General features: G+C 41.0%; 48 protein-coding genes and 2 pseudogenes. 27 read left to right on the forward strand and 23 right to left on the reverse strand.

What is annotated here, in order from left to right; all coding sequences use genetic code 11:
• The first annotated feature begins 270 nt into the window (after window positions 1-270).
• On the forward strand, window positions 271-1,155 hold the full coding sequence (gene truB, locus RMY64_RS08965; RefSeq protein ID WP_322699892.1) for a tRNA pseudouridine(55) synthase TruB: 885 nt from the start codon (window positions 271-273) through the stop codon (window positions 1,153-1,155).
• 231 nt (window positions 1,156-1,386) lie between these two features.
• Here the strand turns inward: truB and RMY64_RS08970 are convergent, their stop codons facing one another.
• The 4 genes from RMY64_RS08970 to RMY64_RS08985 form a co-directional block, all read right to left on the reverse strand.
• The gene (locus RMY64_RS08970; protein ID WP_322699841.1) at window positions 1,387-2,166 is read right to left on the reverse strand and encodes a hypothetical protein; all 780 of its coding nucleotides are present in this window, start codon (window positions 2,164-2,166) and stop codon (window positions 1,387-1,389) included.
• A gap of 208 nt (window positions 2,167-2,374) precedes the next feature.
• Window positions 2,375-3,211, reverse strand: coding sequence for a protein-glutamate O-methyltransferase CheR (locus RMY64_RS08975; protein ID WP_322699842.1), 837 nt, complete (start codon window positions 3,209-3,211; stop codon window positions 2,375-2,377).
• 21 nt (window positions 3,212-3,232) lie between these two features.
• A complete protein-coding gene (locus RMY64_RS08980) occupies window positions 3,233-3,769 on the reverse strand; it encodes a hypothetical protein (RefSeq protein ID WP_322684008.1) in 537 nt (178 codons plus the stop codon).
• Window positions 3,770-3,953: 184 nt separating this feature from the next.
• A complete protein-coding gene (locus RMY64_RS08985) occupies window positions 3,954-4,520 on the reverse strand; it encodes an HD domain-containing protein (RefSeq protein WP_322684007.1) in 567 nt (188 codons plus the stop codon).
• Window positions 4,521-4,768: 248 nt separating this feature from the next.
• On the opposite strand from RMY64_RS08985, the gene RMY64_RS08990 reads away from it, so the two are divergent.
• From RMY64_RS08990 to RMY64_RS09000, 3 genes are all read left to right on the forward strand, one after another.
• Entirely contained in the window at window positions 4,769-5,509 is a 741-nt protein-coding gene (locus tag RMY64_RS08990) for a DUF2993 domain-containing protein (RefSeq protein ID WP_322671184.1), read from the forward strand.
• 38 nt (window positions 5,510-5,547) lie between these two features.
• Window positions 5,548-6,099 carry a DUF2231 domain-containing protein gene (locus RMY64_RS08995; protein ID WP_322671183.1) on the forward strand — a complete coding sequence of 184 codons (552 nt, stop codon included), beginning with the start codon at window positions 5,548-5,550 and terminating at the stop codon, window positions 6,097-6,099.
• Between the two features lie 571 nt (window positions 6,100-6,670).
• Window positions 6,671-7,084, forward strand: a complete 414-nt coding sequence (locus RMY64_RS09000; protein ID WP_322690543.1) for a hypothetical protein — start codon at window positions 6,671-6,673, stop codon at window positions 7,082-7,084.
• Window positions 7,085-7,420: 336 nt separating this feature from the next.
• Here the strand turns inward: RMY64_RS09000 and RMY64_RS09005 are convergent, their stop codons facing one another.
• Entirely contained in the window at window positions 7,421-10,693 is a 3,273-nt protein-coding gene (locus tag RMY64_RS09005) for an alpha-mannosidase (RefSeq protein WP_322699843.1), read from the reverse strand.
• Between the two features lie 87 nt (window positions 10,694-10,780).
• On the opposite strand from RMY64_RS09005, the gene RMY64_RS09010 reads away from it, so the two are divergent.
• Complete coding sequence (locus RMY64_RS09010) at window positions 10,781-12,418, forward strand: hypothetical protein (protein WP_322671180.1); 1,638 nt, start codon at window positions 10,781-10,783, stop codon at window positions 12,416-12,418.
• Between the two features lie 165 nt (window positions 12,419-12,583).
• Entirely contained in the window at window positions 12,584-12,880 is a 297-nt protein-coding gene (locus tag RMY64_RS09015) for a hypothetical protein (RefSeq protein ID WP_322671179.1), read from the forward strand.
• Between the two features lie 3 nt (window positions 12,881-12,883).
• Here the strand turns inward: RMY64_RS09015 and RMY64_RS09020 are convergent.
• A pseudogene (locus RMY64_RS09020) lies at window positions 12,884-13,081 on the reverse strand (1-acyl-sn-glycerol-3-phosphate acyltransferase); the annotation flags it as partial.
• Window positions 13,082-13,083: 2 nt separating this feature from the next.
• Window positions 13,084-13,260 (reverse strand): annotated as a pseudogene (locus RMY64_RS09025) (IS630 family transposase); the annotation flags it as partial.
• Window positions 13,261-13,264: 4 nt separating this feature from the next.
• Here RMY64_RS09025 and RMY64_RS09030 point away from each other — a divergent pair.
• The 4 genes from RMY64_RS09030 (at window position 13,265) to RMY64_RS09045 (ending at window position 15,683) form a co-directional block, all read left to right on the forward strand.
• Complete coding sequence (locus tag RMY64_RS09030; RefSeq protein ID WP_322671178.1) at window positions 13,265-13,672, forward strand: hypothetical protein; 408 nt, start codon at window positions 13,265-13,267, stop codon at window positions 13,670-13,672.
• A gap of 291 nt (window positions 13,673-13,963) precedes the next feature.
• Window positions 13,964-14,146, forward strand: coding sequence for a hypothetical protein (locus RMY64_RS09035; protein ID WP_322671177.1), 183 nt, complete (start codon window positions 13,964-13,966; stop codon window positions 14,144-14,146).
• Between the two features lie 132 nt (window positions 14,147-14,278).
• The gene (locus RMY64_RS09040; RefSeq protein ID WP_322671176.1) at window positions 14,279-15,055 is read left to right on the forward strand and encodes a class I SAM-dependent methyltransferase; all 777 of its coding nucleotides are present in this window, start codon (window positions 14,279-14,281) and stop codon (window positions 15,053-15,055) included.
• Window positions 15,056-15,107: 52 nt separating this feature from the next.
• A complete protein-coding gene (locus tag RMY64_RS09045) occupies window positions 15,108-15,683 on the forward strand; it encodes a hypothetical protein (RefSeq protein WP_322671175.1) in 576 nt (191 codons plus the stop codon).
• Between the two features lie 112 nt (window positions 15,684-15,795).
• Here the strand turns inward: RMY64_RS09045 and RMY64_RS09050 are convergent, their stop codons facing one another.
• A complete protein-coding gene (locus RMY64_RS09050; RefSeq protein ID WP_322671174.1) occupies window positions 15,796-16,953 on the reverse strand; it encodes an extracellular solute-binding protein in 1,158 nt (385 codons plus the stop codon).
• A gap of 477 nt (window positions 16,954-17,430) precedes the next feature.
• Here RMY64_RS09050 and RMY64_RS09055 point away from each other — a divergent pair, with 477 nt between their 5' ends.
• Window positions 17,431-17,802 (forward strand): hypothetical protein, encoded by a 372-nt coding sequence (locus RMY64_RS09055; RefSeq protein ID WP_322671173.1) that lies wholly within the window; start codon window positions 17,431-17,433, stop codon window positions 17,800-17,802.
• A gap of 203 nt (window positions 17,803-18,005) precedes the next feature.
• Here RMY64_RS09055 and RMY64_RS09060 read toward each other — a convergent pair whose 3' ends face one another.
• The 3 genes from RMY64_RS09060 to RMY64_RS09070 form a co-directional block, all read right to left on the reverse strand.
• Window positions 18,006-19,250, reverse strand: coding sequence for a nicotinate-nucleotide--dimethylbenzimidazole phosphoribosyltransferase (locus RMY64_RS09060; protein ID WP_322671172.1), 1,245 nt, complete (start codon window positions 19,248-19,250; stop codon window positions 18,006-18,008).
• An 84-nt stretch (window positions 19,251-19,334) separates the two neighbouring features.
• On the reverse strand, window positions 19,335-20,075 hold the full coding sequence (locus RMY64_RS09065) for a DUF2232 domain-containing protein (RefSeq protein ID WP_322671171.1): 741 nt from the start codon (window positions 20,073-20,075) through the stop codon (window positions 19,335-19,337).
• Window positions 20,076-20,088: 13 nt separating this feature from the next.
• Window positions 20,089-20,790: a Crp/Fnr family transcriptional regulator gene (locus RMY64_RS09070; RefSeq protein ID WP_094349203.1), complete on the reverse strand. Its 702-nt coding sequence runs from the start codon at window positions 20,788-20,790 to the stop codon at window positions 20,089-20,091.
• Between the two features lie 634 nt (window positions 20,791-21,424).
• Between RMY64_RS09070 and RMY64_RS09075 the strand changes: the two genes are divergently transcribed.
• Window positions 21,425-25,504, forward strand: coding sequence for a hypothetical protein (locus RMY64_RS09075; RefSeq protein ID WP_322699844.1), 4,080 nt, complete (start codon window positions 21,425-21,427; stop codon window positions 25,502-25,504).
• A 367-nt stretch (window positions 25,505-25,871) separates the two neighbouring features.
• Window positions 25,872-26,525, forward strand: coding sequence for a sugar transferase (locus tag RMY64_RS09080; protein WP_322699845.1), 654 nt, complete (start codon window positions 25,872-25,874; stop codon window positions 26,523-26,525).
• Window positions 26,526-26,694: 169 nt separating this feature from the next.
• Here the strand turns inward: RMY64_RS09080 and RMY64_RS09085 are convergent, their stop codons facing one another.
• Window positions 26,695-27,531, reverse strand: coding sequence for a carbohydrate ABC transporter permease (locus RMY64_RS09085; protein ID WP_322671168.1), 837 nt, complete (start codon window positions 27,529-27,531; stop codon window positions 26,695-26,697).
• A 323-nt stretch (window positions 27,532-27,854) separates the two neighbouring features.
• Between RMY64_RS09085 and RMY64_RS09090 the strand changes: the two genes are divergently transcribed.
• Window positions 27,855-28,772: a M23 family metallopeptidase gene (locus tag RMY64_RS09090; protein ID WP_322671167.1), complete on the forward strand. Its 918-nt coding sequence runs from the start codon at window positions 27,855-27,857 to the stop codon at window positions 28,770-28,772.
• Between the two features lie 162 nt (window positions 28,773-28,934).
• Here the strand turns inward: RMY64_RS09090 and RMY64_RS09095 are convergent, their stop codons facing one another.
• From RMY64_RS09095 to RMY64_RS09120, 6 genes are all read right to left on the reverse strand, one after another.
• Window positions 28,935-29,945 carry a catalase family protein gene (locus RMY64_RS09095; protein ID WP_322671166.1) on the reverse strand — a complete coding sequence of 337 codons (1,011 nt, stop codon included), beginning with the start codon at window positions 29,943-29,945 and terminating at the stop codon, window positions 28,935-28,937.
• Window positions 29,942-30,559 carry a 5-formyltetrahydrofolate cyclo-ligase gene (locus RMY64_RS09100; protein WP_322671165.1) on the reverse strand — a complete coding sequence of 206 codons (618 nt, stop codon included), beginning with the start codon at window positions 30,557-30,559 and terminating at the stop codon, window positions 29,942-29,944. Before RMY64_RS09100 ends, RMY64_RS09095 begins: the two co-directional genes overlap by 4 nt.
• Before the next feature lie 73 nt (window positions 30,560-30,632).
• Window positions 30,633-31,577 carry a GDP-L-fucose synthase gene (locus RMY64_RS09105; RefSeq protein ID WP_322671164.1) on the reverse strand — a complete coding sequence of 315 codons (945 nt, stop codon included), beginning with the start codon at window positions 31,575-31,577 and terminating at the stop codon, window positions 30,633-30,635.
• Between the two features lie 22 nt (window positions 31,578-31,599).
• Window positions 31,600-32,679, reverse strand: coding sequence for a GDP-mannose 4,6-dehydratase (gene gmd, locus RMY64_RS09110; RefSeq protein ID WP_322671163.1), 1,080 nt, complete (start codon window positions 32,677-32,679; stop codon window positions 31,600-31,602).
• A gap of 462 nt (window positions 32,680-33,141) precedes the next feature.
• Window positions 33,142-33,897, reverse strand: a complete 756-nt coding sequence (locus RMY64_RS09115) for a sugar transferase (RefSeq protein ID WP_322671249.1) — start codon at window positions 33,895-33,897, stop codon at window positions 33,142-33,144.
• A 111-nt stretch (window positions 33,898-34,008) separates the two neighbouring features.
• The gene (locus RMY64_RS09120; protein ID WP_322671162.1) at window positions 34,009-35,151 is read right to left on the reverse strand and encodes a glycosyltransferase; all 1,143 of its coding nucleotides are present in this window, start codon (window positions 35,149-35,151) and stop codon (window positions 34,009-34,011) included.
• Window positions 35,152-35,429: 278 nt separating this feature from the next.
• Here RMY64_RS09120 and RMY64_RS09125 point away from each other — a divergent pair, with 278 nt between their 5' ends.
• A complete protein-coding gene (locus tag RMY64_RS09125; RefSeq protein WP_322699846.1) occupies window positions 35,430-36,368 on the forward strand; it encodes an NAD-dependent epimerase/dehydratase family protein in 939 nt (312 codons plus the stop codon).
• Window positions 36,369-36,411: 43 nt separating this feature from the next.
• Here the strand turns inward: RMY64_RS09125 and RMY64_RS09130 are convergent, their stop codons facing one another.
• Window positions 36,412-37,146: a Uma2 family endonuclease gene (locus tag RMY64_RS09130; RefSeq protein ID WP_322699847.1), complete on the reverse strand. Its 735-nt coding sequence runs from the start codon at window positions 37,144-37,146 to the stop codon at window positions 36,412-36,414.
• Between the two features lie 223 nt (window positions 37,147-37,369).
• On the opposite strand from RMY64_RS09130, the gene RMY64_RS09135 reads away from it, so the two are divergent.
• Window positions 37,370-38,254, forward strand: a complete 885-nt coding sequence (locus RMY64_RS09135) for an SMP-30/gluconolactonase/LRE family protein (protein WP_322699848.1) — start codon at window positions 37,370-37,372, stop codon at window positions 38,252-38,254.
• A 458-nt stretch (window positions 38,255-38,712) separates the two neighbouring features.
• On the opposite strand, the gene pgsA is transcribed toward RMY64_RS09135, so the two are convergent.
• Entirely contained in the window at window positions 38,713-39,249 is a 537-nt protein-coding gene (gene pgsA, locus RMY64_RS09140; RefSeq protein ID WP_322671158.1) for a CDP-diacylglycerol--glycerol-3-phosphate 3-phosphatidyltransferase, read from the reverse strand.
• 137 nt (window positions 39,250-39,386) lie between these two features.
• Here pgsA and RMY64_RS09145 point away from each other — a divergent pair, with 137 nt between their 5' ends.
• The 7 genes from RMY64_RS09145 to RMY64_RS09175 all read left to right on the forward strand — a co-directional run bounded on the left by RMY64_RS09145 (window position 39,387) and on the right by RMY64_RS09175 (window position 46,539).
• Window positions 39,387-40,808, forward strand: coding sequence for an aspartate ammonia-lyase (locus tag RMY64_RS09145; protein ID WP_322671157.1), 1,422 nt, complete (start codon window positions 39,387-39,389; stop codon window positions 40,806-40,808).
• Between the two features lie 155 nt (window positions 40,809-40,963).
• The gene (locus RMY64_RS09150) at window positions 40,964-41,935 is read left to right on the forward strand and encodes a DUF362 domain-containing protein (RefSeq protein ID WP_322671156.1); all 972 of its coding nucleotides are present in this window, start codon (window positions 40,964-40,966) and stop codon (window positions 41,933-41,935) included.
• Between the two features lie 1,153 nt (window positions 41,936-43,088).
• Complete coding sequence (locus RMY64_RS09155) at window positions 43,089-43,274, forward strand: hypothetical protein (protein WP_104905165.1); 186 nt, start codon at window positions 43,089-43,091, stop codon at window positions 43,272-43,274.
• 418 nt (window positions 43,275-43,692) lie between these two features.
• On the forward strand, window positions 43,693-44,205 hold the full coding sequence (locus RMY64_RS09160; RefSeq protein WP_322671155.1) for an inorganic diphosphatase: 513 nt from the start codon (window positions 43,693-43,695) through the stop codon (window positions 44,203-44,205).
• A gap of 146 nt (window positions 44,206-44,351) precedes the next feature.
• Window positions 44,352-44,735: an aspartate 1-decarboxylase gene (panD, locus tag RMY64_RS09165; protein ID WP_094349223.1), complete on the forward strand. Its 384-nt coding sequence runs from the start codon at window positions 44,352-44,354 to the stop codon at window positions 44,733-44,735.
• Between the two features lie 11 nt (window positions 44,736-44,746).
• Window positions 44,747-45,649, forward strand: coding sequence for an MBL fold metallo-hydrolase (locus RMY64_RS09170; protein WP_322671154.1), 903 nt, complete (start codon window positions 44,747-44,749; stop codon window positions 45,647-45,649).
• Between the two features lie 413 nt (window positions 45,650-46,062).
• Window positions 46,063-46,539 (forward strand): hypothetical protein, encoded by a 477-nt coding sequence (locus RMY64_RS09175; RefSeq protein ID WP_322671153.1) that lies wholly within the window; start codon window positions 46,063-46,065, stop codon window positions 46,537-46,539.
• A gap of 512 nt (window positions 46,540-47,051) precedes the next feature.
• Here the strand turns inward: RMY64_RS09175 and RMY64_RS09180 are convergent.
• From RMY64_RS09180 to RMY64_RS09190, 3 genes are all read right to left on the reverse strand, one after another.
• The gene (locus tag RMY64_RS09180) at window positions 47,052-48,266 is read right to left on the reverse strand and encodes an HhoA/HhoB/HtrA family serine endopeptidase (RefSeq protein ID WP_322671152.1); all 1,215 of its coding nucleotides are present in this window, start codon (window positions 48,264-48,266) and stop codon (window positions 47,052-47,054) included.
• Between the two features lie 266 nt (window positions 48,267-48,532).
• On the reverse strand, window positions 48,533-49,855 hold the full coding sequence (locus tag RMY64_RS09185; RefSeq protein WP_322671151.1) for a D-alanyl-D-alanine carboxypeptidase: 1,323 nt from the start codon (window positions 49,853-49,855) through the stop codon (window positions 48,533-48,535).
• A gap of 444 nt (window positions 49,856-50,299) precedes the next feature.
• The gene (locus RMY64_RS09190) at window positions 50,300-51,370 is read right to left on the reverse strand and encodes an LOG family protein (RefSeq protein WP_322671150.1); all 1,071 of its coding nucleotides are present in this window, start codon (window positions 51,368-51,370) and stop codon (window positions 50,300-50,302) included.
• 765 nt (window positions 51,371-52,135) lie between these two features.
• On the opposite strand from RMY64_RS09190, the gene RMY64_RS09195 reads away from it, so the two are divergent.
• The 4 genes from RMY64_RS09195 to RMY64_RS09210 all read left to right on the forward strand — a co-directional run bounded on the left by RMY64_RS09195 (window position 52,136) and on the right by RMY64_RS09210 (window position 57,646).
• Window positions 52,136-52,951, forward strand: coding sequence for a GNAT family N-acetyltransferase (locus RMY64_RS09195; protein ID WP_322699849.1), 816 nt, complete (start codon window positions 52,136-52,138; stop codon window positions 52,949-52,951).
• A 277-nt stretch (window positions 52,952-53,228) separates the two neighbouring features.
• Window positions 53,229-54,881: a glycosyltransferase family 39 protein gene (locus tag RMY64_RS09200; protein WP_322699850.1), complete on the forward strand. Its 1,653-nt coding sequence runs from the start codon at window positions 53,229-53,231 to the stop codon at window positions 54,879-54,881.
• 104 nt (window positions 54,882-54,985) lie between these two features.
• Window positions 54,986-56,578, forward strand: coding sequence for a glycosyltransferase family 39 protein (locus RMY64_RS09205; protein WP_322691520.1), 1,593 nt, complete (start codon window positions 54,986-54,988; stop codon window positions 56,576-56,578).
• Window positions 56,579-56,926: 348 nt separating this feature from the next.
• Window positions 56,927-57,646 (forward strand): DUF4079 domain-containing protein, encoded by a 720-nt coding sequence (locus RMY64_RS09210; protein ID WP_322699851.1) that lies wholly within the window; start codon window positions 56,927-56,929, stop codon window positions 57,644-57,646.
• Window positions 57,647-57,671 lie beyond the last annotated feature (25 nt).

The following is a 57,671-nucleotide window of genomic DNA, read 5'->3' on the forward strand; positions in this document are numbered from 1 at the left end:
GATAATTTCAGTTATTTACTACTTGCTTATGTCGGAAAGTGACAGAAGAGGGTTAGATTGGCTTCGAGCAAGAGAAACTGAAATGCTGACATTATTTTCCTTTTACTGTTTTGGTAGTACCCAGTGACCAAAAGGCTCTTGAGCAGGGGGCAGGGGAGCAGGGGAGAAAGATACGCTCATTCCACATTTCATGGTTTCAGAGCAAATAAATTTATATATATTTTGCCAATTTAATGCAAAATTTTAGAAGCTGTAACTAATGATTTTGTGTTGTTATTTCAAGGTTTTCTCAATTTAAACAAACCATTTGACTGGACTTCCCACGATTGCGTAGCGCGGGTGCGAAAGTTGTTGCGCCTCAAACGTGTAGGACACGCAGGAACCTTAGATCCAGCTGCTACAGGAGTTTTACCGATCGCACTTGGTAAAGCCACAAGATTATTGCAATATCTGCCAGAAAACAAAGCTTACAAGGCTACAATTCGTCTGGGCGTGCGGACTACAACCGATGATTTAGAAGGTGAAATCATTAGTTCTCAAGCTTGTGCTGGATTGAGTTTGGCAGAGGTGAAAACTGCTCTGGCACAATTTGAAGGCAAGATTGAGCAAATCCCACCGAATTATAGTGCAATTCAAGTAGATGGGAAACGTCTTTATGACTTAGCGCGCCAAGGGAAAATAGTGGAAGTTCCAGTGCGAACAGTGGAAATTTTTCAGATAGATATTTTGGACTGGAGAGAAGGAGATTTTCCCGAATTGGATGTGGCGATCGCTTGTGGTTCTGGTACATATATTAGAGCGATCGCTCGTGACTTAGGTGCAATCTTAGAAACTGGTGGCACACTTGCGGCTTTGCTCCGTACCCAAAGCAGTGGTTTCGATTTAACAAATAGTCTCACTTTTTCCGACTTAGAAGCTAAATTGCAAGGCGGGACATTTCAACCTCTTGCCCCTGATGCAGCGTTACAACATTTGTTGTCTGTGACTTTACCAGCAATACCTGCTCAAAAATGGTGTCAAGGTCAGCGAGTTTCTCTAGATTCTGATATTACTGGGATAGTGAGAGTTTATCAAGAAGAGACTCACTTTTTAGGTATTGGACAATTACAAGATGAAGTGTTGATTCCGCAAATGGTTTTTGAGGCGATTTCTTGAAGAAGAATTCAGGAGCAGAGCCGGAGACGCTTTCTACCAGACGCACAGAATTCAATTCTGAATTCTGACTCCTCACTCCTGAATTCTTTTTGTTATGTCATGTCCGCTTGATTGCTTATTAAACCCGAAGAACCCCACCCCACCAAAGCTATGCTTTGTCTCCCCTCCCCGCAGGCGGGGAGGGGTTGGGGGTGGGGTTCTTTTATTATGGGTAATTTGGCGGACATGATATTAAACCAAATAACTCGTATTAGGTACGATCGCAAAGAAGGCATACTCGTACCAAGCAGTCCAGATGAAACTGCGAATCCATCGCTGACGCTTGTCGAAACTCAATTCATATTCAAACGCGCCACGAGATACATCAATAGAAGATAGATGAGAGTTGCAACCGCAGCCATGCTGATAAGTAAAACCGTATTTGGAGGCAATACTTTGCACCTTCATTTGAATAGCAAATACCTTACCTGCATGGAGTATGGCATCCCAAGCACGTTTATGCTCAATATCACGTCGATCGAATCGCAAAGCACGTTCTTCAAAAACATGATCGCGGTAAATTGGGGCTAAATGCACGTGATAAAAGCTAGCAGGTAGTTCATAACCAAATTCATTAAATAAATCTATGCCGATACGAGCCACTTTTACTTCATCAGCGTAATCGATTCCTTTTGACTCCAGATCGCAAAGAATTTCTGCAAAGTTCGGATAGCTGTGTTTGAGAAAGTCTTGTCCAAAAAACTCTAAGGTTTCCCATGCTAGTTGTGCAAATAGCTGAGAAAATGATGGTATTAGGTGAGCTAGTTGGGGGCGATCGCTAAATAAATCAACATCACCACATTCTAATTTATACAAAAATAGCTGTGCCATCTCAACATAGCTTTGGGGTTGAGAAAGTCCGACACTCGTGGTTCCTCTAGCAATGTCTTGCCATATAGAAGGTAGTTGAGAAACATGAACCGCATTTTCTCCAGCAATGACTGCAACAGGAGGACATTCGAGAAGTTGCATCGACAATCTCCTTTAAGACTTTAATGTGTAATTTACCTTAAGCGAGCGTTAAATGTATCTTCTGAACACAATAAACAATGTTTGACAGACTGTCTTTTGACAGCAATCGCAATTTTATTGATAATTTTTGGATCGTTGGGCATTATTTATTTTAGGATAATTCATACTTCATAATTTATAATTCAATTACTCACTCAAAGCATTCTTTTCACCCACCTGCTATTTTCCTATATATTTTTTCTCCCTTGACTAACTCTTCATAGTAAGGCTCATAAGAGGTGAATCTGATAGATTCTTGTCTTCCTAAACCCAAGATGCCAAAGGTGCAAAGGCTATTATAAAACAGTTCGTGTACGCGTTTTTGAAGTGCTTGATTAAAATATATGAGGACATTACGACAAAGAATCACATTAAACTCATTAAAAGAACTATCAGTGGCTAAATTGTGCTGGGCAAAAACAACATTTTCTCTTAGGGACGCTCGAAAAATAGCATTGTCATAAGCTGCTGTATAATACTCTGAGAAAGATTTCTTGCCGCCTGCTTTTAAATACAGGTGAGTATATTCCTGCATCATTTTTAGGGAGAAAATCCCACTTTTGGCATTTTGTAATACCTTCTCATTCGTATCAGTGGCATATATACGGCAACGGTGATAAAGTCCTTCTTCTTGCAGTAAAATTGCCATTGAATAGACTTCTTCACCAGTTGAACATCCAGCGTGCCAGATCCGAATAAACGGATAGGTTTGTAAGAAGGGAATAACCTGATTTCTGAAGGTATTATAAAAGCTGGGATCGCGAAACATTGATGTGACATTCACCGTCAGAGCCAGCAAAAATCTTTCTAAATAAGCGCGATTATGTAGTAACCGCTCTTGCAGTGCAGAAATATTTGCTACCCCTTCTAATTGCATGAAGCCCTGAATACGGCGCTTGAGTGATGAAAGAGCATAATTGCGAAAGTCATAACCGTAGTACTGATACACACCTTCCAAGAGTAGGTGTATTTCTATGTCCTCTAAGATCGGTTTGGGCAGAGGCATGATATTCATAATTCATCGGTTTCAGTTTAACCAAGTGGCTTTTATGACTAAAACAGCGATCGCAATTATTGAAATTCCAGCTAGCCATCTAACCTGATAGCGCAGATTTTTTATCTCTTGACTCAGGCTTTCTCTTTGTGGGATGGAATATGGTTCTAGTTGTACAACTTCAATAGCTACTTGTTCGGGTGTCTTTTGGAGATTTTCAAACGAGACTTGCGTGTGTAGCCAATTAGTAATCAGTTGCGGACAGTTCTTTTTAAACCAATTTAAAGCTATGATTCTAAAAACTGGTTTAGACATTCGGGCAATTAATTTCATCACCCTGTTTAAGGGTTTCAGGCGAAGCTTTTGATTAATCAAATTGACTGAACCAACATCATAAAGACAATCCAGAATTAGTTTTACAGTGGCTTCTTCACTGTTAATCAAGTTTTGCAGCAAAAGCAGAACATCACGCATCCGCTCTGCTTCTGCATACTTTTCTGGCAAGTTTTCTGGAGGATTTACTGAAGGATTTACAGTTGAATTTAGGGTGTTTTGTCTTACTATCGTCATATTGGTAACATACCAGTCATAATAATATCAGTACACCTATCTGCCGAGAGAAAGGTTTTTTATCTAGAGAGAGAACCTAAAAGCCAAAACTTATTCGTAAGAAACATGACTATATCGTGTTTATAAAAAATCCCTTTGTCTAGTTCTAATAAATCTTTTATTTACTTCTGGGTAAATAAATTTTTTATGTAGATGCTAAGACTTCAATTTCCGAAATCACCCGTTCTAATTCCTCAATTATTACAGTGCTTTCAGTCTTTTTAAAAGCCTCTAAAAGCGCCCGATAATACCAAAGAGTACCTTCTTTACGCCCATGAAAACGTTCCCAAAGTGATTCGCCTAAAATGCGATAATCTTTGAGAATAGACTGGGCATTGTAAAGTTTATCAGCGGATGACACCAGCAGTACTGATGGGGAAGCTGTAGGAATATGAGCAATGTATGCCTCCTTACGCTGTTGCCAAGGGGGTTTTGGAGTTGTATCAGCGTCAGTACAACCATCTACAATTGCCGTTACATTGTCACCAAAGCGACGGCGAATTTCTTCTCGTGTTGCAGCGCCACCTTGATCTTCGATCGCATCGTGTAACAGAGCTGCGATCGCTTCATCTTCATTTGCCCCGTATTCTAAAGCAATACTGGTGACACCTAATAAATGGGCAACATAAGGGACACCTGAACCTTTACGAACTTGGTTAGCGTGTAGTTGGGTGGCGTAGATCAGGGCTGCGGTAAAACGTTCTGAGAGCATTGTATAAATAAAAAAGTTTTAGCAGTCAGAATAACTCAACTGAAATATTGGGTTTGTGTCAATTTTATAACAAATCGCTCCAAGTGCAGAGGCAGTAAAGGATAAAAGTAGTATATAAGTAAAATTTAAATTTCAAATTAGATAGATAACATTTAAATCTATATTCCATCGACAGATAGATAAAACTCTGCTGTTAGTTTATTAAATTTACTCAAGGATGTGCTTTTAACTAGGAGTTAATTTACATAATGCCAGACAATCCTGGATTAGGAGAGCAAGCTCTCAATAAAGCGGCAGAAATAGGATTATCTAGTCAATTAGATGAAGTAGAAAATTTAGATGTAGACATCAAAACAGACCCGCTGAAACTGGTTCAGGGAGAGGTGGATGAAGTCACGATTGCAGGTGAAGGTTTAGTTATGCAGAAAGACCTCCGTATGGAGGAATTGGATATGAAAATGAGTAATGTTGCCATTAATCCTCTAAGTGTGGCTTTTGGTAAAATTGAACTAACTAAACCGACAGAAGCTAATGCACAGGTTGTGTTAACCGAAGCTGATATTAATCGTGCTTTCAACTCCGAATATGTGCGATCGCAACTGCAAAGTCAGAAAATACATATTAACGGACAACTAAAAACAATTGAACCTCAAAATGTAGATTTTCGATTACCGGGTGATGGAAAAGTAGCACTAAATGCCAGCATAAAATTAGTAGAAACTGGGGAAAATCAGCAAGTTGCTTTTTCCGCAGTCCCCAGGATTAGCAGCAATGGAAAAAGTGTTGCTTTGGAAAATGTCGAGTATGGCGAAAGTGAGGAAATATCGCCAGAGTTGACCAAAGCTTTGATCGATCAAACTAGCGAAATTTTGAATCTAAGTAACTTTGATTTAGACGGCATAAGTTTGCAAGTCAACCAACTAAAAGTAGAAGTAGGTAAACTAATATTACAGGCTGAAGCTTATGTTGAAAAAATTCCTTCAGCTTAAAATAGTAAAGCAAGGTTCATAAATTCAGGATACTAATAATGGAAACTACAGAAACAACGCAAACAGGTTCAACACCTTTTCCAAATATTCCACCAGTTATTGAAAGTAACGACAGTGAGTATCGTGATACCGGTGTACCCAGTACAGTTGCGATCGCCGGACATCCCCTACACCCCTTGAGCGTGATCTTTCCCATAGCCTTTTTAGCCGCCGCTTTGGGTAGTGACATTGGTTACTGGTTAACTGGCGATTTCTTTTGGGCTAGGGCTTCGCTATGGTTAATCGGACTTGGATTAGCTGGAGGCGTTCTTGCATCTGCGATCGGTCTGAGCGACTTTGTGAAAATTGAACGCGTCCGCAAGCGCACCGCCGGTTGGACGCATTTGATACTTAACGTTTCTATATTAGTTTTATCACTCGTTAACTTTCTCCTACGTTTAGGTGACGCTGAATCCCGAATACTACCTTGGGGACTGTTAATCTCGCTTGTTGTCGGTACGCTAACCAGTGCTTCTGGTTGGTTCGGCGCTGAACTCTCCTATCGCCACAAAATTGGTGTAGTGGGTGGAGGTAGCAGAAGATATCCTTAAAGGACGTGTAAGGCAGTGTTTCGACTACGCTCAACAATCAGACAGGAGGCAGAAAGCAGGCGATCGGTGAGCGTAGTCGTTGCCGCAGCCTCTTGTAAAGAAGTTATGCAGAAGATAGGAAAAACGCAGCACTTAACAAGATAGTTGCCTGAAACTAGAAACTTAGTGAAAGATTATTATTTACAGCTTCCGCTAAGAATATTTAGCAGTTATCCTTTGTATTTGATACATCTTGTGGAATCGAGATAAGTCCGATTTAAAGATTTTATAAATCAAAATTTGTGAGGGCATTTACCTTGCCCAGCAAGCCTTTTAAACTAATCTTACAATAAAAAATTAGCTTGTTTAATTAATAACTGTATACTTTATCTATGTGGTGAAAAAAATTACATCCTGTTAGATACTAGCTATTTATATACACAAAATTATAAAAATTGCAATTATACAAAAGAGTGAAATTGCAATATTGAATTTCATCCTAAATTAACTTTAAAAAAGTGCGCGAGCGGTAACTTTCAGACTTTAAAGTGTTTTAATAAAGTTATTACCGAAAGTTTAGAGAAGCAAAAACATGAAAGGTTTCAGGAAGTTATCTTCAATAGCAGTATTGCTATTTGCCTTTGTGTCTCCGCCCTCATTAGCTGAAGCGAAAGATATTTCTCTAAGTAATACTCTGAATGAACAGAGCGTTGCACCAGATGCTAACCTGGTTGGAAATAAAACCGGAGAGCTTTTGATTGCTCAACGGTCGTCAAGACGATACCAGAGAATCCGAGGACGGCAGAGAATCCGCGGACGGCAGCCCTATGGACGATACCAGAGAATCCGAGGACGGCAGCCCTACGGACGATACCAGAGAATCCAACGATGGCAGCCCTACGGAAGACGGCAGATAATCCAACGACGGCAGGGCTTTGGACAACGCCAGATTATTGAACGACGGCAGCCCTACGGACGATATCAGATTATCCGCCGACGCTATTAGAGATAGAAGTGAAAATGACGTAGGCATAATACCCTTCTCCTAACGGAAAGGCTACGCGTAGCTTGCTTGCAGAAAGTGCTATGGGAAGCCTCCAGCTACATGAATTTTGCCTACTAAATATTTCGGATAACACATATTTAGTTCACCAGATATCTAATGGTTAGTAATGGCGTGACAAGACTAAAATGTTGCAATAAATTTTCTTGTGGGGCGGGCATCTTGCCCGCTAATTAGGACGGGCTAGAAGCCCATCCCACAAGAGTTTGCTAATGCACAAATTTAGCCTTGCCACGTTAGTAGTTGTTCTATTAATCACTAAACATTAACTATGATGGCTCACTTCAGACTGGGATTAATCGCTGATATCACCTTAAAATTGGCGATTTTCCAAGGTTGTATCATCAAATTTTGTTGCTGAGATGAAAATTCACTACTGGCGGAACGCTCTAATAAATCTACTGTATTTCCAAGATTTAACCCTAAATCACTTTGCAAAGATAACTCGGCTGTTTCTCCGTGAGATTCATAACATCGCAGAATTAACTGCTGTGGATCGTCTTCAGATGGCTTCAAGGCCATTAAGATTAAATTTTCAGCTGATAAATCTAGGAAACTTACTCCTTCAATAGTGCCGATAGCGGTAGCGGAGGGTTTAGCCAGTGGCCAATTGAATATCACTTGCAACGGTATATTCAATTCATAGCCACGCCGTACTGTGTGGGCTGATTCCCAACTATCAGCATGAGGATACAAGGTATATTTGAACTCGTGAAAACCTCGGTCAGCTTTTGAGTCTGGCCAATTAGAACTGCGTAGCAGTGTTAGACGGAGTTGATTTGGTTTGCTGTCATAGCCGTATTTACAATCATTGAGCAAACTGACACCATAACGATTTGGGATTGCGGTATCTTCTGTCTGTGTGTTTTCTGCTGTTAAATCAGCCCAACGCAAAGCAGGAACTTCCCATTTTGCTTGTTCTGCGGGAGTTTGCGGTTTAGTTGGGCGGCGAATCGCGCCACAGGGAATTTCATAAGTAGCAAAGTCAGCTTCAATATTTAGAGGAAAAGCAGCTTTCACTAATACATGATTTTCTTGCCAATTGACAGTTGTAGCAATGTTCAGCAGAGGTGAACCAGCTTGCAGAATATAGTCTTGGCAAAATTCTGATTCACCCAACTGACGCACCACGCGCACGCGACTTTGCACTGGGCCTTGTTCTAACCACTGAATAAATTGAAGATTTGTTGAGGGTAAGGGATGTTGAGCATAATTGGGGTCGATATTCCAAGCATCCCAATATTGCCCACTGTCTTTAAAAGCTTGCAGTTGATTCCCCGCCCCACTTAAAACTTCTCGCTGATAAGTTTTGTCAAAAACACTTGATAAATCTCCGGTGTCGGGATCTATAACAACTCGCAAGAATTCATTTTCTAAAATCCATTCTGGGAAGAGTGCGGGAGATAAGGGAGAAACGCGATTCATCTCGTCTGGATTGGAGAGTGAAGGGGAAAGCCAAAATATGCGGTAGCCTACGGGAGGAATTTCGCTGGCGAGAAATAGTAGGGTTGATGGTTCAGATAATTGGGAGACAAGCTGGTTTCCAGAAGCATCGTAAATCTGCCATTCCTGGGTAGTTGTTGGTGGTGTGGGTAAGGCTACAGAGATTACCTCAGAACGTTGCCAATTGAGAGAATTGAAAACAAAAATAGGCAGACTATCGGGTTTTGGTGGTTCTGATAGGGTAATGTGAGATGCGATCGCTAAAAGTGATTCTTGTAATATTTTCGTTCCCACTTGTTCCACTTGCTGCCATTGAGGCAACGCATCGGTGTAAACTTGGGTAATTGAAGAACCAGGTAAAATATCGTGAAACTGTTGAAATAACACCTGCTTCCAAGCTGCTTCGATTTCTGCTTTAGGATATGTCAAACCACAGCTTACGGTTGCCAAAGTAGCAAATAGTTCAGCTTGATATAATAAATTTTCACAACGCCGATTCCAGCGTTTTTGATCTCCGTGGGTAGTGTAGCAACCGCGATGAAATTCTAAGTATAGTTCGTCATTCCAAGTAGGGAATGACAGAGAATCATCACTACTGCCTACTGCCTCCTGCCTCCTGCCTCCTTTACTGATTTGCTGTAAATACTTTTCAGCCGTCGTAAATTCTAAGTCTGGAAATAAAGGAGACTTTTGCCAGCGTTGGGCGGTTTCTAACATATCACGGGTGGGGCCGCCGCCGTGGTCGCCGACACCGGGAAGCCAGAGAGATTCTGATAAACTAGTTTGGGTTTGCCACTCAAGAGCATAAGTTGCCATTTTAACTGGGTCTATAGCTTCACCGATGGGTGCAGACATCAAACTAAAGACTTCACTGCCATCAGGCGATCGCCACCAAAAAGCCCCATAATCTAATTTAGTAGTATCATTCCACCGCAACTTCTGCGTCACAAAATACTCAATTCCGGCATTAGCGAAAAACTGCGGTAAAGTGGCACAAAAACCAAAAGAATCTGGAACCCATTCTACAGTTGAAAGCTTGCCAAATTTCTCCTGGATGTAGCGCTGACCATACAATAACTGACGGACTATTGATTCACCTGCAATGATGTTGAGTTCTGGTTCCACCCACATTCCGCCGACAACTTCCCAACGTCCAGCAGCTACCTGTGCTTGAATTGCCCTAAACAAATCCGGGCGATGTTCTTCAATCCAAGCATAAAGTGCGGGACTTGAATGACAGAAAATTAACTCAGGAAAATCTGCTTGCAACTTCAAAACCGACTCAAAAGTATTTTGCGCCGCATTCCAAGTTTCACTCACAGGCCATAACCATGCTAAATCTAAGTGAGCATGACCCAGTAAAAAAATTTTAGATTTTTGATCCCCCCAACCCCCCTTTCCAAGGGGGGCTAAGATGTCGGATTGAATTAAATTTTGACGTAGAGACAAAAACGATCTTACTAACTCTTCCTTGGCGTCCTCTGCGCCTCTGCGGTTCGTAATCTCCCCCACCATCGCCGCCAAAACATCCAACCTCTCCGGCGCAAATTTTTCTAAATAAAGTTGCACTACAGCTAACTCATCAGCCACAAAACCCGGATCGGGATTATTATCAACATAAGACTCATAAACTAGGAGCGATCGCACTAAAGCACCATCACAATGTCCCGGACTCACTAACCGCAAAGCCACAGTGAATTCTTCCCCTGGCTTCACCCCCTGACACAGAAGCACTCTCGGCGAACAATCAAATAAATCACCCTCCAGCACTAACTCGCCATTTATATAAATCTCAGCAGAATCCGCCCACCAAACCAACGCCAGCCGCAAAGATAACCCAGCTAAGGGATAACCGTGTAAATCTTGGGGAACCACCAATCTTTGCACTAGCCATAGCACTTTTCTCCCACCCGTCCAAGCAATATGTTCTTTAGCATTCAACTGGGCAGGTTGCCAATCAGACAAATCAGCAGCTACAACATCAGTAATAACTAAGTCAGATTCCTGATACAGCCACGTAGACTGGATATTAACTTGACAAAAAGAGCGCAGTTGCTCAATTGCTTGTGAGATAAATTTGGTCTGGGATTGAGAGACAGTCGGGGTCATATATTCGCTAATATGAGGTGTTGGTCGTTTTTATTGTTTGGCGCGAGTCTCACAACTTAACAAGACTTGAACTAAAAAATTACTACTATGTCTTCTGGTTCCTCTGGTCGTTATCAAAGCAGACTATTTAACTTTGTCCACCAGCAATCTCGGCGGGTGACACAACAGTGGGAACATACCTTTCGGCATTTGCAAGTCGCCACTAAGTGGGGTGTCGAGGTACTACTTTACCCAGTGTATCTACTGTTTAAGTCATCTGAATCATCTGGGAAAACGCTACATACTAGAGAACCACAAACTAGATTAAAGTTACAACCAAATGATACCGATTTCCAGCCTGAAACTCTACCCAATGCTGATAGTCCCATTCAAAATGTACTAGAGGCTGTTAATTACCTGTCACCAGATGAACCCGCCTCCACTCCTACGAAAGCATCTGAACATTTCAATCCCCTGGCTTTATTGGGAGTTTTTCGGCTGAAATTCGTTGAAAAGAACTCTAATCTTACTCAATCATCAAATATTACGGCTAATCAAGCTCTCAGTCTCAACCCTTCACAATTAGACAATGCCCTTCAACAGCGTCTTCCAATAGTGCGAGGAATTGCCACAAATTTGATGAATCGAAATTTAGTACTTGTTACTGCCAACAATGAAATTCTGGATATCTTAACACCAGAACAACAGGCAAAATTAGAAGACCGAATTATTAACGAAGTTGCTAATTACTGGCAGTGTTGGCGTTTGATTATAGCTAAAAAAGAAACGCAGTTATTACCACAAATTGACCGATTATTAGCAAAACTCACTGACGTAAATCCAGCGAAAATTCCAGTTTTAGCCGAGAGTATACCAAAAAATTTACTTAATACAGATAGATTATTAGCATTTCTAGATATAGCCGTTGCTAAGTTGGAATCGAATGCTTTAGTCCCAGCGCAAAAACGTAGCCAGGAAGTTATCCAAGTTGCCCAAACCCAGTTAAACATATTTCTTTATGGCAAAGATCAATTAGCTGCCAAAGGAGAGATTGCCCCCAACGCTGATGGTTTAGAAACTCATTCACAGAATTTTCAGGCTTTGATTGAGGCGGCGCTTAATTACTTTTTTGGTGTTGGTAATAGAAAAACACTTGAGACAACGATTAGTAATGAGATGCCAGGTAAACTCTTTTCGTCACGCCTTAGAAAAGCCTTATCCAAAAGCCCTCTAGGAGAGAACCAGGATTTCACAAACGATCCTTGGCTAACGTGGAATGATTTATTTGGTGACACCGAAACCATTGCTGACAAGCCAGTTACACTTTCTGAAGAAAAAAATCCTGCTTTAGCCCCAAGTTTATCAATAAAGCATTTTCCACAAAAGAATTTGAGTGTAAAACAACCTAAATTTGGATCGGGTTTGATACAAAGAAAACAACCAAGTAGTAATCTCGCCTCAAGTCAAAAAACATCTGGAAAAGTCGCCTCTGTAAAACAAATTAAAACCCGTATTTCCCAAACTAAAAGCGAGAGTCGTAAAGGGGAAATGTTGAAACAGCAGTTTCACCAAAGCAGTCAAGTTGAGGCGCAGCCAGACTGGATAGAAACCACAGCAACTTCAACTGGCTATGAAAAGCACCCCTTAGAGCAACTTTTGGAATGGCTTGATTATATTATGGTCTGGCTAGAAGAAAGATTTGTAAAGGTTTTTCAGTCGTTGCGGCAGCTATGGCAAGGGAAATAAGTTAAGAGATATTTTTTCAAAATTTACTATAATATTCACAATTTTCCAATTCAGATTTTTGGAATAAACGTAGGGTGCGTTAGTAAAACGTAACATCCCCTACATTTACTCTTAAATTTTGAATTTTGAATTTTGAATTTTGAATTATTATTGGTGGTTGTCTAAGTGAAAATTATTGTTTACTGTAAATACTTCAATTTCAAAAATCCATTAGATAAACCGAAAATTGAGACGTTTGTGGTAAATCTGCCTCAAATTCCGAAGATAGGTGAAACAATTGTAGTCGAAAGAATTTCACCGCAAAAGCAGTTTGTAATTATCTTTGAATACATTGTGACAGCAGTACAATTTAATGCATCTAGGGAATCGGCTGATTCAGTAGATGCCCAGGTAAGTGCATTTTTGAACCACTGTTGGGAGGGAACATCAAATTTCAAAGTTACAAACTTTTTAGAAAAATAATCTCTACCACAATAGATGATTGAGTAAATAACGTAACAGCTTTAATCCAGTTGGTTCAGGGTAATCGGTTGGCAACAAAGCCAGCATCGCATTTTGCAATTTTTCCAAAGCAATGTCTACTTGCTGGCGCTTTGGTCTAGTTATTTGGGGAAAGTGTAACGGTTCGCCTACTCGAATTATTAACTCTTTTCCTAAATATAGGACTAGTATTTGATTTCTGAAAAAGCTCCGTACATTTGAAGAGTCGCAAAATCAAAGTTAGTGTGTCGGAGAAACCACTCAAACATCCATTTGAGATGAGAGAACGAAGGAATCAAAGCAGAGAAACGCCGCACCCAGGTTTTAGCTTGTAACCAAATATCCTCAATTGCTGATGATATTGTTTTGACTAATGCTCACTGTGTAATTGATTCTGAGACTCATCAACTTAGTAAAGAACTTCGGTTTCTACCCAATGTGATTAATGGTAAACTCCAGAGTCAAGAAGATATTGCCAAAGTAGAAAATATTGCAAAAAACGTACTTTATGGTACAGATTTCAAGAATGGTGGTTTTGATAATGTCAAGAATCAAAGCAATGACTGGGCGTTGATGAGAATTAATCAGCCCCTAGCTCGCAAATATGGTCGTTTAGGATGGAAGTCTGTACCTAGTTCTACTTTGATTAAACAAAAGCAAGGTAAATTATTCTTTGTCGGTTACTCTGGTGACTACCCAGACCCCACCAAAGAAGGAAATGAATCGTTAAGGGAACTCCAAAAAATAAATTATCCAATTTGTCTACTCAACTAGACTTCTTTCTTCCTTGTCCCCTTGTCCCCTTGCAATACGGTTCGGTTAACGTTTTCATATTTTGAAGATTCCCCCAACCCCCCCGATAAATTGGAGCGCTTCCAAGCCTCTATTACCCCTTTTTTTAAGGGGGTCGCCGTAGGCGGGGGGATCTTAACCGAAACCGTATTGTGTCCCCCTTGTACCCCTGCGATTGAATATTTTTTTACTTGGAAGTCCCTAACTGCTGGTCAGGGCTGGACAGCAAGTTACCAAGATAATTGCAGCATTGTTGGTGAAAAGTCGAACCTTTTGTATCATAACTGCGCTACCACAGGCGGTGCTTCCGGCGGGCCAATCGTTGATTGGATTGATAATTGGCCATATATTGTCGCTCTAAATAACGGTGAAATTACAATCCCTGCCACAGGTCAGGATATTATCAACTTTGCTCTAAAAATGGATTTCTTGGATAAGTTGAGTAGTAGAAAGTAAACTCTTATCTGCTATAACAATCATATTGATTTGTGAAATTCACAGATCCCCGACTTCTTAAAGAAGCCGGGGATCTAACCACCACAAGAAAAACATTTTATTATATTCAATTAAAAACTACTATAGTTGTTTATGAATAATATTTCGACAAGCAATAATTGGGACACTTCGCTTTACGAAGATAAACACGCCTTTGTTTGGCAATATGGCGAAGACTTGTTGCAATTACTCAACCCTCAACCAGGAGAATCCATTTTGGATCTCGGCTGTGGTACTGGACAACTCACAGAAAAAATTGCCCAAGCTGGGGCTGAAGTAATGGGAGTTGATTATGCATCTGAGATGATTGAGAAGGCAAGACAAAACTATCCCCATATTCGCTTTGATGTTGCTGATGCTAGAAACTTTCAAGTAGATAAGCCATTAGATGCTGTATTTTCCAACGCTGTACTACATTGGGTAAAAGAAGCAGATAGCGCGATCGCTTCCATACACCAATCTCTAAAACCCGGAGGGCGTTTTGTCGCAGAATTTGGGGGTAAAGGGAATATAAAGGCGATCGCCACAGCTTTATACAGTGCTTTAGAGTCCATTGGTATCCCTCAAGCACAAGTAGAGAATCCTTGGTATTATCCCAGCATTGGCGAATACGCCAGCCTCTTAGAACATCAAGGCTTTGATGTGATTTATGCTATCCTGTTTCCTCGCCCAACTCCCCTAGCAGAGGGAGAAGCAGGCATTGCAAACTGGATTAAAATGTTCGCCAGTCCATTTTTAACCGGACTTTCACCTGAGCAACAAATACAAATAATTCCCGTCGTTGAGGAATATCTGAAGCCAACACTATATCAACAAGGAACTTGGACAGCAGATTATCGAAGAATTCGTATAGTTGCCATTAAACTTTAGATTGTGCCCTAATTACGAATTATGAATTACGAATTACGAATTAGTATCAGTTATGCATATACCTAAATTGTGCGATCGCCCTACAGCCCTTTGGGCATCCTACGGCAGGCGTTGGCTGTGCCATCGCCAAACATCATTTTCATTACTATTAACTATTAGTCTCACCACTTTACTAGTCCCACCCTCACTAGCGCAAACCCCCTCAATACCGTCGCCTTCTAGTGCGCCTTTAGAATTAGACTTATTGACCAAGCCAAAAGACTATATAATCACAGCCACCACCATTCATCCAGAACGATTGACCGTTCCCAGTTTATGGTGGGCACAACAAAACTCTGAAAAAAAGCTATTAGATAATTGGATCGCATATCCAGCTTCTAACAAAGAACCTGCACGAGTAGACTTGATCGTAAATCAGCAAATTTGGAGCTTACTAGAGTATATAGAGCGCTACGACTTCGTAAATCGCTTGGGTAGCGCTGCACGAAACTTTGGTTACAACGTCCGGGTATTTAATTATCAAAAAGAACCCTTGGCAACCTACACTTGCAACTTTAGTATAAGTCCAGCTTTATGCAGTATCCAAACAACTGTTAAGAACAAGATAGGGTTACAGCGTTCTTTGTAGGGACTGGGGACTGGGGACTGGGGACTGGGGAAGATGAGGGAGATGAGGAGGATGAGGGAGAAATAATTAATGCCCAATGCCCCATGCCCAATGCCCCATGCCCAATCCCCAATTAAACTTTCATTTTGGCGAATAAAGACTCGTATTGTTTTATTGCTGATGGAGGTAAAGGAAGTAAAAATTCACTCTTATCGAAAACTTTGCGATCGCTCTCTAACAAACTCCATAATGGTTCTTGGATATCGGAAGCGGCAATATTTGTAGAAATTGGCGAATTAGTTTTAGTCAGCACCGAAATTTGTTTAGCTGTGCTTGGTTGCCAACAAAAATCAATCCATTGATCTGATAAACTATCCTTAGTAATCCCTGCGGGACGTACCCATAAGTCCGCCCAAATTGCTGTTCCTGACTGGGGGATAACTGCGGCAAGCTGCGGATAACGTCCCAAAATAGGCAATACATCGCTTGACCAACCAACCGCTAGCCAAGTGTCTTCCATAATTAGAGGTTCCAAATAATTATTAGAACTGTAAAACTTGACCTGTTGGTTTAAAATCTGTAATTCCTTTTCCAAGTCTGGTACTTGGTCAAGATTGTCTGTATTATAAGATTTTCCTAACTTTTTTAAGACCAAACCAATAACTTCTCGTGGTTGATTGAGTAGAGAAATACGCTGCTGCATTCCATCTCGCCACAAATCACTCCAATCTTTGGGTGTCCATCCCAATTTTTGCAATTTGTCACGGTTATAAACAATTACTGTACTACCCCACCTGTAAGGCGCACCCCACACCTTCCCTTGAGTATCCAAAATACCCTGGTCGTTGCGCGTTACCAGTTGTTTCCACCTTTCATTTAAAGTAGACCACTGCTTTAATTGGTTTCCCTGCATTTCTTGGAGTGGTTGAATCAATTTCTGTTCAATAGCTGCTTGTAGCCAGTAATCTCCCAATGTCACTAGGTCTGCGTCAGCGGCTTTTTGACCTTGCCTAAAAGGTATAAAGCGTCTCCATCCCTGCTCATCGCTGGTCTTTGGCTTCTGCTGCCAATTTTGTAATTGGTGAAATAAATCCTGTATATGCTCAACTGGAGCAAACTTTAACTGCACCTGTTGCTGCAAACCTTTGTGGAACCGATTCACCACCTGACCAGGTATAGAACCTTTTAATAACTGTACTTTTAGTTGCGTTTGCTTGTTTCCACCACAGCCAAAAAGCAGTTGTGAAAGCGCCAGTGTGCTTGTACCCAGCAAAAAAGACCGTCGATCCATTGATTTTGGATTTTGAAATTTTTGATTATACCTAATATTAAGCAGAGATTCACCAGTGGCTGACTAGCTGAAAAAGTGAATCTGGAGAATTATCGGTATTTTTTCTTGGTAATACGGGTAATTTTGAATATTTGACTCAAATTAGCGAGTTTTTAGCAAATTTATACCTCAAGATTAATTATTATCCATAAATTTACTTCGTGGTACTTATGCAGGACTTACGCACTCAGATCCCCCAACCCCCTTAAAAAGGGGGCTTTAGAAGTTCCCCCCTTTTTAAGGGGGGCTAGGGGGGATCTAGGTTTCAGGCTTCAGTGCGTAAGTCCTGTTATGGTGAAACCTTACTTGTATTTAGAAGTAATGATTTAAATGTCACATTTTCACCAAAAATTATCAATACTTAAATAATCCATAAGTATCGTTAAGTTTGAGAGTAAATTGAATAACATAGAGAAAATGTACGAATAAAGGTATTAAATGGAGCTATTACAGCAGCAGATCCTGACTTTAAGCCAAAAGCTGGATGACCTGTGCCAAGTAATTGAGCAGCTTGATGGTAAAGTCACTCAAACTTTCTCAGAGTGTTCTTTAGCCAATACACAAGCAAAGGATAATTGCCAAAAAAATGACGCGGCTGGAGGCTACCAGTTTAAAGGACGTAACAATTTAAATCCAGAAATGGAACACAAGGATGTATTGACAGATGGCATTTATCTAGACATGCATCGTCAAAGTGGAGATAATATAACACCAGAAATTCAAATACAACGACTGACAGCGCAATTAACAGCAGCGTACAATCGCATTGCTGCTTTAGAAGAACAATTACTTAGAGAGAGAATTCATTAAATTTAACCTGAAGTTCAACGAATTAAAAAAATGGATTGAGGTAGGTCAGACAAGCCTTTAGGTTCAGTTTTGAGTGATGGTTTGATAAGTATATACTTAGATACAAGTAAGTAATCCAGCCATCAAATTGATAAAAAAGTTAAACATTTACGTAGTAAAACCGTCCCTCTCCGAGCCGGAGAGGGAAAAACAAACTTTAATCTTTAGTTCAAGGCAGTACTTAGGCGTTCAAGTTGGGCTTCAATGGCTGCCAAAAGTTGGTGTTGCTGCCAATCTTGGCTAAGATGAGCGGCTATGCAAGCAGCTCCAGCGCCCATGCCTTCTTTCACAAAGCCCTGCTCATATGCTCTCAGTTGAGGATAACGAGAATCAGCAAAGCTCAGATAAGTTGCTAATAAAGGAGGAGTTCCTCCATTATGAGTTAAGCTGTTTTTTCCTAAGTTAAGGGCTAAGTCAACTGTAGCGCCAGTTGGATCTTCTGCTACCCAGCGGGTTGTGCCTACAACTACTGCTTCTGGTTGCCATGATAAAGCGTAAGCTTGAGCGATCGCACTCATCAACGCATAAACCGCCAGCATTTGCGTCCCTCCAGCCAGCATTACACCACAACTACGGCTAGCAGCGATCGCCATCCCAGCTACCACCACTTGCATCGGATCGCCCACGGCGGCGACGAGTTGTAGCGGATCGACAGAATTTTGGATTTTAGATACTTCTCTACGAGAGGCTGCGCCAACGACTTCGCTCAGTACAAGTTTTGGATTTTGGATTTGAGATTGGAAGTTTATCTCCCCCTGCCCCCTGCTCCCCCTCATCTTCTCCAGTCCAGCTTGCACTAGTGCCCACTTTTGCGCGTGGTTACAAACAGGGTGGCTACTGTTAACTTTTCCGGCAGCATCTATACCTAAACCAGTTAATATTGCCAGGGCAGTTGTAGTACCTCCGACAACGCACTCACCGACAATCAGATACTTCTGTTGGATATTGGCAGCTAGGCGTTCTCCCCAAAGTAATCCTTGTTCAAACAAGTGATGTACTGTTGTAATTTCCATAGCAGCCCCTTGACTTAAACACTTAGCAGGAGCACCACCCAAATCAATTACTGGCACAGCAGGAGCTTGGGGTAAACCAGCATTAAATAAATAAATTGGTATCTTTAATGACTCAAATACAGCGCGAGAAATCAGCACAGGTGAAGCGCCAGCGGTCAATGGTGGTAGGGGATATTGGGCTTTATGTTCTGGGCCGTAATACAAAAACTCAGCATCGGCACAAGCTGTATATTTTCGATCGTCTGGAGTGCGACCAGCTGCTGAAATCCCTGGAATTAAACCAGTTTCAGTAAATCCTAAAATACAAGCAAATACGGGTAGACAACCACGATACCTTCGCAGCCATTGTTCACCCTGTTCTTTATGAGTATAGATACTAATTTGGGAATTGGGCATTGGGAATTGGGCAAGGAACATTGGTTATTAGTTAGAACCGATCGTTTAACCAATGACAAATGACAAATGACAAATGACTAATAATTATCCTTCATAATCCATGAGAACTTGTACCCAGTGTGGTGGGCGGGGAATAGGGTTGCCCAAGCGGTCAAAAAGCAACCATGCTGCCAGGTGTACCACAAAAAGGTAGATAAAGTTGTTGAGTATAATTAAAGCGATCGCTCCCACTTGAATCAAAAATACACTGGGACTCGCCAATAAACTCAAGTTAAAAAATACCCACTCAATGAACTCAGTCACTTGGGTAATTACATAAATCCATAGGTCTTCACCCGACAAAACAGACAACAACCACAGCCTAAAAAAGACTCCTAAAGTACCCAATAGCGTACCCAAAGTGATAGAAACAATCCAGGGAAGACGACGACGACACCATGTAGCGCCTAAAAGGACGCCCATGAACCCGTAGGGCATGACAAACAGCAAACTGCGGGCTGGCCCCATCAGTACCGTCAGCAGTAACCCAGAGGTGAGTGCTGCCATCCATGCCGCACGTTTGCCCCAACGCAGATAAACTAGAGCGATCGGCACTGGAAAAAATATCCGCAAAACTGGGCCCAAAGGAAAGTAAAAATTTATAAACCAAATTAAGCTAGCGGTACTGGCTAAAAATGCCGTTTCCACCATCCTCAAGGGCGCATCAGCTTTGATTTGAGGAGGCATTAACTGCTGTTCTTTATCTAACCAATGATTCTGAGGAGTTGGAGATTCAGAGGATGGATCTTCCTCCGGTTCATCTGGGAGAGAATCTAAAATACTCATATCTGACAAGTTTTTAAACGATCATTCTTTCTAAGGCTGACAAATCGGGAATACAAATAGTGTCTTGATCCCGTTTAATCAAGCCTTTTTTTTCTAGCCTTGTCAATACTCGTGTCACCGTTTCCCGGGCCAGTCCGCTCAAACTACTCAATTCCCGATGAGGTAAATTGGGAATTTCGGTTCCAGTTTGCCCTTTTTTTCCCTGTCCTTCTGCCAAAAATAACAACGTATCTGCTACCCTTGACTGGCTATCAGATTCCCGCAACCGCAATCGGCGATTTACTTGCCGTAAACGTCGTGCCATTAGTTGCGCCAATCGAACTCCCGCCAAAGGTTCTATCTGAAGTAATTTGACAAAATCCTGAGCAGGCATACTACCAATTACCGTTGGGGCCAAGGTAATCACATCCGTGGATCGAGGTGCTTCATCTAGCGCCGCCATTTCACCAAACAATTCACCTTTGCCAATAATATTCAGCGTTACCTCTTTTCCTTCCAGATTGTAGGTGCGAATTTTTACCCATCCGTCCATAATAAAATACACAGAACCACCCCAGTCATTTTCCAGTAGAATCACCTGATTGGCTGGGTGAGTGCGGGTAACTAGATGGGTGAGGGCTGATTCTACAGCAGTTTCTGGCAACCCTTGAAAAAAGGGAGCGGAGGCGATCATCCAGGAATTAGCCTGTGCTTGCAAGCTATATCGATCTTCCATTACGACATCTTTAATTCAAGCTGCTATGTACACACAAAAAACAGGAGCGCCATTTGTAGCCTAAGCTATCATTGCACAGCTCCCTTTCAAAGAAAAAACTAAACTATGCTACACAAGAAAGCGACAATAAGTTTTTCTAAATAATCTTTACCTATAAGTTTAAACGGGGTAAAAGTTTTGCAAAAAGTAGTTTATAGCCTGCGGTTGGATTGCTTAGGGGCTAGCTGCACTGCAAACTTGATTAGTTATGAATATAGGCAAACAACATTAATGATACTAAAGGGAGTAAATTATTGCTCAGGTATTTTAGGGATTTTCAAAAATAGGGAACCAATGACCTGCAAAATTAGGCTTTTCGAGCAAAGGCTGTCTGAAGAGGACAAGGAGAGGGGGAGACAAGGAGATGGGGGGACAAAGAGAAACTTTTTTCCTTGTTTTCTTCGATGATTGAAGATTGCCACGACTCCCAGTAATCCATAACATAATGACTAGTCACAATTCCAAGTAGCGGCTTTGGCCACTCAAAATTTCTTCTATGGTCGACGCTGCGCGTAGCAAGATCCCCATAGGGATACGGTGATTGTAAATTAATTGTCACATTAGTTGACATACATTTTTAAGTAAGGTAATCAAAGTGACTTTTAGTACAGATGAAATTCAAAAGCTGATCGCAGACATTGACAACTTACTTGCCAGCGGTGGCAAGCGCCTGTCTAGATTTTTGTCTGGTCAGGCGCAAGAGCCGAAAGAAGTTTTAGAGCGAATTCGCGACTTCTTGGTGAGGTTACAAGAAAAAGAAGCATTAGAGAGCAGCATCCCAAATCAGTCTTCTGAAGAACCGCGATCGCCCTTGGGGGAGCCATCGCCTTTGTTAACAAAATTTATCGATCGCGGTAATAATCAGTATCCACTACCACCGCCCGAACTCACTCAGGAAGAGAATACTGTTGGCACCGGACAATTAAATAATGAATTTTCGAGATTGATTCAGCCGTTGCGATCGGAATTAGAATTGCTTTTGCAAGAGCGAGCCACTCTCATACAAGAAATTCGGCAACTAGAGCAAAAGCGATTGCAAAACTACTCCTTAGCGCAGCAGTTGACAAACCAGGAGCAAATGATTACCGAGTTTTTACAGGTACTCATGAGTCGCCTTGTGCCAACTTTAACACCACTGCTTGGACAGACGAGGGAAAATTCCGCCAGTTCTTCAGAAGCTATTAATTACGCAAATTCTGCAACTCAATCTTTATTAGAATCCTCTGACGATGTGGAGCGCTTAACCCAGCTAGCTAGGGAGTTAGATCGACGCCTATTATCACTAGATGGGACAGTGAATGTAGTCTTTGAAGCACTACAGCGCAATATTAATACTTATTACGAATCCCTGTCGCAAGCACTGGCAAGAATGCATAGCAAGGGGATGCAAGGCGAACAGCTGATGGCCAGCTTTGTCAACAATTTGACCCAGCATTTGCAACAAGAATCCCCTAGTTCGCAGTCATCTTTCCTGGGAGGAGAATCTGAGACACTACCATCATTGACTGAACCAAGCGAGATGGCTGCTGGAATTGCGCCCCAACCATTGGAGCTTATCCAGCCAGAAACTTCATCTCTACTCGCAATTGAGCAACAGGAAACTACGCTCACAGAGGATCTAGATGCAGTGCTGTTGCAGCTTGGTGTATCATCTGAATATTCTCAAACCCCGACCGAATTACCGGAAGATATTTCTGCGGCAATTGGTGATGAAGTAGACCAACTTTACGCCAGTTTGTTTGATGCTGGTGATGTTAATAATCCCAGCCTCGATATTCCCACAAATGACTTATCTGCTTCCACAGCCTCTGCATCACAGTTGAACATCGCCCAGACCCCGCCTGTCTCTCCAACCGTGGATTCTGCGGTTATTACTCCAGATACGGATCTTTCAACCCCAGAGACTTTAGGAAAAGAAAGCACAGATTCATCAGAGCCACAGGAAGAACTATTTTTTGAAGAAGAGACTGACCTAGATTCACCTCTTAGCTTCTCTACTCCACAAATAGACAGTTTATCAGTACAAATCGGCACTCAGCCAGCTAGTGTTGATACAATTAATACCCTAACTGAGTTATTACCTGATACCGATAGTGAACTGCAATTGCTGGAAGTCTCATCTTCTTCTGTGGATAATGCCACAGCTACAGGAACTGACCTATTGCCTGATAGAGATAGTGAACTGCAACTGCTGGAAGTGTCATCTTTTATGGATGATGCCACAACCACAGCACCAGTGACTCCAGAAGTACCAGAAATTGCCTTGGCAGAGCCTAGCGAAAATATCGCCACATCGCAAGTATTAATTAACAGCGATCGCTCCGAACTGTCTTCAGATAACTACATTGCTGCTTCACCCCAAGAAAACTTACTTTCTATTGAATCAAACCAGTCTCCAGCCGTACCAGATATTTCTTTAGATGAAGAACAGTTGCAGCAATTAGATCGGGATTTGGCTAATTTCGATCGGCAGCTAAATTCTGAGTCGCAGCCAGCTAATAACTTGAGTGCTTTCTCGGAACCATTTGATAACATTCAAAATACAATCCCCACAACTTCCCCTGAAAATCTCCAAATAACGGAAAATACATCAGCTGTTTTCTCCAGTTTGGCAGTTCCCCAGGTAGAAACTGAAAAAAAAAAGGAAGTCACAACTCCTGTTCCCGAAAGTTCTTTACCTCCGATTGCCAACTCCATAAATAATCCAGAAGTTTCGTTAAATACTTTAGAATCAGTCTGGTATTTAGGAATTGATTTAGGTACAACAGGAATTTCCGCTACATTATTAAATCGCTCGACTTTTGTTGTACATCCTATCTACTGGTCAGCAGAAAATCCGCCAGGAACAAGTTCCTTTCAGCAATCGTTTCGTTTACCAACAGAGGTTTATCTGCCTACAGCTTCTGTACCCCACGGTGAAAACGAAACTATCGAAGCACATGAGCAGACAGCACCTGCGGCTGTTGCCCAAGATAAAGCACCCGATCGCTCGGCTACTACTCCTGCAACACCAAAATCGACAGCAGATCCGACGAAAAATAACCTCTACTCAGCGCAGTTGAAGCCTTACTTACAAGTAGCCATTCCCTACAAGAGCGAACGACAGAAATGGGAACCTGTTTTGCAATTAAATGAATTTTCGGCAGGGCCTTTGATTTGGGTTGTGCGATCGCTCTCTAAGTTACTATTAACTCTCAAATCCGAAAAAACAAGTACCACCCCTAGTTTAATGGCTGCCGCTGTTGGGATCGGCGAACAAGATTTTCCCCAGATTATCAATCATATTGCTGGTGTAATTTGTACCTGTCCATCTAGCTGGTCGGAACAATACCGCTTTAATGTGCGGGAAGCTTTACTCACTAGCAAACTCATTCAACATCCCCAGCAAGTATTTTTTGTTGAAGAAGCGATCGCTAGCCTACTTTCGGAACTTGATGCTGCTAATGGTGAGCAAGTAAAACTAAGCGATGCTCAAAGTACTCATCCAGCAAAAACTAGCGAACATCCGATTGTTGGCAACACCCTGGTGATTAACATTGGGACAACTGCCACAGAAATGTTGCTGGTGAATCTACCAGAAACCTTGCAGCAATTGACATACAATGATTTCATGCTCCATAGTTTTGCTTATGCTGGCAAGGGTATTGAACAAGATATAATTTGCCAACTGCTATTGCCACCGAAATCTCGGCAATCACGCAGAGAAACACCAAGCGATGGCAAAACTACCACGAGTAATTCTTGGCAATGGCAACCGTCAATTCCCGGTTTAGACCAAATGCGTTGGCAGACTTTAGGGTTGGAAGAATTAGAAATACCTAGAGTCGGAGAACCAGATATCACCGCTCGAATTCGTCTCCAGCAACGTCTAGAAAGTTCTTTACTGGGACAGGCGGTATTAGATGCGGCATTAGCCCTAAAGCTGATTTTGCAACACCAAGACTCTTTTACCCTAGAATTAGCCGATCAGCGGTGGGTTTTGCAGCGACGAGACTTAGAAAGCCAAGTATTTATTCCCTTTGTGCGCCGCCTGAACCGAGAACTTAACAAGTTATTGGTAGCTCGTGGTATCCCCACAGAAGCCATTAATCAAGCGATCCTGACTGGTGGAGTGGCTTGTATTGGGACGGTGAACCGCTGGTTACGCCAAAAACTTCCCAGCACTAAGATTATTCAAGATTTATATCTCGGTGAAAACGGCGCTCCCAATTGCAGCCGAGTTGCTTATGGTTTGGCGATGCTGCCTCTGCATCCGCAGATTTTAGATATACCCAGGCAACAATACACTGATTATTTCTTGTTCACAGAATTGTTGCGATTGCTACCAGACCGTCCCTTATCTTTCGGTGAAGTTATTCAGTTATTTGAGGGTCGTGGGATTAATACTCGCATTTGTCAGCAACGGCTGCTGGCTTTTTTGGAAGGTGAACTGCCTTCCGGTTTGATACCTTCAGTCACAGAATCAACCTGGCTTACCCAGAGTTCGCAAGAAAATCCTGACTATCAGGCGATCGTCACAGCACCACTTTTTGAAAAACAAGGAAGTCTCACTTATCGTCCCAATTCTCAACAACTGTTGTCTTTACGTCGCTATCTAGATGCAATTAAGGCTAGTAATCAGCAATCATTGGAGGAACCATATACGGTGAATTTTGCCTTAGAGGTCGATCGTTGAGACTAGCAGATCGCGCTAGAAATAAGAATACTACTCAAAATTCCAAATGCTTATGTTACGAGCATTTGGAATTTTGCGAATTACTACTAGTACTTCAGCACAGTAATTTTTGGGATATGTGGGATATGTACGATAGTATTATCTTTTTATTAGTTTTTATTAGATGGATAAAATACCGTAATTTTACAATCTATCACTTGAATTGAAAGATTCTGTAAATTTTTGGTTTTTGGTTTTTATATCGGCTAAAATCTGTGTATATTAACACTCAGTAGTATCGACAACAGTAGAAAAAATCGCCTAACAATCATGTCTATGTCTACACTACTAATGTAAAAATTCCTGTTATAAAACTAAGTTAGTTCTTGTGAATAATCTTTATCTTTATTCAGTTAATTGTTTGCAACAGCCTTCACACCCGTCAACGTTAAGCGTGAGAAAACGATTAATTGACATTGTTGGAGCCATTGTCGGGCTGATTGTTACATTTATAATAGCAATTCCTGTAGCAATTGCTACTTTTATTCATGAGCCAAGTCCAATATTTTATTCTCAAATTCGCTGTGGTTTAAACGGAAAAACTTTCCGCATCTGGAAATTCCGCTCAATGATAGTCGATGCTGATAAATTCAAGCATTTGGTTGAGAACCAAGCCAAAGGTCATATTTTTAAATCCGTTGACGATCCTCGCATTACTCCTGTTGGGAAATTTTTGCGGCGTACTAGCTTGGATGAATTCCCTCAATTTTGGAATGTTTTGTTAGGGGACATGAGTTTAGTTGGTACTCGTCCACCTACTCCTGATGAAGTCAGCAATTACGATCCACACCACTGGGATAGATTGCGAGTCAAACCAGGCATTACCGGCGAATGGCAAGCTAATGGGCGTTCCAGCATTACAGACTTTGAAACCATTGTGAAAATGGATATGGATTATCAACGCAAGTGGTCTGTAACTTACGATCTGAGTCTGATTATTAAAACTATCTGGGTAGTCTTGAAAAAGACTGGGGCTTATTAAATTAGAGCATTGGGCATTAGGAGTACTGTTAGCGTCAGCGGGGCGTTTAGCCCGTGCTGAGTTAAGAGTTAAGAGTTAGGAGTTTTGTTTATCTCCTTGTCCCCTTGTCTCCCTCATCTCCCTCATCTACCACTTTCTTGTTCTGACTTCTGAATTCTGAATTCTTTTTTCATCCCTTGACACCGCTACCTGTTTCTGTAGGTACAATGTAACGTTGTAAAAACAAAAATAGTAATAATACTGGGGCGATCGCAATCACTGAGCCAGCCGCTACTAACCGCCAGTCAAGGGAAAATGTACCTGCTAGCTTGGCGACTCCCAAGGGAAGAGTATATAAATTTTCGTCTTGGATGACAATTAAAGGCCACAAAAAGTCACTCCAAGCACCAATGAATACGAAAATAGCTAAAGTTACCAGTGCTGGGCGAACTGCTGGTAACATAATATGCCACCATAATCCTAACTCTGAGCTGCCATCCATCCGGGCGGCTTCTTCTATTTCTTTGGGGACACTCATGAAAGCTTGGCGCAACAGAAAAATGCCAAAGGCAGAAGCTAAACTCGGAAAAATCATCCCTAAATAAGTATTTCTCAAACCCATCTGGACTGTCAAAATATAAAGGGGAATCATCACGATTTGGAAGGGAATCATAATCGTAGAGACGATCGCTACAAAAATCCAGTCTCGCCCGACAAACGATAATCTTGCCAACGGATAGGCAGCCAAGGCGCAAAACAGCAGATTTAAGCCCACAGTCAGCACTGATACCAAGGTACTGTTATACAGGTATTGTCCAAAAGGTAGAGAGTTCCACACACTAGAGAAGTTATTTAGTGTCGGTTGGCTAGGTAGCAACTGTGGCGGCGACTGAAAAATATTTTCCGTTGGCGATTTCAAGGATGTACTGATTAGCCATAGTAAAGGAAAGAGCATCAACAGTGCGATCGCTCCCAACAGCGCATACATTAGCAGATTTTGCGATCGTGACTTTTTCCAGTTCAGCATTTGATTAATGAGGAAAAATTCCTTTCATAAAAGATATTTGCACAGTCAGCAAAATAATTATAAATGTGATTTTCTAATTCAATAGTAATGTAAGAATAATGCTATTTGCTGTTTATTTAAAAAATATTTGAGGGATACCTAGCTAGATTTTTAATCCTATTTAATTGATCGACTTGTGTCAATAATATGTTTAAATATATCTACAGGTAGAAAAAGTCCTATAGGTGAAACAGATATAGCAAGACAAACAGTTAAATCATTACAAATATACTGTTGTTTGGCTTTCCATTAATTCTTTTCAGTTATTTAAGTTTTGGAAATTTATGAACATACGACGTTTAGCTTTAATTAGTGCATTCGCTGTAATACTTCCTGCACTCAGCTTGAGCATCAAACCACCAAGTGCTGATGCTGTAGTTTATGGACAATATAAAAACATTAAGCTTCCCTTTGCCGCTGGTCAATCTCGTAAGGTAACAGGGACTCACAACAGAGCAACTGGTCGTCATGCCATTGATTTTGGTATGAATAAAGAAAATGTCCTAGCTATTCGTGGTGGCACAGTTTATCGTAAAGCGTTCGACTCTGAGGGTGGCGGTAATATGCTGATTATTGACCACGGAGACAATTTTTGCTCCATTTACTTGCATCTAAATGAGTTTAAAGTTTCTGAAGGTCAAACAGTACAGCAAGGGCAAGTTATAGCTATATCTGGAAATACGACATCTGTAGGTGCTACGCTTCCCTATCACCTTCACGTGAGTGTAACTCAAAAGGTAAATGGGGTTTGCTCGGCAAATCGAAGCCAGGAAATCGCAATGTTTTTTGATGAAATGCCAACCAGAGAACTACAGTACCCAGAGTTTATAACTTCTCAAAATAGGATTTCTAGCTCTAGCATTCCTTTTGCATCACCTGTTTCCAGCCGACTGAGCATGTCTTCATCAACTGTTGATCTTACAGTCAATGCTGCTAACTTACCTGGTAAAACGGTTTACGTGCAAATGTGGCGGTCAACAGCTTATGGCTATGCACCAAAAGAATGGAATTTTAGTAAAGTAGCTTCAGGAACTTCCATAACTTTTAATGACCTTGATGGGCCTGGTAATACTTTTGCTGGAGTTTCTTATTACACTATCGCCTCACTAAAACCTATTCCAGCAGGAGAAGCGGCAAAACAACGCACCTCTTGTTTTAGCGCGACAGGAGGACAGTATCTTTGTGACACAGTTCGTCGTTGATTAAGTAGACGTAGATTGGGTGGAGCGGAGCGCAGCCCAACTGATTATCAGGATGTTGGGTTATGCAAAGCCTCCACCCAACCTACAATTTTTTTGCAACTTAGCTTCTGTACACACAGGGTTCAAAAGTTTCTCTTACAGGCTAAAGCCAATTCACAGTAGTTAATCTTCAATCGCTACATAAGGTTGTGGTTCCCGCGAACGTTGGGCAATTTGTTCTCGCCGATACTTTGCAAGTTCGCTGTAAAGCCTCTTACGAGAGAGATTCACACTTCCAACAGGCTCATGCTCTAGCAGTGTATGCCAAGGGGAAAACAATATACCCTCATCTAAGCGTTTGCGTTCTTCAAAGTCAAATTTCTGACTGGGAATACGCACAGTTGCAACTTTAATAAATGGTGAATCTGCTTCTTGCCATTCCTGAACGTGGTCTTCAATCGGTGTTTTGTCGTCATCTACATAAAACTGAATTAGGAAGTCAAAAGATGCTTCTCGACCTTCTTCAGTCAAATATTTGACCAGCGTTTCTCGAAGGTAATTTTCTGATTCTGGAAGTATTTCTGGTGGTTTTTCAGGTTGTTGAGATTTGACAGATAATTTTACAATCCGCTCACCAAATTTAAACGGAGCCATACTCCAATATTGAATCAAAAGTGGATTTCCTACCTTTTTGCTACCAATTTTTTGCAAGATAGCAAAGGCGTAACCAAGTTCTTCCAGCCGTTCTGGGGACAGTTTTCCACTACCTGCTTGGGAAAGGTCGGCGTAATCACGAACATCTTTAGTCAAGAAAATAGGATAATTGTTAAGTATAAAATCTTGAGTTTTTTCTTCATCATCCAAGACTTTTTGCCCGTCCACATTCATCACCTTGATGGCGATACCGCGAACATCAGGCTGGCTATCGGAGTGAAATTTACCACGTTTTTCAGGCGAACCACCACTAGAGAAACGAATCCACGCAGGATAGGTTTGAGGCGTTTTGAACAAACCTACTTTTAGGTCTTCAGGAAGATTGGGTTCAATAATAAACTCTCCCCAAACGAGTCCATGACTTTTGCTATGAATTTGGCGGAGGTCTGGGCCTGTTTTTTGTTGAGCTTGGAGACTAGTTGCTATAATTTCGTCAATTATTGCTTCCTGCTCAGTGGTAGATGACGTTGGATTAGTCATAAAACATTTGATAATGTGTCCTCATTATCCTGAATCCTGGAACCTTTTTGAGTCAATCCGGTTTCCGTACAAATAACTTGTAGTGGTTTATCCCAAGGTTCAATAGGTATATGAGACAAATAGGCAAAATCAAAGACAATTCCGATAGTCGGCTTTGTCTGCCATTGCGGTAAACTGAGCAAGCGATCGTAATATCCGCCGCCATAGCCTAAGCGATATCCTTGATAGTCACAAGCGACACTAGGGACGAGAATCAAATCTACTTCGGCAGCATCTAAGATTGGAGCGTCGGGGTGTGGTTCACTAATCCCATAAGCGCCACTTTGGATAGGAACACTCGGTGTCCAAATATGCCAACATAGGGATTTATCAACGCAGCGAGGAAATCCCCAACGGTATTTTGTGTTTGCAAATAGTGGAGTGAGATCGGGTTCTTGGCGAAAGCTGAAATAAGCGAGTATTGTTTTTGCTTGGGTAAACAAAGTAGAATTTTGTAAATGAAAGCATAAGCGATCGCTTTTTTCTCTCCATTCTCCAACGGACATTGATTTACGTCTTTTAAGTAGAGTGCGGCGCAGTTGTGCTTTATTTAGTTGATGATTGACTTTGTCCATATAAATAAAAATATTCAAAAAAATAAGCTGGGCATCGCCCAGCTTGTATCACTCTACATTCAGCAGTACATTGTTATGCAGCGTGTTGACGATACCACTCAATGGTATTCTTTAGCCCTTGCTCAAAACTCACTTGAGCCGTGAAATTAAAGGCAAGATTTGCCCGTTCAGTATCTAAACAGCGGCGGGGTTGACCATTAGGCTTATCAGTTTGCCACACAATTTCCCCCTTAAACTCCATCAAGTCGCAGATTAGAGTTACTAAATCAAGAATGGAGATTTCATAACCTGTTCCCAAATTAACTGGTTCCGATTCATTATAGAATTGAGTCCCCATCACAATCCCCCGCGCTGCATCTTCTGAATAGAGAAACTCACGGGTAGGACTGCCATCACCCCAAACTGCAAGTTGCTTTTCTGCATTAATTTGGGCTTCGTGAACTTTGCGAACTAACGCTGGAATGACATGAGAACTTCCGGGGTCAAAGTTATCTTCTGGGCCATATAAATTTACTGGCAGTAGGTAAATCCCATTAAAACCGTACTGTTGACGGTAAGATTGCAATTGAACTAAAAGCGCTTTTTTTGCAATTCCGTAAGGGGCGTTAGTTTCCTCTGGGTAACCATTCCACAGATCGTCTTCTTTGAATGGTACTGGAGTGAATTTAGGATAGGCGCAGATTGTGCCAACACAAACAAATTTTTCTACTCCCGCTTGATAGGAAGCGTGAATTAGCTGGGTTCCCATAATCAAGTTATCGTAGAACAACTCTGCGGGTTTTTCGCGGTTCAAACCAATACCACCGACATGAGCTGCTAGATGGATGATTATGTCTTGCTGGTCAACTGCACGTTGGCTATTTTCCCAGACCCGCAAATCGTGATCGCGCGATCGCGGTATTGTAATTTTCTCGCGATCGGCTCCTGCTTTACACAGTTGATCTATCACCTGACGGCCTAGAAACCCCGATCCACCAGTGACTAGAATCCGTTTATTTTTTAGTTCTAAGGCGGTCATATTTTATCCTCTGTGATGCGAATCAGAAGTGCAAAGCGCCCAGTGTTTGACGAATAGTTGCAATATCATCTGGAAATTGCGAACCTTTTCCATTGGGTGAAGTATGACCCAATGCTTGTAAGTCTGCTTCTACCATTAGGGAAACTAGTTCTTCAAAGGTTACTGATGGTGTCCAGCCCAAGTTCTGCCGTGCTTTGGTAGAATCGCCAATCAACAACTCTACCTCAGATGGACGCAGGTAACGCTCATCAAACTCTACATAATCTTGCCAATTAAGATTCACATAACTAAATGCCAGTTCCAAAAACTCTCGTACCGAGTGGGTTTCACCAGTAGCAATTACGTAATCGTCTGGCTGGTCTTTCTGCAACATCAACCACATTGCTTTGACGTAATCCTTCGCATAGCCCCAATCTCGCTTGGCATCTAGATTACCCATATAAATCTTTTTCTGCTTCCCAGCAACGATACCAGCTACCGCTCTAGTAATTTTGCGGGTTACAAAGGTTTCACCCCGCCGTGGTGACTCGTGGTTAAAAAGTATGCCATTACAAGCAAACAAATTATAAGATTCACGATAATTTACAGTTTGCCAGTGAGCGTAAACTTTCGCACAGGCATAGGGACTGCGGGGATAAAAGGGCGTTGTCTCAGTTTGAGGTATTGCTTGTACTAAACCATACATTTCTGAAGAACCCGCCTGGTAAAATCGCACCTGAATTCCGGTACGATGCTGGTAGTCTCGAATTGCTTCCAACAGACGCAATGTCCCCATTCCTACTGCATCTACTGTGTATTCTGGTGAATCAAAACTGACTCTGACGTGGGATTGAGCGCCGAGGTTGTAAATTTCTACTGGCTTTACTTCTTCTAAAATACGCCGTAACGTTGTACCGTCTGTCAAGTCACCGTAGTGAAGAAACAAGCGCACTCCCTCTTTGTGGGGGTCTTCGTAAATGTGATCGATGCGGTCTGTGTTGAAGGTAGAAGTCCGGCGAATTACCCCATGAACCTCATAACCTTGTTCCAACAAAAACTCACTTAGATATGAACCATCTTGTCCAGTAATACCAGTAATCAACGCTCGCTTCTGTTGCGTCATGCTCAATTATCCCTTATTGTCTTTGATTAAAAAGTTACAGCCAATCTGATACAACCTAGCAACTAATTGCTGAATTGCCTAATGGGAAACCTACGAGTTCTTGTTGTTATGAAACTTTTTCCGTAAATAAATATACTGAAGAAAAAGCAATTTCGCACGTAAGTCCAACATTTAGATAACTCAAAATTATTTAATTATGTATATTTTCTTCTACCAGACGATCGAGATTATTTTTATATATATTTTTTGTCAAAACTTCATATATCTCTAGTTATGTGAAGACTTAATAAAATAGCCATTTGAAATTAGACTTCTCGCAAAAGTACCAAATATCCACACTCACAGAAGTCTGAATTAAGTAGAAAAGCACAAATGATAGAAATAAACATGAGCAATCCTGTGAGGGGAGAATTGGTACTTAGGGGCATTAACTGCCCCACAGAATCCACCCTAAGTATTTACTTAGTATGCGCCGTTATTTTTGGGTAGAATTACTACATCAACAGTTTTCAAGATGATCCATAAATCAAGCCAGAAATTCCTAAATTTGACATAATGCAGGTCTATTTGGACTCTCCGAGGATAGGGAATGTCATTACGCCCAGATACCTGCCACAAACCAGTAATTCCTGGACGGATTGTTAAAATCTCATCAATGTGATAACCGTATTTTGGAAGTTCTTCTCTTACCAAGGGTCGGGGCCCGACTACACTCATATCCCCTTTTAAAACGTTCCAGAACTGGGGAAATTCGTCTAAGCTAGTAATTCGCAAAAATCGACCAATTTTGGTAATCCGGGGGTCTTGTTTTAGCTTAAAACTGCTCTCAAATTCTTGTCGCAATTCGGGCGATGTTTCCATCATTTGCATGAGGATTTCATCCGCATTGCTTACCATTGTTCGGAATTTAATACAATTAAACGCTTTGTAATTTTTCCCTACCCGTTCCTGGACATAAAATATTGGCCCTTCTGAGCTGAAGGCAATCAGCAAGGCCAAAATTAAGTAGACGGGGAAGAACAAAATCAATACCGACAGCGAAAACACTATATCGAACAGTCGCTTGGCAAACTCTCCGTTTAAACCCTGAAAAGATAAACCTTTGGGCTTAACTTTTGGCGTCTTCGTTTTTTGACCGCGTTTTAAGAAACGCACAGACGCTCTAGTGTCTTGCCTTACGCCTCGCTTGCCGGAGAGGAGTGAGCTCTGGGCAGTCATCATACTCCTTAATAATCCACACCACACATAGTCCCAATATTAAAGCCAAAATGAGATGCTTCTGGGGGAAATTGCCAAAAGCCTAAAAAAATAAGACGTTAATCAAGACCATCATTGCAAAAATGGTCTTTTTTCGTTGCACTTGTTTACAAAATCTAGATAACGATCTGCAAAGATTTGCGGTGAAAACTGCGCAGCGTGCGATCGCATATACTCAGAATTGAATGAACCCTCATACATTTCAAATTTTTCTACTGCCTCCACCAAAGCCGCCTCTGTTTGCGTCTTGAAAAATATACCTGTCCCTGTATCCGCATCAGAGCGAATATCTCGCACTGTTTCTAAAGCACCCCCTGCACCATAAGCAATCACTGGCGTGCCGCAAGCTTGTGCTTCCACTAAGGCAATACCAAAATCTTCACAAGCTGCATATACAAACGCCTTAGCCCTAGACATATATTTTTTTACCACATTATCGGGTTGCCATCCCAGTATTTGGATATTAGAGTTTGCCATCTCGCGAATCTTGTTCATTTCATCTCCTGTACCAATGACTACTAACGGTCGTTTTAGTTGATTAAAAGCCTTGACAATCAACGATATTTGCTTGTAACTCACTAACCGGGAAACTGTCAGGTAGAAGTCTTCTTTCTCAGACAGAAACAGAAATTGAGCAATATTCACTGGTGGGTAAATGACTGTTGCTTCTCGTCGATAGCAACGCCAAATCCGCCGAGCTGTATGTTGCGAGTTGGCAATGAAATAATCAACGCGATTGGCACTCAATACATCCCACTGGCGCAAACGATGTAATAAATATCGCGTCACCCATCCAGGTAAGCCACTACCCAGTTTGCTGTGGTGCAGATAATCAAAGGTCAAGTCCCAGGCATAGCGCATAGGGCTGTGACAGTAGCAAATATGCATCTGTTCGGGAGTGGTAAGGATTCCTTTGGCAACAGCATGGGATGAAGACAGAATGACATCATAATGCCGCAAATCCATTTGTTCAATTGCCAAGGGCCACAAAGGCAAGTATTTTTGTATACCGTTGCGGGCATAAGGAAAGTTCTGGAGAAACGTCTTACCAATTTGACGCTTATATAAATAACTTTCAGGATTGCTGGATTCAAAATCGATGAGAGCATACAAATCAGCATCAATGTGATTCAAAATTTCTCGGACAACGAGTTCTGAACCACCGGTGGCTTTGGGTGTTAGCCACTCATGAACCAGAGCATATTTCAAGGGCACAGCTAACTTGAATAAATGGAAAATACAAAGGCCAACTTGATGACGTTAACTTAAAAGTTTCCTCTTGTGATTAATTAACGGGAAGCGCCCCAGATTAGCACATAAGACGGAATCTTTCCCTTAGAGGTTCCAGATGGATACTACAACCTGATAATCTCAGATTGGGCATGGGGCATTGGGCATGGGGCATTGGGCATTAGTTATTTCTTTTTGTCTCCCTAATTCCTAGTCCCCAGTCCCTACTCCCTCGATGAAAACTGATATGAAAGGGTGAATTTATGCGAATTCTGATTATGGGTGGTACTCGGTTCATTGGTGTTTATTTGACTCAATTACTGGTGGAACAAGGACACGAGGTGGTGCTGTTCAATCGTGGAAATCGGCCAGCACCTTCTTTAAAGGGAGTAGGACAAATTATAGGCGATCGCACAGATGCTACTCAATTAAAAGCAAAATTATCACAAGAAAACTTTGATGTCATTTTTGACAATAACGGGCGAGAACTTACTGATACTCAACCATTAGCAGAAATTTTTCAAGACCGAGTGCAACATTTTGTGTATATGAGTTCTGCGGGAGTATATCTCAAATCCGATCAATTGCCACATGTAGAAGGCGATGCTGTAGATCCCAAAAGTCGTCATAAGGGTAAACATGAAACAGAAGCTTACCTGACTCAATTGGGATTACCTTTTACTTCCATTCGTCCTACTTATATTTACGGGCCTCGTAATTATAATGAGTTGGAAGGCTGGTTTTTTGACAGAATTGTGCGCGATCGCCCCGTTCCTATTCCCGGAAATGGGTTGCATATCACCCAACTAGGTCATGTTAAGGACTTAGCACAGGCAATGACTCAGGTTTTGGGCAATGAAAAAGCCATAGGACAGATTTATAATATCTCTGGCGATCGCTTTGTCACTTTTGATGGTTTAGCCCGTGCTAGCGCTGTTGCGGCTGGCAAATCACCCGATGCTGTCAAAATCGTCCACTACGACCCGAAAAAGTTTGATTTTGGCAAACGCAAAGCTTTTCCGATGCGGGTGCAGCATTTCTTTGCTTCGGTAAATAAAGCGCAAACAGAATTAAATTGGCATCCTGAATATGATTTGATTTCTGGTTTACAAGACTCTCTGGAAAATGATTATTTGGCTAATGCAAAAGATAAAGCTGAAGTAGATTTTTCTGTAGATGAGGAAATTTTAAAAGCGTTGTGAGTAAAGATGTTTAGGGGCAGACAGCGATATGCCCCTCACATCTTCAAAACTCATCAGGGTTAACGCCTAACTCGCGCAGTTGTGCTGCTAATCTGTTAGCACGTTGACTTTCTCGTTCTAGTTTTTCTAGCGGTGTGGGCAGCCAATTCCCACTTGCATCATACCAACGTAGCCACAATCGCTCAATTTGTTGGTAAGAACCTTGCCAAAGTCCTAAGCCCAGTTCCAAACCCGGCATCCACACCCGTGGGGTACTCAAGTCCAATTCGCTGTAACGGTCTGCAACTAATTGGAATGCTTGGAGTTTGTCAGTGTAGCGGTCAAACACAATGTAGTAAGGAACTCGCAAGATCCGCTCATAAACTTCCCATTTGGTCGGTGGTTGGTTAATCTCCCGCAGAGTTTGTCCTAAGTCTTCTTTTTCAGTGCCAGGAGAAAGCAATTCTACCACTACAAAAGGAGCAACCCCTTCTTGCCAGATGACGTAACTTAGACGCAAGTTTTGCTGTTCGTAGAGACGTGAAACTCCCACAGCTGCAAACCAGTCTGGGCGTTTGTACCATAGTGTATGCCGGAGGTCATAATAAAGATTTAAGTCACTGGCAACAAATACCTCCTCTGTTGGATAGTTAGGTGGACGGAAGGTTTCGCGCAGAAGTTGGGGCTGAAAAAAGTGAAATTCGTCAGGCAAACCAGAGTCCTCCGGGTATTCACTGGGAAGATCGTACATGGTTGGTAAGACTTCTTTAGGAGATAGAGGCGGGTCTGTTTGGTACATAAAGGGAATCCTGACCGACTAATTTTAAGTTAACGGATCGTGGTAAAGATTGAGTCCAAATCAAAAATATTTTCTTCTACCTGAGAAAGACGCGATAAATTGCGTTTTTAGTCTTTACTGAAATAGGAATGAAAATTTTCTCTATTAGTCAGGCAAATCTTTTTGAAAATTGCCTGAATGTTACTGAAACTAGTTTTTGTAAATACCATTGTTGGTTGATAAAATGAGCCAGATTGTGCAATATCCACTCCACAATGTACTAGAAGCCCGTGCGCGTTTAGGTGAAGGGCCTATCTGGGATTCTACCCAAAACCTAATTTACTGGATTGATATTTACAACCATCGAGTGCATCAATTCGACCCTGCAACAGGAAAAAATCGCTTTTTTGATGTGGGAGATGTGGTAGGTGCGATCGCAACAGCAGGTGCAGATAGATTAATTATGGCACTACGTCATCACCTAGCATTCCTCAACACCCAGACAGGCGAAGTTACTCCCATTTTGGAGATTGAAGCAAATCTGCCAGAGAACCGTCTCAATGATGGTAAATGTGACCCTCAAGGCCGCTTTTGGATCGGTTCAATGTCTTCTTCAGAAAAACCCCATGCTAGCCTCTATCGTTATGATGCTGATGGCTCATTACATGTGATGGAAACAGGATTGACTATCTCTAATGGGTTGGGTTGGAGTCCAGATCAGAAGACATTTTATTTAGCTGATTCTCCTCACCAAAAAATATATGCTTATGACTTTGATTCAGTAACAGGTAATATTATCAACCGCCGAACTTTTGTTGATTTAACTCATGAATCTTTCCATCCAGATGGGTTAACAATAGATAGTCAAGGAAATATTTGGTCAGCGATGTGGGATGGGTGGTGTGTGATTCGTTTCAATCCCAAGGGTGAAGAAATATTGCGGATTAATCTACCCGTTCCACTCGTAACGAGTTGTACCTTTGGTGGCAAAGATTTGCAAACACTCTACATTACTACCGCTTCAGTTGGACTCAGCCAAGCGGAGATAGAAAAAAGTTTCTACTCAGGTGATTTGTTTGCTCTCCAAACTGATGTTACTGGATTACCTAGCTATGATTTTGATAAATAAAGTATTAGCTGTGTAAAAGTGAAGCGCTAAATTTGCCTCTCGTATTCGTTCAACTCAACTCTTTACTTGTTTGCGAATTCTAAAAATTCCGAGTTCCGAGTTTTGATCTCGAAGTTTCCAGTTCTGATCCTGAAGTTTCGAGTTTTGAATCTCAAGTTTCGAGTTCTGATCTCGAAATTCCGAGTTCTGATCTCGAAATTCCGAGTTCTGATCTCGAAATTCCGAGTTTTGATCTCGAAGTTTCCAGTTCTGATCCTGAAGTTTCGAGTTTTGAATCTCAAGTTTCGAGTTCTGATCCTGAAGTTTCGAGTTTTAAATCTCAAGTTTCGAGTTCTGATCTCGAAGTTTCCAGTTCTGATCCTGAAGTTTTGAGTTTTGATCTCAAAATTCCGAGTTTTGCTCTCGAAATTCCGAGTTTTGAGGTTGCTGCCAATATTCCTATGTAGCTTATTCGTGGTTCACTTTACATCTAATATGGTATTTTCCTTAATTGGATTTTGCGGCAAAAGATAAATACCACCAGAAATTAAAGTTAGGGCAACAGAAACCCAAAAGGCAATCAGAGAGGGAGTTTGCCACACTTCAGGTAAGGGTGCAATTAAAAGTGCGATCGCAACTATTTGACTAACAGTTTTGAGTTTACCCCAAATATTCGCCCCGGTAATCGTCGTTTGATTCACCCGCCAACCAGCGATCGCTAATTCCCGCGCTAAAATCAAAAATACTCCCCAAGCCGGGATTTTTTCTAGTTCAATCAAAACCATCAATGGCGCTAGTACTAGAAATTTATCCACTAAGGGGTCGAGAAATTTACCCAACTCACTAATTTGGTTGAGTTTCCGCGCCAAATAGCCATCTAACCAATCAGTTAACGCCGCAACGATAAAAATCGCCAAACATATCCACCTAGCTTGTGGTGTGGGGTTGTACAAGCCATAAAGCAGAAATGGTACACCTAGAAGGCGAGAGAAGGTAATCCAGTTGGGTAGCGTCATTGAAAATTCAAAATTCAAAATTAACAAGTGTAAAGCAACAACCTGGCAAGCAAATATGCAAAATATATGCAGATTAGTGTATCTGAGTGTGCCTGCGTGGGAAAATCTGTTTTCTGAAGCTCTCTTAAAACAATACTATGACTGAACACACAGACTCTCAATTCCGCATCGAACGCGATTCGATGGGCGATCGCCAAATTGCTAGTAGCGTTTATTACGGTATACAAACGCTACGAGCCATAGAAAACTTCCCCATTAGCGGCATTAAGCCTTTAGCTACCTACGTAGATGCAGGATTAATCATTAAAAAAGCTACAGCGATTGTCAATGGAGAACTAAATTGCATTCCCCAAGATATTAGTCAGGCGATTGTCCAAGCAACTGATGAAATCTTAGCTGGGAAGTTCCGAGATCAATTTGTTGTGGATGTTTATCAAGCGGGTGCTGGAACATCCCATCACATGAATGTCAATGAAGTTCTCGCAAATCGCGCCTTAGAAATACTTGGTGAAGAAAAGGGCAATTACAAACGTGTTAGTCCCAACGACCACGTTAATTATGGGCAGTCTACCAATGATGTGATTCCGACAGCAATTCGCATTGGTGGATTATTGGCATTATCTAAAACATTACACCCAGCAATAAATGGAGCGATCGCATCTTTAGAAAACAAAGCTGTAGAATTTCAAGATATCGTCAAATCTGGCAGAACCCACTTACAAGACGCTGTACCTGTGCGTTTGGGCGAAAATTTTCGCGCATGGGCGCACATTCTTACAGAACACCAAAACCGGATTTATACCGCCTCTGGTGATTTGATGGTGCTGGGTTTGGGAGGTAGTGCAGCCGGAACGGGATTAAATACTCATCCTTTGTATCGCGCCCGCGTGGTAGAAGTTCTTTCAGAATTGATTGATACTCCTTTAGAACCTGCACCCCATCTCATGGCAGCTATGCAAAGTATGGCGCCATTTGTAAATGTTTCTGGTGCTTTACGCAACTTAGCACAGGATTTAGCCAAAATATCTCATGATTTACGGTTGATGGATTCGGGGCCGAAAACTGGTTTCAAAGAAATTCAACTGCCTCCAGTGCAACCCGGTTCCTCGATTATGCCAGGGAAATATAACCCAGTGATGGCAGAGATGACATCAATGGTGTGTTTTCAGGTGATGGGTTACGATAGTGCGATCGCTTTAGCCGCCCAAGCCGGACAATTAGAATTAAATGTGATGATGCCGCTAATTGCCTATAACTTGATTCACAGTATCGAAATTCTCGGCAATACCATCGCTGCACTCACCGAACGCTGCATTGAGGGAATTACTGCCAATCAGGAACGTTGTTTAGCTTATGCTGAAGGCAGTTTAGCTTTAGTAACCGCCCTAAATACCCACATCGGTTATTTAAATGCCGCAGCTGTCGCCAAAGAATCTTTAGAAACTGGTAAATCTTTACGGCAAATTGTTTTAGAACGCGGATTAATGAATGAAACAGATTTAGCCACAGTGTTAAATCTAGAACAAATGAGTGGTATCGTACCACTCAAAACAGAATAATAGATTATGGGGCATGGGGCATGGGGCATGGGGCATGGGGCATTGGGCATTGGGCATGGGGCATTGGACAATAATTAATAGTTCTTCTTCCCCTGCTTCCCCTGCTTCCCCTACTTCCCCTGCTCCCCCTGCTCCCTCTATCCCCTACCTATACCATGCAGACTCAAAAACCAGCTGTTAGTCTTATTCGGGCTACATCTTACGAACAAGAGGCTTTAAGAGAATCCTTAGTCACGCTGCTGGAACCTTTTGGAGGAATGGCAGCGTTTGTAAAAAAAGGCGATCGCGTTTTACTCAAACCGAATCTACTTACCGGATCGCGTCCTGGTAAAGAGTGTATCACCCGTGCCGAACTAGTTTATCAAGTTGCCCAAATGATAATTGAAGTTGGTGGTAAGCCATTTTTGGGCGATAGTCCTGCTTTTGGTAGTGCCAAGGGTGTAGCAATAGCAAATGGCTATCTGCCTATTTTAGAAGAACTCAATCTTCCCATCATCGATTTTCACGGTCAGCGTTACCAAACCGTTAGTGACAATTTTAACCATCTGCGACTGTCTAAAGAAGCAATGGAAGCAGACGTAGTGATTAACCTACCGAAAGTTAAATCACATGCCCAGTTAACATTAACACTGGGTGTAAAAAACCTGTTTGGTTGTGTCCCCGGCAAAATGAAAGCTTGGTGGCATATGGAAGCGGGAAAAGACGCGAATAGATTTGGTGAAATGTTAGTAGAAACTGCCAGAGCGATTAACCCTGACTTAACGATATTAGATGGTATCATCGGTCACGAAGGTAATGGCCCCAGCAATGGGGAACCTCGCCAACTGGGCATTTTAGCAGCCGCATCAGATATATTTGCCTTAGATCGGGCAATGGTAGAAATCCTCAATGTTTCTCCTGAACAAGTGCCCACAGTTGCAGCTTCTCAAAGGCTAGGAGTTTGTCCAGAACTTGCTGCCATAGAGTTTCCACATTTAAATCCTGACTTATTAAAAATAGAAGATTGGCGGCTACCAGACAAGTTAATCCCTATTGATTTTGGTATGCCCCGCGTCATTAAGTCTACCTTTAAGCATCTTTACACCCGATTTATCAAGGAACCAATCAGTGTTTATGGAAGGCAGTAGGGGGTGGGGAGAAATCAATTCAAAATTCAACTTGCGCTTCTAGCGCACCAAAGGTGCGACTCAAAATTCAAAATTGTACACTTACAGGGAAGCAAGCTACGCGCAGCGTCTGTCTGCGACACGCTGCGCGAACGTAGAGAAGAAAAAGACAAGGGGAGAATAACCCATGCCCCATGCCCCATGCCCAATGCCCCATGCCCCATGCCCAATGTCCAATCCCCAATCCTCAATTTAGTGCAAACGTCGTTACAGCAATTTCATTTATTAGCAGAGTAATCTGTAATTACCCTCCGATTGCTTAACTAAACCGCCCTATTATATTTAGTGGCGGTTTTTTTAGCTGATTAATTTGTTATACAATTTTTCGTCTGAGATTTTGATTTATTCAAAAAGTTATACGGATTTAGAATCTGGAAGTTGGGATTGGGTATTTTGTTCAGACATGGGGATTTGGTAATAACTTACTACACCTCTAGGCTACCTTCTAAAACTTGTTTACTCTATCTTTATGTAGATTGACAAAACGGCTGTAATATTACACAGATTGCAAAATTTAAATTCTTAAATATTTGTTTAGTGATATCACTGAATCCATTCAGCCTTATACAGTTAATGTATCTGTGTTTATTCGGTAGTTATCATTGGTTACAAAAATCATTACTACTATTTTTTCTCTGGTGTCAAATATTTTGTGTATAACTACCATATAACAATCAAAAGCACTGAATATCTATCAGTGCAATTGCGGTTTTGTGTCCTGTATCACAAATTAGCAATTCCAGTAAAATGACCTTATCAAAAGCTTTATAGAATGTTATAATCATGAAGTATCGGATAAATATGTTTTGCTAATTAATCTTTAATCAGCGAAAAAATGTAACTTATGATGCTGTCAAAGTTTGCTTTGCGTATGCAACCCGTTACACCATACAAGGAAACACCTGAAAATATTAATTACAAAATAAAACATGATTTGTTGACTTGTAACTTTGTATTAAGAACTCCATGTATAAAAAGGCTACTATGACAGTTGTATAACTGATTTAAATTGTAGAATGCTACACATTTTACAGTTTAAAAATAGCTAAAATAGTATTAATACTCTCACTCAGAGAGTAAACCTACACAGTGTTGCGAAGAACTTCAATTTTGTATGAATTCAAATAGCCAGTCTGCCAATGCCGATACATATTCCCAACGTTTGGCAGACATTGTGGGAACTGCGATCGCTCTGTTGACTCTTACCCTACCCGTATTTGTCATCGCCCACTATTCTTCAACTAATGTTCAAAATAACCAGCAACCTCTGATTCAAAATATACAAAGAAATCAAGATTGATCGAGCTTACCAGTCGCATTTTCTCATAAGGATATCTACAAAAAAGCAGAACACTGATTTTGTAGACAATCTCTGTAGATGTGGCTGTAGTTAGTCAAAAATAAGCTAAATCTGGATTGTGTGACCCAGATTTTAGTTGTCTTAAACATTGTTAGGACAGAAATGCCTCTAAGAACAATTAAGGGCGGAGGATATCCATAATACCCTCTTGGAAAAAGCGTTGCGAAGTTTGCTCGTAACGCTTTTTCTATTTTTTGGCTAATTCAAGGGAATAGGTTGCATCTGAAAGTTTCTTCCCCAGTGCCCTATGCCATAGAACAAATACCTTGGGAAGAGATCCATATTGCCCTAAAATTCTACACGGGGAGCGAAGCTGACAGAGTGCCCCCATGATTCACAGTTATCAGAGGAGTTTTTTGTGGACTTATCTCGTATTCCTGCCCAACCGAAACCTGGTCTAATCAACGTTCTGATTGAAATTACTGGCAAAAGTAAAAATAAATACGAATACGACAAGGAACTACAAGCTTTTGCTCTAGACCGAGTACTTTATTCCTCAGTACAATATCCTTATGACTACGGCTTTGTACCCAATACTTTGGCTGATGATGGCGATCCCCTAGATGGTATGGTCATAATTGATGAGCCGACCTTTCCCGGCTGTATTATTGCTGCGCGACCAATTGGCTTTTTGGAGATGATTGACGGTGGCGATCGCGATGAAAAAATCCTTTGTGTTCCTGACAAAGATCCGCGCTACACTCAGGTAAAATCTCTGAAAGACATAGCACCACACCGCTTAGATGAAATTGCTGAATTTTTCCGTAGTTATAAAAATTTGGAAAAAAAGGTGACTGAAATTCTCGGTTGGCAAGATGTAGACAAGGTTGCAGCTTTAGTTGAAAAATCCGTCAAAGCTTATAGAGGATAATAGAGGAGTTAAGAGTTAAGAGTTAGGAGTTAAGAGTTAAGAGTTATGAATTTTTATTCCTAACTCCTCACTCCTAACTCCTCACTTCACTTTGCTAACTTTCCCTTGTTACGGATTTTAAAATCTGCCACCAACCCTAAACCAGAATGCAGCGTACTCTCCTTTTGGCAAAAATTCATAACTGCACCCTTACAGGGGCAAATATCAACTACGTAGGTAGTATCAGTATTGATGAAATCCTTTTGGAAAAAGCTGGTATCTTACCTTATGAGCAGGTGCAAGTAGTTAATAGTGCCAACGGTCAGCGCTTTATTACTTATGCGATCCCGGCTCTAGCTCATTCAGGAATCATTGAGCTAAATGGGGGTGCGGCACGTCTAGGCATTATTGGCGATCGCTTGATTATAATGACTTACGGGCAGTTCACTCCAGAAGAGTTAAAAAGTTACTCTCCTACGGTAGTCATTGTGGACGAAAAAAACAGGCTGTTAGAAGTGCGGCGCTACGATGACCTGCTCACTAAGGTCTAATTTCAAGGAAAATGTCAAATTTTGAGTTGTCGGATTCCCAGAGCTACATAAGAGAAAAGTCATCTACCCTGCCAAGTAGCCCAGCAGGTGAGTTTATCGTGCAATTCTGGGGTGTAAGAGGTTTAATTCCTACTCCTAGTAGCAATACCAGTCGTTATGGTGGTAATACCGCTTGTGTAGAAATACATGTAGCTGGGAAACGCTTGATTTTTGATGGCGGTACAGGCTTACGCATATTGGGTAAAACTTGGCAAGAACTGGAACAGCCACTAGAAGCCCATTTATTTTTTACCAACTGCCAATCAAACCGAATTCAAGGATTTCCCTTTTTTGCTCCTGCATTTATTGGAGAAAATTGCTTCCATATTTACGGCACAGCGGCCTCAAATGGAGCCTCAATCAAACAATGTCTGTACGATCAGATGCTCCAGCCACACTTTCCTTACCCTTTACAGGTAATGCAGTCAGAATTGCAATTTTACAATCTGACCCCAGAAAGTGACGTAAAGTTAGATGATGTCACCATTACAATTGCATTAATTAATCAAACTCAGCGGTCAGTTGGCTACCGAGTTAGTTGGCAGGAGTATAGTGTTGCTTATATCACGGATTTGCACCAAAATGCCGATCAAGTGGAGCGAGAGCGGATTTTAGAGTTTATTAAAGGCGTTGACTTGCTGATTGCCAATGCCACTTATACTCCGCCGACATCTCACAACCATGATTCTGCTGATTTACTCTGGCAAGCTGCGGTGAATGCAGCTCTGAATGCTGGCGTCAAACGGCTAGCCATTTCTCATCATCACCCAGATGACCATGATGATTTTCTCGATCGGGTGCAAGTCGATATTAAATCTGCTTTTCCTCAAGCCCTATTAGCCCATGAAGGTCTGGTATTAGTTGTTGGTAAGTGATTTAGAGTCGTTGTAGCGATTTCCTAAGTTATGTTTAGGGTCATAGCCCTGACTGGGGAAGGAAGTTTCGCAGCATTGGTAGCCCTAAACTTTTACTACAAGTGATTGGCAGCTTTTATAAAAGAGCCGTTTTACCTGTTTTTCTGAGATCGGGCAGGAAGGCTTTTTTTCAGAGTATATGCTCTACTCTGTACAAACTAAACCCAAATTACACAGATATCGGCTTAATCCTAAAAAAGCTCAACGTTATATTATCATTGTTAGCATTTCGTTGAGATAACCAATTTTGATAAAGCTCTTCCCAATCCATCTATTTCACAAAATTGCTGTATACATCTAACTTAGCGGCTTGTATCGAAAAATTTCATATAATAATTGTTTAAGTATATACAGCTAGGTGAAATGTAGTGTATGTGATAACAGAAATAGGACGAAAGCTGCAATTTTTGCTCGGAGTATGGAGAAGTTCATGTAAGCTAAAAGCACTCTCGTCTTTTCCGACAGTATTGAAAGTAACTCATACACCAAATCCTGTACAAGCACACAGAGGCGGATTAAGTGGATATCAATACACTTGGGTATATGCCACTACAATTGAGTCATTAGCTGGAAAAGTTGTTATTGAAGAATTTGGTGCTTTTAGTTGGGTTGGAGGACAATGGTACTTCAAAAACTTCACAGGTAAACCCTTTACTCGTAATGATTTTATTGAATGGTATTCCTGTCCAAGAGGAATGATATTACCTAATTATCAATACACTGATTTTCAAAATTGGAGTGGTAGTGCCGAATTAATTAACATGAAAACCAAGTGGTATTTTATTGGGCGAAATGAAAGTGGTAGGCGTGTTAAGGGTGAAGCTGAGATTGAAGGATTTGGTGAGCTTTAGTCGGTAGACCCCCTTATTTGCAGTTAATGTGGTTTCAAAATTGCCTTGTTTCCAGTTCGCTACATTTATCTGTGGCGATCGCAGTATTGAAAGTGGCTCATCAAGTCCTTAGCATAAGTTTCAGTATCAATGCTCATTTCACCCCGTAAACAGGGTAGTACAGCATTCCACGAAAAAACTAATATGTGTAATAAGTGACCGAAAGCATTCTAACTCCGTTAGCTCCCCCAATGCTTAGGTGTAGCCCGCCGTAGGCATCGCAACCCATCAATTCCAACTTATCAAAAGAGGAAACCAGTAGTACCGAAAACTGCGATCGCACATCGCAGTTTCTATTCAAAGAGGATGTTTGAAAAGTCTAAATTGTTACTGGTCTTGGCTACTGGAAGTCGCGGCTACACGAAACTTTACTCACTTCTGTAGGTTAAAAACCTTTATAGACTATACGCGCTTTGGGCACAGCATTGCTGTGCCCTTACTATTCCACACAATTAAAATAGGCTATATTGCCCCTACGACGCATTTTGCAACTCGGCTGTGCGGACTGAAAGCTGCTCTGTCTTATTACCTCGTTGCACTTTTACCTGTAATACTTGACCAAGGCGACTGTCTTCCACAACATTCTGCAATTGTTCGGCACTGGTAATAGCTTTACCATCAATTTGCAGAATTACATCTCCGCGTCGGATACCCGCAGATGCGGCTGGAGAATTGGGGACAACTCGCATAACAAAAACACCATTGATTTCTGGTATCTGAATCGGAGAGTTGGGATCGGTATTATTTTGCTTGGCAAGATCGGGTGTCAAAGTTAGCATTTGCACACCGAGATAGGGATGAGCAACTTTGCCATCGCGTTGCAGTTGCGTTGCGATCGCTTTAGCTTTATCAATAGGAATGGCAAACCCAATACCCATTGCATCAGGGCGAATGGCTGTGTTAATCCCAATTACTTCACCTTGACCATTCAATAGTGGGCCGCCAGAGTTACCAGGGTTAATAGCGGCGTCTGTCTGAATGAAATCCAAGCGTTTATCGCTAATGCCGACTTGGGCGCTGGAACGTTTGAGGGTACTGACAATTCCCAAGGTAACAGTGTTATCGAATCCCAAAGGATTACCAACTGCGATCGCCCAGTCTCCTACTTGGACATTAGTGGAAGAACCCAAAGGCGCGACTGGTAAATCGTTACCAGCGTTAATTTTGACTACTGCCAAATCTGTGACTTCATCAATACCTTGAACTTTTCCTTCAAAGGTGCGACCATCTTTGAGTCGGACTGTTACTTTATCCGCCTTATCGACCACATGAGCATTAGTCATAACTAACCCGCTCTTGTCAATAATGAAACCTGAGCCTAAACCACGTAATTGCTCAGACGGCGGCATCTGTTGGGAGAAACCGTCACCAAAAAACCGACGGAAAAAGGGGTCTTCCATAAATGGATCGACGCGGCGAGTAATTGTTCGCTCAGTATCAATGCGGACAACTGCTGAACCAACACGATTCACTGCGGCTGTGACAAAGCTAGTGCTACCGATCGCAGCACTAGCTGGTGATTGCCGTTGAGCAATTAAATTTGAAGTATCAACAGTTATTGTGGGTGCTGGTTCGGCTTGGGAGGGTAACACTTGCAATGTGCTAACCGCTAGCACAACTCCTAGCGCGATCGCTAAAACATGAGTACTTAGTTGCCGTAAAGACCGAGATATTTTGGGAAATCGCATAATCACAACCTAATTTATAAGCTTAATTGTTGCTTAGTCGTGACAAATCTATTTACAGTTATTTTTATTTTAGGTTTCGCTTGCTCTTTACCCTACTGGGGTTAGGGCATTTTGCGAACTACCTGTAATCAACTTAATAGAAAATTTAACCCAAAAGCTATTATGGACATTACCCTTTCAAGTTCGGTTTTTACCCATCAATAAAACTTTTGGATTGCGAATAACATTAGTCCCCTCTCTGTTCTAACTGTAGATTATGGAAGTCCCTAACTTTTGTATAAAATTTCATTCCGATTAACTGCACCTAGCTGGGGTAAAGAGTTAATGGCTGAGTGGGGAGTGAGGTTAACAGGAACGGTTGGAGGTAATTGTAATTGTTTAACAACACTTTGCAAGAGTTGGTCTTGTCCAGTCCGCAAACCCCAGACATTTGTCCCACGGTTGATAATCGCAAACCAAACCAAACCGCGATCGCGTGTGGGCATTACTCCCGCTAAAGCGCTCACATCCCGGAGAGTACCAGTTTTGATCACAGTCGCTAGGGGAATGTGTCTAGTGTGTAGTGTCCCCCGGTGGTCGAATCCAGACATCGGGAATAAGTCAGCTAGATTCAGTTGATGGGCAGATGCTTCAGCTTGAATAGCCATAAACATGGCACACACAGCCCTGGGGGAAATGCGATTTTCCGGCCCCAATCCAGAACCATTGATTAACTGGATTTCCGCTTGTGGCACTCTCGCTAGATTAGCAGCAGTTGATTGGACTACAGGCGCTCCCCCTACTGAGTCTGCCAGCATCTCTGCCATATCGTTGTTACTATAAACGTTCATTTCCTTGAGCAGTTGCTTCAAGGGCAATGAGCGATGACGCAGTAACAAAGTTTGTTGAGGGTTTGGTTGCGCCTCAACTTTCACTGCACCCGCAATCACAACTTGAGGCTTGGGTGTTCCCTTGGGCATGATTGAGTGTGTATAAATTGCAGGGCGACCCCAAGTGGCACGATTTAGCGTTTGCTTGAGCATCAGACCGGCTAGCATTGGCTGACGTTGAAAATTCATGGCAAAACTGCCAGTAATAATCAAATTTCCTTTTACTTGCTTGATGCCCATTTGATTGAGAGTATTACCAAGAGCGATCGCTTCTTCCCAAACAAACAAAGGATCGCCACGGCCTGTAACCACCAAATCGCCCTGCACAACTCCATTTACCACTGGGCCAGTGACACTCACCAAAGTATCAAATTGGTAATCTGGCCCCCAAGTTTTCAAAGCAACTAGTGAAGTGGCAATTTTGGTTAAAGAAGCAGCCGGCAGAGGTGTCGTACCTTGGTGATTTGCCATCAGCATTGGTCCCGACTGCATCCAAATTCCCTGACTCTCAGCCAGATTTTGCGCCACCACTTTTGATGTGATGAGCTTTTTCAAATATTCCTGCACTGTAGTCGCCCCAGTTGGATTTGGATCGGGGGCAAGAACAAAGCCAGGGCTACTTTGCCAAGTTAGTGCATCTAAGGCATCTAGAGGTTTGATTTGTACTCCAGCCATTTCCAGCCAAAGCGACACCAAACCTGAACCCAATAATTCCAGCATTTTTTATTCCTCTGTTAGGATCTCAAGCGTTGTTTACTGTGCTAATATACAAGCTTTTTTACAAAAATCAGTATTGAGTCATAATAACTGGTGTTTTTCTCATCTGTAAGTAGGGTGAATAATATTGTTTTCGCGCTAAAGACACGATAAATCGCCGCCTCTATAATAATCAGCCTTTTGTCTTGACAGCGATTCATCGCGTCTTTTGCCTTAACCTACGCGCAGGGTGTCGCAGCCTGATAATAAAAGGCTTTATGCTGTGCGATCGCTCTTGGTAATTCCATAACCTTGAAACAAGGAAAGGGAAAGTATTCAAAATTCTCTCCCTTTTTTCCCTTAATACACTAATCAGCATTCAAGTTGCATAATCAGGGCGGACATCTTATCCGCCCTACAAGATAGTGAGAAAATTTTAATATGCAAATTAGATGTGTTTTAGCTTACCTACTTTCTTTCTGGATGCGCTGCATCCTCTGGTGAAGGAGTACCCATCCGGTTAATTGTGGCAATCATCTGATACAAACGTCCCAAATCGCGTTGATTGAAGTATAAAATGAGGCGAGGTAATCCAACAGTTTCATCTTGTGCTTCTTGAGGTAATGCCTGACTTTTTTCAATTCTTCCTTGAATAATAATGTCGCTGAAATCAGCATTAAGTTGTTCTAAAAGAGCGTCTGATATATCTGTCTTCAGGCGGATGACTAGCTTATTGCTTACATAGCGGCTGGAATGATAAACCTGGTAAAAACGGGTGATAGCATCACAAGCCACATCCAGGTTGTCTGTCACTGTATAAAGGTTGGGGTCTTCAGGATTGACAAGACCGTTTTGCACTAATTGCTTATCAATATATTCGCTCCAAGAGCGCCAGTAATCACCACCAGGGCGATCGATTAAAACTAAAGGTACTGGCCCAAATTTACCAGTTTGGCTTAATGTCATACATTCAAAGGCTTCATCTTGAGTGCCAAAGCCTCCCGGAAACAAGGCTACAGCATCACTTTCTTTGAGGAGAAACAGCTTGCGGGTAAAGAAATATTTGAAGTTAATTAGCTTGGGATCGCCCTCTATAAAAGGGTTTGCTTGTTGTTCAAAGGGTAACTGAATGTTTAATCCAAAGGAATTTTCTCGTCCAGCACCTTCATGACCCGCCTGCATGATTCCACCACCACCGCCAGTCATCACCATAAATCCTAATTGAGAAACAGCGCGAGCAAACTCAAGGGCCATTTGGTATTCTGGCCTATCTGGCGCTAGACGAGCAGAACCAAAGATGGTGACTTTGCGAACGTGTCGGTAATCATAGAAAAGCTGGAAACCGCGCTCCATATCTGCTAATGCAGCGGATAATATTTTCCAATCGAGACGCTCAATTTCAGTATCAGCTAGACGAACAATAGTAGTAAGTGCTTGCTGAATAAATTGCCGATTTTTTAATGTCGGTAAACGAACGATCAATTCAGCGATATCCGCCTGTAAAGACTCTAATATGTCAAACGACGCAGATGAGGTCATGAGAACTGCTGCAACAATGGCACTATATTTTACGTGAACTACTCACACTCTAGCAAGCGAGAATAGCCTTCTGATGTGCAATTAGCAAATTTATAACTGGTTTTGAAGCTAGGAAATTCTAAAAATCTTTTTGATAAGGCTTGTTGCAATACTTCAACTGTTGGACACCATAACAAGTTCTCTTAGTAGATAGATTGACATAATTTCCCTACTAAGGATAATTGTCATCACAATACATAGCAGATTTCAAGGAAGGTGAGGTACACAACGATTTGTCTGACCCAGGTATAAAGCTTGTTTTACTCCTGAATTCTGTATTCTGCGGTATATCGGAGTTTGTGTAAAATGATATAACTTACATCTATAGCGTATATCAAAAGAAAATTTTGTATCTTATTGCCAGATTTTTTAGGAATTAATGTCCATAATAAAAGCACTCTAACCCTAATCTAAGAAAGTAAAAAAGCTCTTTAAATCGCAATACCGTTCAGTTCAACCTAAAATCCTTGGTAGAGACACGAAATGGGACTAGGCTTCTCTACAAGACGCTGCGCGATCGCCCCACTATGCTAATGTCCCGCTGGCTAACGTGTCTTTACAGGTCAAAATCAGTACCAAAAATCCTTAACCCAAGCTTATTTCTCTAAAGGATGTTTGATCGCAAACTATATCAATTACGCTTATACACATTAATTCATAATGTGATTTATTTATATAGTGCCTAAATCTTATAGAATATTTTCGCAAATCTAAGTAGGAAGATAGATGGAAGTTTCTGGACGCATCAATTACCCACTGAATCCTCCTCCCACTCTTGAAGATTTTCCCGTCCTTCAAACTGAAAAATATACCCTACGGCTGGCTTCAACTGAAGAAGAATTAGAATCAATTTTTCGGTTGCGCTTTGAAGTTTTTAATCTTGAACTAGGCTTGGGGTTTTCTGCTTCTAATTTTACCCAGATGGATATAGATAAGTTTGATGCGGTTTGCCATCATTTAATCCTAATCTCCAAACATACGGGTAAAACGATTGGAACTTATCGGATGCAGACCTATATAATGGCTTCTCAAAGACTAGGCTTTGATGCTACCGATATATTTAATCTTAATGGAATTCCCAATTCTGTGCTTCAGGTATCAGTGGAAGTTGGGCGTGTATGTATAGCTAAAGAATATCGCAATAGTCAGGCACTTTTACTACTCTGGGAAGGGCTGGCAAATTATCTCATCTGGAGTAAAAACCAATATTTCTTTGGCTGTGCATCATTACTAACACAATGTCCTGGGCAAGCTACTTGCGCTTATGATTATTTTCGGCAGAATAACTTGATGCATCCAAGTATTTTGGTTTACCCAAATTCACAATTTTGTTTAGAACTGACTCAAAATTATCCAGGTTCATCTAATATTGAAATTCCTAAAATTTTGCAGGCTTACTTGAATATTGGAGCTAAAATATGCAGCCTTCCTGCTATTGACCGACACTTTAAAACTATTGATTTTTTAACTATATCTAATATTGCAGACTTTGGCAGATGGCGTTATCCAAACCCTCTCAAAAAACCCTTAGTACAGATATAACTAGACTTAGTGTATTTTATACTTTATTGACATCTCGGTTTCAAAACAAAATCCAGTTTTGCGGGATTTGATACAACCTTGCCCATTTCTTTTTGTAGTTAATAAAGGAGAGGTGTTGATTGCCAATCTTCCCAATCAAATTAAAGTCCAGTTGGCGATGTTTAACAAATAGGCTTTGCTTGAAGTCTTCGCTATGTCTACGATGGGCGTAGCTGCGACACCTCATCCAGTCCACTTAATTTAGATAATTTGAGAAAACTTTTTAGGAAACCCACTTATGCGCCATCTCAAATTTGCTCCGAGTTGGTTGCGATTTTTAACTATCTTCTTATTGACGATGGGTATATTATTTCGCTTTTCTAATCTTGATGGTAAAGTTTTTTGGCACGATGAAATTTATGCCTCATTGCGAATTTCTGGTTACACAATTAATGAAGCTAAACAGCAACTTTTTAATAATCGTGTGATTGGTAAAGAAAGTTTTGCTCAGTTTCAAGGTGCAAATCCAGAAAAAAGCTTAAATGACACAATTATGTCTTTAGCAAAACAAGATCCTCAACATCCGCCATTGTATTACATAATAGCAAGATTGTGGATGGAAATCTTTGGTAATTCGGTGACAGCTATTAGAAGTTTATCAGCCTGCATTAGTTTGCTGGTGTTCCCTTGTGTTTATTGGCTATGTCGAGAATTATTTAATGTGCCATTATCGGTTCCTGGTGTTGCGATCGCACTCATGGCTATCTCTCCAATTCATCTAGTATACGCCCAAGAAGCACAAGAATATATTCTTTGGTTAGTCACCATTTTACTATCTAGTGCGTCTCTGCTGCGAGCCATAAGGCTAGAAGATGAGCTAGCAGAAGAACGACAAAAACCAGATTTATTCGCTATTTGGAGCCTTTATGCAGTTACTTTAGCGATTAGTCTTTATACATTTCTTTGGAGTGCATTTGTAGCAGTTGCTCACGGAATTTATGTAATTACCGCTGCCAAATTTCAGTTTAATGAAACTGTTAGAACTTATCTGATAGCATCACTGGTAGCTTTTTTAGCTTTCATGCCTTGGATAACAGTTGTGATTGGTGAATTTTTTCAATTTTTGATTTCAGCAGATAAAACAACGATACAGTCAGAATTGATACCTATATTTCCATTTTTGCTAATGCAGTTAAGCCGGATTTTTTTTGATATAGACCTTAGTTCCGAAAATTCTCTAGGCTATGTAATTGCACTAGCTTTTTTAACTTTAGTAGCATATTCAATTTATTTTATTTGTCGAGCAACTAACTATAAAGTCTGGTCTTTTATCATCACATTAATTGTAGTACCAGCATTACCCCTAATACTGCCAAATTTAATTGCTGGGAGTATACGAGCGTCTATCGAACCATATTTAATACCATCTTATTTAGGAATCCAAATAGCTGTTGCTTATCTATTAGCTACACAACTATATAATGAGAGCGGGGCACGTCGGAGCTTTTGGTACATAATCATGGCATTAGTGATTATTTGTGGTTTAATTTCTTCTAAGGTAAGTTTTCAGGCAGAAACTTGGTGGAATAAGGGTATAAATTATAGCAGCCCACAAGTTGCCCAAATCATCAATCAGAGTAATCGTCCACTTTTGATCGGTGATGCTTTGGGTAATAATTATGGTAATATCTTTTCTTTAAGCTATCTTTTGGAACCAAAAGTACGATTTCTGTTGGTAAATCAAAAAATTCCTAAAATTCCTGATGGGTTTACTGATGTGTTTTTACTTAATCCTTCAGACACTTGGGGTAAAACAATAGAAAAAAAGTATAAATTAAAGACAGATATTGTTTATAGCGATCGCTATTATTCGATTTGGAAATTGGCTAAAGCTCGTAATGTACGCCGACGGAATATCTCATCTAATAATAAATTATCTGCTAATTTATAGCGTGCTATAGCTGTTACCAGATGCTTTAATGACAGCGATTAAACATGATGTAGTTGTTTCATTAAAATACATAATTTTTGTAAAATTTATTGTGAAATTTAGTTATGCGGCATCTCCAACTTGCTCCGAATAGATTGCGATTTCTCATTGTAGTTTTGTTAATGGTGGGTATATTTTTTCGTTTTTTTAACCTTGACCGCAAAGTTTACTGGCACGATGAGACTTTCACTTCATTACGAATTTCTGGTTATACGTCAAATGAAGTTAAGCAGCAAATATTTAATGGTCGCATAATTAATAAGGAAAGTTTTGCCAAATTCCAAAGTCCCAATATGGAGAAAGGCTTACGTGACACAATTATATCTTTGGAAGTAGACGATCCACAGCATCCACCACTGTATTATATACTCGCTCGGCTTTGGGTAGGAATCTTTGGTAATTCGGTGACAGCAATCAGAAGTTTATCTGCGTTTATCAGCTTGTTGATTTTTCCGAGTATTTATTGGCTATGTCGAGAATTATTTAAAGCATCGGTATGGGTATCTGAGGTTGCGATCGCACTCATAGCAATCTCCCCTATTCACTTAGTATACGCCCAAGAAGCACGAGAATATATTCTCTGGATAGTGACTATATTGCTATGTAACGCTTCATTACTACGAGCATTACGATTGGAATCACAACATGGAGTACTACGTATACTAAATTGGGGAATATATGCAGTCACTTTGGTGCTTAGTCTTTATACATTTTTATTCAGTGGATTTGTTGTAGTCGCTCATGGAATTTATGTAATTGCCACTGCAAAATTTAGGTTTACTAGAACAGTAAAAGCTTATCTATTAGCATCTTTTGCAGGGTTTTTAGCTTTTACACCTTGGATACAGGTTGTGATAGTTAACTTGTTGCAATTAAAAAGTTCAACAGCTTGGACAAAAAGACATTTACCCTTAGATGCTTTGATTAAATCTTGGCTTTTACAGTTAAATAGGATTTTTCTGGATTTAGATTTAGGCTTTGAAAATCCCTTTACCTATGTAATTACGCCATTTTTTTTAGTTCTTGTTGGATATTCTATTTATTTTATTTATCGAAAAACTAACTATAAAATTTGGTTGTTTATTGTCACGCTAATTCTGATTCCTGCATTACCTTTAATGCTACCAGACTTACTTTTTGGGGGTATACGCTCACTTGCAGAACGTTATTTATTGGTTTCTTATTTAGGAATTCAACTTGCTATTACTTATTTACTAGCTATGCAGCTATATAATAAGAGTATTGTACGCCGAAGAATCTGGCAAACAATCATGGGACTAGTGATTATTTGTGGACTAGTTTCTTATGGAGTGAGTTCTCAGGCCGAAACTTGGTGGAGTAAGGTTATTAGCTATGGTAATCCACAAGTTGCAAAAATTATAAATCAGGCAACTCATCCACTTTTAATTAGCAATGATTCTGGTATTAATTATGGAAATGTCTTTTCTCTCAGCTATCTTTTACAGCCAAAAGTGCAGTTTCAATTAGTAAGAAACCTTTCTATCCCTAATATTCCTGATGAGTTCACTGATATTTTTTTACTAAATCCTTCGGATACCTGGCGTAAGCAAATAGAAACAAATTATAATTATAAAACTTTTGTAGTATATGGTGACAAAAATTACTTGCTTTGGAAAATAGAAAATCCACGTAGGTAGCGATGTATTTTTTGAAAAAATTAGGACTTAACCAAAACTAGACACTGTAGTTATGGGCAATTCATATAAATGAATTCGCGTCAGATAGAGAAGGAACTTAATTGTTTTTCAATTATTATTTGTATAATTTTATATTAAAAAATATTTCCATATATTCAAAATTATATGGAAATATTTGCTAAAGTCATTATCTTTTATAAAATCTTTAAATAGTTTCTTGATTAAAATCAGCTAAAAACAACAAAAATAAATATTAAACAAATTCTCATCTGAAATTAATTTAAGTAATGGTACGATACTTTAAATTATCCTTTGTGATGAATTCAATGATTCATTGAAAGGTATTCTATGCAAATAACAGATTTTCTTGGTCTTTTACATCCTGCGATCGCAATTATATTCGTCTTTCCACTTATTGGTACAGTAGTTAATTTTGCTTGGCAAACACGCCAACGCAGATTGCAAATTTTAGTAGGTAGTAAGAGTAAAATTCCTCCAGTGGTGGGTGCAGAACATAAGCAGTTAGGTGAAAGGCTCACAAGTGCAGTTGTTGGATTAACTTTAATCGGATTAAGCTACCCTATTGGTAAAAATGTTATCAAAAATCAATTGTGGAATCAAACACCTTTTCAAGTTATTTTTGTACTGCTAATATTTGCTGCCACCATCGCCTCATTAGTATTTCTTTATCGGGCAAAACAGCGGGTGTGGCGGGCAGTTTTTGCAACTTTAACTGGTGCAGGTTTAGTAATTATCGGCTGTCAAGATGGAGTCTATCGCCGCACCAATGAGTGGTATTGGTCACATTATTATATTGGCATTACCGCAGCACTGCTAATGATTTTTTCATTAGCAATTGTTCAAGATATTTATCAAGATAAGTCCAATCGCTGGCGTCTTGTCCATACGATTTTAAATTGCATTGCTTTGTTGCTATTTATTGGACAAGGTATGACAGGAACGCGAGACTTGTTAGAAATTCCTCTGAATTGGCAAGAACCCTATATTTATCAGTGTGATTTTGTTAATAAAACTTGTCCAACCCCAAATTCCCAAGCACCAAAATAAGCAGGAGAGCAGGGGAGACAAGGGG

The organism is Nostoc sp. DedQUE08 (assembly GCF_034530895.1).
Taxonomy (GTDB): domain Bacteria; phylum Cyanobacteriota; class Cyanobacteriia; order Cyanobacteriales; family Nostocaceae; genus Nostoc.

Bases quoted from the DNA above. Each gene is read 5' to 3' on its own strand.
- RMY64_RS09195 (WP_322699849.1), top strand. From the start codon at position 52,136: ATGGAAGTTTCTGGACGCATCAATTACCCACTGAATCCTCCTCCCACT.
- RMY64_RS08975 (WP_322699842.1), bottom strand. From the start codon at position 3,211: ATGCCTCTGCCCAAACCGATCTTAGAGGACATAGAAATACACCTACTC.
- RMY64_RS09010 (WP_322671180.1), top strand. From the start codon at position 10,781: ATGTCTTCTGGTTCCTCTGGTCGTTATCAAAGCAGACTATTTAACTTT.
- panD (WP_094349223.1), top strand. From the start codon at position 44,352: ATGCAGCGTACTCTCCTTTTGGCAAAAATTCATAACTGCACCCTTACA.
- RMY64_RS09070 (WP_094349203.1), bottom strand. From the start codon at position 20,790: ATGGAAGATCGATATAGCTTGCAAGCACAGGCTAATTCCTGGATGATC.
- RMY64_RS09145 (WP_322671157.1), top strand. From the start codon at position 39,387: ATGACTGAACACACAGACTCTCAATTCCGCATCGAACGCGATTCGATG.
- RMY64_RS09115 (WP_322671249.1), bottom strand. From the start codon at position 33,897: ATGACTGCCCAGAGCTCACTCCTCTCCGGCAAGCGAGGCGTAAGGCAA.
- RMY64_RS08990 (WP_322671184.1), top strand. From the start codon at position 4,769: ATGCCAGACAATCCTGGATTAGGAGAGCAAGCTCTCAATAAAGCGGCA.
- RMY64_RS08980 (WP_322684008.1), bottom strand. From the start codon at position 3,769: ATGACGATAGTAAGACAAAACACCCTAAATTCAACTGTAAATCCTTCA.
- RMY64_RS08995 (WP_322671183.1), top strand. From the start codon at position 5,548: ATGGAAACTACAGAAACAACGCAAACAGGTTCAACACCTTTTCCAAAT.
- RMY64_RS08985 (WP_322684007.1), bottom strand. From the start codon at position 4,520: ATGCTCTCAGAACGTTTTACCGCAGCCCTGATCTACGCCACCCAACTA.
- RMY64_RS09095 (WP_322671166.1), bottom strand. From the start codon at position 29,945: ATGACTAATCCAACGTCATCTACCACTGAGCAGGAAGCAATAATTGAC.
- RMY64_RS09170 (WP_322671154.1), top strand. From the start codon at position 44,747: ATGTCAAATTTTGAGTTGTCGGATTCCCAGAGCTACATAAGAGAAAAG.
- RMY64_RS09090 (WP_322671167.1), top strand. From the start codon at position 27,855: ATGAACATACGACGTTTAGCTTTAATTAGTGCATTCGCTGTAATACTT.
- RMY64_RS09005 (WP_322699843.1), bottom strand. From the start codon at position 10,693: ATGACCCCGACTGTCTCTCAATCCCAGACCAAATTTATCTCACAAGCA.
- RMY64_RS09060 (WP_322671172.1), bottom strand. From the start codon at position 19,250: ATGCCCAATTCCCAAATTAGTATCTATACTCATAAAGAACAGGGTGAA.
- RMY64_RS09185 (WP_322671151.1), bottom strand. From the start codon at position 49,855: ATGCTGGAATTATTGGGTTCAGGTTTGGTGTCGCTTTGGCTGGAAATG.
- RMY64_RS09125 (WP_322699846.1), top strand. From the start codon at position 35,430: ATGCGAATTCTGATTATGGGTGGTACTCGGTTCATTGGTGTTTATTTG.
- RMY64_RS09105 (WP_322671164.1), bottom strand. From the start codon at position 31,577: ATGACCGCCTTAGAACTAAAAAATAAACGGATTCTAGTCACTGGTGGA.
- RMY64_RS09065 (WP_322671171.1), bottom strand. From the start codon at position 20,075: ATGAGTATTTTAGATTCTCTCCCAGATGAACCGGAGGAAGATCCATCC.
- RMY64_RS08970 (WP_322699841.1), bottom strand. From the start codon at position 2,166: ATGCAACTTCTCGAATGTCCTCCTGTTGCAGTCATTGCTGGAGAAAAT.
- RMY64_RS09040 (WP_322671176.1), top strand. From the start codon at position 14,279: ATGAATAATATTTCGACAAGCAATAATTGGGACACTTCGCTTTACGAA.
- RMY64_RS09100 (WP_322671165.1), bottom strand. From the start codon at position 30,559: ATGGACAAAGTCAATCATCAACTAAATAAAGCACAACTGCGCCGCACT.
- RMY64_RS09130 (WP_322699847.1), bottom strand. From the start codon at position 37,146: ATGTACCAAACAGACCCGCCTCTATCTCCTAAAGAAGTCTTACCAACC.
- RMY64_RS09085 (WP_322671168.1), bottom strand. From the start codon at position 27,531: ATGCTGAACTGGAAAAAGTCACGATCGCAAAATCTGCTAATGTATGCG.
- RMY64_RS09190 (WP_322671150.1), bottom strand. From the start codon at position 51,370: ATGACCTCATCTGCGTCGTTTGACATATTAGAGTCTTTACAGGCGGAT.
- RMY64_RS09205 (WP_322691520.1), top strand. From the start codon at position 54,986: ATGCGGCATCTCCAACTTGCTCCGAATAGATTGCGATTTCTCATTGTA.
- pgsA (WP_322671158.1), bottom strand. From the start codon at position 39,249: ATGACGCTACCCAACTGGATTACCTTCTCTCGCCTTCTAGGTGTACCA.
- RMY64_RS09180 (WP_322671152.1), bottom strand. From the start codon at position 48,266: ATGCGATTTCCCAAAATATCTCGGTCTTTACGGCAACTAAGTACTCAT.
- RMY64_RS09155 (WP_104905165.1), top strand. From the start codon at position 43,089: ATGAATTCAAATAGCCAGTCTGCCAATGCCGATACATATTCCCAACGT.
- RMY64_RS09045 (WP_322671175.1), top strand. From the start codon at position 15,108: ATGCATATACCTAAATTGTGCGATCGCCCTACAGCCCTTTGGGCATCC.
- RMY64_RS09150 (WP_322671156.1), top strand. From the start codon at position 40,964: ATGCAGACTCAAAAACCAGCTGTTAGTCTTATTCGGGCTACATCTTAC.
- RMY64_RS09055 (WP_322671173.1), top strand. From the start codon at position 17,431: ATGGAGCTATTACAGCAGCAGATCCTGACTTTAAGCCAAAAGCTGGAT.
- RMY64_RS09050 (WP_322671174.1), bottom strand. From the start codon at position 16,953: ATGGATCGACGGTCTTTTTTGCTGGGTACAAGCACACTGGCGCTTTCA.
- RMY64_RS09210 (WP_322699851.1), top strand. From the start codon at position 56,927: ATGCAAATAACAGATTTTCTTGGTCTTTTACATCCTGCGATCGCAATT.
- RMY64_RS09200 (WP_322699850.1), top strand. From the start codon at position 53,229: ATGCGCCATCTCAAATTTGCTCCGAGTTGGTTGCGATTTTTAACTATC.
- gmd (WP_322671163.1), bottom strand. From the start codon at position 32,679: ATGACGCAACAGAAGCGAGCGTTGATTACTGGTATTACTGGACAAGAT.
- RMY64_RS09000 (WP_322690543.1), top strand. From the start codon at position 6,671: ATGAAAGGTTTCAGGAAGTTATCTTCAATAGCAGTATTGCTATTTGCC.
- RMY64_RS09135 (WP_322699848.1), top strand. From the start codon at position 37,370: ATGAGCCAGATTGTGCAATATCCACTCCACAATGTACTAGAAGCCCGT.